Below are 57,362 nucleotides of genomic sequence, written 5' to 3' on the forward strand. Positions count from 1 at the left end.
CAGGAGAGACCGGGCGACTGGCTGACGAGTCCCACGGAGCCGGCTGTCGGCATCTGAGGGAAAAAGGATGCGTTGATTCCGGCTCTCGGACAGATAAAGCCGAGGGACTGGGGGCCAATAATTTTGATTCCCGAGGCCGCGGTTTCATCGATCAGTCGGGTGATTTCGTCGGTCAGCTCTGATTTTGAGAATCCTCCGCAGAGCATAATGAAGCGGCAGTTTTTCTCTACAGCCTGCGGGATGGCTTTCAGATAAGTTTCAGGTGGCGAGACGATAATGACCAGGTCGGCATCAGAGCGGATCTGAGTCACGGACGAGTAGCAGCGTGCGCTGCCGATCTTCTTATATTTCGGATTGACGGCGTACAGTTTGGCTTTCGGCGACGCTGCCTGAAGATTGTTCCAGATCAGGGTCCCGTAACTGCCTTCCCGCTCACTGGCTCCGATGACGACAATGTTTTTCGGGTTGAGCAGACTGTTTAAATAGTGACTGAAATCCATTTTAATGAGCTCTCTAGGCGCAGACTATTCGGACTAATTTACCGCAGGGCGCGTTAATTCTCAGAAATTAACGCATCAGTTTCCGATATTCGGATATCTTTACAATTTTACTGATTCATGACGAAAACATTCGGAGAAAGGCATGTTTGAGCTTAGCCAGCCGCTCGAGCGGGAGACAATCCGCATAAATTCAGTTAATCGGAGCGTTGAAATTCTGGATCAGCGAGCGCTTCCGCATTGCGTCGCGGTCCTCTCTCTGCAGAACGAGGAGCAGGCCTGTGAGGCGATTCGCAGTATGGCGGTTCGGGGCGCGCCGCTGATCGGCATCACCGGGGCCGCCGCGATGGCGCTCGCCTGCAGCAAAGACTCTTCGAATAAGGCGCTGAATGAAGCGGCCGAAAGGGTTAAATCTGCCCGGCCGACTGCAGTCAATCTTGCCTGGGCGGTAGATAAGGTTTTGCAAGCGCTTCTTTCTCTGCCTGCTTCTCAAAGGGAAGCGGCCGCGTGGGATTCAGCGGAAAGTATTCTTGAGCAGGAGCGCCGGATGAGTTTGAAAATCGGCAAATATGCCTTAGGCATTATCGAAGCGCTTTATCGAAAGCTCGGTCGTCCGGTTCGGCTTTTGACGCACTGCAACGCAGGCGCTCTGGCGACGGTCGGGCCGGGAACTGCGACTGCGGGTTTTTATGCGGCGCATCAGAAAGGCATACCGATTGAAGTTTACGCAGATGAGACCCGACCGAGACTTCAGGGCGCCATGACCGCTTGGGAATTATGCAGTTGCGGCGTACCGGTCAGTCTGATTGCGGACAATGCGGGCGGGCACTTAATGCGCGAAGGGCTTATTGACGCGGTTTTTGTCGGCGCAGATCGAATCGCAGCAAACGGAGATACGGCCAATAAGATCGGGACGTATCTCAAAGCGCTCAGTGCGGCGGACAACAATATTCCTTTTTACGTTGCGGCTCCGGTTTCGACATTTGACGCGTCGCTGAAAGACGGAAGCGGGATCCCAATCGAGGAAAGAAGCGGAGATGAAATCCGGCGCGTTTACGGCGCAGATGAGAATGGTCTTCCTGCTTCGGTGTTCATTACAAGCCGCTCGCAGAAAGTTATGAATCCCGGTTTTGATGTAACGCCCTCGCGGCTGATTACTGCATTTGTGACGGATCAGGGAGTTTTTGCAGCCAATGAGCTTGAAGAAATATGGAAGGACGGAAAAGATGCCGAGCAATAAAAAACTGCGCCGTATGGTGATTGAGTGTTCAAGACGCCTAGCTCACGAGGGGCTGAACATCAACAGCAGCGGGAATTTCTCTATCCGAACAGTTTCAGAAGAGGGAGAAGGATTTCTGATTACGCCGAGCGGCATGAGCTACGACTGTCTGAAGCCCAAAGATATATGCTTTGTCCGCCTGTCTGACGGCTGCTCATTCGGCTTTCGCGAACCTTCGTCGGAGTGGCGTCTTCACTCGGAAATTTACCTTGCTCGTCCTGAGCTGCGAGCCATTGCGCACACACATTCGCCGTTTGCGGCGGTGCTTTCCTGTCGTGATGAAAGCATTCCTCCGTTTACTTATATGACGGCGGTGAGCAGAACTGAAAGCATTCCGTGTGCGCCGTATGCGACATTTGGTTCAGAGGCGCTCGCCGAGGGCTGCGTGAAGACACTGGGCGAGAGCGGCAGAGCCTGTCTTCTGAGTCACCACGGAGCAGTCGCCTGCGGGGCCAATGCGAAAGAGGCAGAAGGGCTGGCTCGGGAAATCGAAAATTTGGCCCGAATGTGGGCTGAAATACAGAAGCTTGGCGGCTGTAAGTTATTAGACTCCGCTGAGATGAAAAAAGTTCTGAAAAAGTTTGAGAATTATGGCCAAAGAAGCAGAAATAATCAGTGAACAGCGTAAAGGTCTGTGGCGAAAGCCGGACGGCTCTCCCGTATCCTGTACGGAAAAAATAAAAGTCATGGATGAGAATTACGAGGAAATCTCGGAGATGCTTAGAGAAGCGCTGGACGATGCCGTTCTGATGGGCTGTTCGGAGAAGGCTTTTAAAGCGGTTTATTTAGGCTTTTTGAATCAGCTGCATTCGAACTATCCGGAGCAGACCGAAGAGTCAGACGAGGAGAAGTAACAGTGATGAATTATTTGAGAATCTTTTTGGGTGCGCTCGCGATCGTTTTTCTTTCGGCGTGCGCGCATCCTGACCTGATCAAGATGAACGACACCTATGATCACACGGTTTCCGAGCTTGGCAAACCGGATTCGGAGGTGACGCTCGCGGACGGGTCAAAACGCGTTGTGTATTCGATGCAGCCGATGGAACAGAGGTCTTACCTGATGATTTTTGATCCGCAGGGACATCTGGTATTCAAAGATCAGCTGCTGCAGCAGAAGTACTTCAATCAGATCAAGCCGAAAGTGATGGACAGCGAAGACATTTACGTCATGTTCGGCCGGCCCTGCGAAACATGGCACTACAAGCTGCTTGGCGAACACACCTACATGTATCGTTATCAGGATGAAGCCGGCTTTCCAATGGCACTGTGGGTTGATTTTGACGACAAGGATGATAAGGTGCTTCGCTATGTGCTGAGTATCGATCCTTGGTCTCAGCGGGATTCGGATTGGGATCTGAACTAATGGAATAAAGCAGAGCTAAGCATGTCTGCACCACAGAGACACAAGTTCGGACTGCAGGCCTGGCTTCCGACGATCGGACTGGCATTTGCGGCGTTTGTTTTCAATACTTCTGAGTTTCTTCCGGTCGGGCTGCTGCCCAATATTGCGGAGTCGATCGGAGAGTCGGTATCCAAGACGGGTCTGATCATTACGGTTTATGCCTGGGTGGTTTCACTTCTGTCGCTTCCGCTGACGATCGTCACGGCAAAGCTGGAGAGAAGAAAGCTTCTGCTATGGCTGATTTTTATCTTCGCGCTGAGCCATTTTCTAGTTTTATGGGCCGATACCTTTGAGAAGCTGATGGGTGCGCGAATTTGCGTGGCTGTAACGCACTCCGTCTTTTGGTCGATTATGACGCCGCTCGCGGCGCGCGTGGCGCCCTTTGGACGGCAGTCGCTCGGGCTGGCGATGGTCATGGGCGGCACGATTGTCGCGACAGTTATGGGCGTACCGCTGGGTACCAGACTCGGACAAATTGTCGGGTGGCAGGGCGCGTTCTTTATCATCGGTCTGGCTGCGGCTGTGATCTGGCTTGTGATTTACTTTGTGCTGCCCGTTTGCGAAAGCAACCGGGCCGGTTCTCTCAAGAGCCTTCCGGATCTTCTCCGCAGGCCTGCTCTGGTACAGCTGTATCTGCTGACACTGGTGGTCATTCTCGGTCAGTTTACGGTTTACTCCTATATCAGCCCGATTCTCACGACGGTCACCGGTATGGCTGAATCTGAGACGGTTACGGTCCTTTTCGTATTCGGTATTTCGGGGATTATCGGGACGATTTTGAGCACCCGGTCGCTGGATAAGCATTACTCTATGGCGCTTCTTGTGCCGCTGATCCTCTTGACGCTGTGTCTGGGGTTCTTTGTCCTTTCGATGCGGCAGACATGGACGATGTATGTATTGGTTGTCGTTTGGGGCGCCTGTATCAGTGCGGTGGGCATGGCCTTTCAGACGCTGCTTCTGAACACCGCGCGAGACGCGGCTGACGTTGCTACATCCATGTTTTCAGGGATCTTCAATATTGGCATTGGCGGCGGCGCGTTTATCGGAAGCAAGGTTTCCGTGGCTTTGGGTTTTGCAGCGGTTCCTTATGTGGGTGCGGGTCTCGTCGGAGTCTGCGCACTTGCATGCAGCCTGATTTTCTGTTTTACCGGTTCAGCGGTATTGGGCGCAAAACATCGTTCATAAAAATAGAAAACCGCCCCAAAAGCGGCGGTTTTCTCAAAGTTAAGCAGGCGGGAGCAGAGCTCCCGCTTTTGTTTACTACTCGTGCTTGTGTTCGTTGCGCAAGCGGATGTGCAGTTCGCGCAGCTGTTTTTCGTCCACAGGAGACGGGGCCTGTGTCAGCAGGCACTGTGCTCTCTGAGTCTTCGGGAACGCGATTACGTCACGGATCGAGTCTGCTCCGGTCATCATCGTTACGATACGATCGAGACCGAATGCGATACCGCCGTGCGGAGGCGCACCAAACTGGAGGACGTCAAGCAGGAAGCCGAACTTCTGACGAGCTTCTTCTGGACCGATCTTGAGCGCGGAGAAGACCTTGCTCTGAACGCCGGCCTTGTGAATACGGATAGAGCCGCCGCCGATTTCCCAGCCGTTCAGCACCATGTCGTAGGCTTTGGCGTAGCAGTTTTCGGGATCGCTTTCGAGTTTGTCCTCGTCGCCGTCCTTCGGACTGGTGAAGGGGTGGTGGCAGGCGACCCAGCGTTCTTCCTCTTCGTCATATTCGAACATCGGGAATTCAACAACCCAGAGAGGCTTCCAGCCTTCTTCGAACAGGCCGTGTGACTTGCCGAATTCGCTGTGGCCAACTTTCAGGCGAAGTGCGCCGAGAGAGTCGAAAACAATCTTCTTGCGGTCAGCGCCGAAGAAGATAACGTCGCCGTCCTGAGCGCTGGTTCTTTCGATGATGGCCTGGAGGATTTCGTCGGAAATATTCTTGACGATCGGGCTCTGAAGACCTTCACGTCCGGCTTTAACGTCATTGACTTTGATATAGGCGAGGCCTTTGGCACCGTAGATCTTGACAAACTCGGTGTAGCTGTCGATTTCGCTGCGGGGCATGGAAGCGCCGTGCGGAACGCGAAGGGCTATGACACGGCCGTCACGAAGTTCTGTAGCGGACTTAAAGACCTTGAAGTCAACATTGGTCATCAGGTCGGTCAGTTCGGTCAGCTTCATCTTGACGCGAAGGTCGGGCTTGTCCGAACCGTAGTTGTTCATTGCGTCGTTATAAAGCATGACGGGGAACGGATTGACCAGGTCAACATTAATCGTTTCCTTGAACACGTGACGGATCAGGTTTTCCATGATGTCACGGATTTCGAGTTCGTTAAGGAAGCTGGTTTCGATATCGACCTGTGTGAATTCAGGCTGACGGTCTGCTCTGAGGTCTTCGTCGCGGAAGCATTTAACGATCTGATAGTAGCGATCGAAGCCGGCGCACATCAGCATCTGTTTAAAGAGCTGAGGAGACTGCGGAAGAGCATAGAACTGGCCGTCATGAACACGGGAAGGGACGAGGTAGTCTCGAGCGCCTTCCGGAGTGCTCTTTGTCAGCATCGGAGTTTCGATATCGATGAAGCCGAGTTCGTCAAGGTGACGACGGAAGGCCATAGCGGCCTTGTAGCGAAGCTTCATGTTGCGCTGCATCGGCAGGCGGCGAAGGTCGAGAACTCGGTATGTGAGACGAGTGGTTTCCGAAAGATTTTCATCGTCAAGCAGGAAGGGCGGAGGAGCGGAAGGATTGAGAATCTTCAGATCCTGAGCCAGAACTTCAACGGCGCCGGAAATGAGGTTTTCATTTCTGGTTCCTTCGGGGCGTGCGCGGACCAAACCGGTCACTTCAAGAACAAATTCGTTGCGGACTTTGTCGGCTGTTTCAAAAACTTCGGGTCGATCAGGGTCGCAAACGATCTGAACGAGACCTTCGCGGTCACGGAGGTCGATAAAGATAACTCCGCCGTGATCGCGGCGTCGGTGCGCCCAGCCGTAGAGGGTAACAGTCTGACCGATATATTTGTCGTCAATCAGACCGGAATATTGTGTACGCATTCAAAAACTCCGATAACTCAGGCATCACAGAGATGCCTAAAATGGTGATTGGTTAATTTTAAACAATGTGATTAGGAATATACGAAACCGGTGCAGGAAGATTCTTAAAGTGCCGAAGGCGGGGCCTTAGGAAGATTTCTTTCCGCTGCTGTCGTCGCGTGCGTGCGAGGCTGGAAGTGCGGCAGAGGAGCCCCCTTTAAAGTCGGTTGCATACCAGCCTTTGCCTCTGAGCTCAAAGCCCGGAGCGGAGAGCTGTTTGACCAGGGTTTCTTTTCCGCAGTTAGGGCAGTGGGTCAGAGGAGCGTCAGAGTATTTCTGAAGAGCGTCCTTTGTGTAACCGCAATTAGAACATTTATATGAATAAATAGGCATTTTTTGCTCGAACTGTCTCGTTACTAATTCGAATCGATCATTATGGCACATTCCGAGTAAAAGACGGTTTTGTATGACATAAAAACGGCCGGAACTCCTGTTCCGGCCGTTGCTGTCAGATTAGAAGCAGAAGCCGAGGTTATTCATCGTCATCTTTACGCTGATAGTTCGCGGCGAGCTCCATTTGGCGCTGCATCGGAACAGGAGCGTAGCCCGCGAGTTCCATAGAGTAGCTTCCCGCGCCCTGAGTAATGGCGTTCAGACGCGCAGCGTAGCCGTCGAGCTCGGAGAGAGGAGCGGTACCGGAGATAAGCATCATGCCGCCCGCTAGGTTGGCTGTGCCGGTCACCTGACCGCGTCTGCTGGAGAGGTCGCCGGTGATATCGCCCATGCAGGTGTCGGGCGCGACGATTTCGATTTCAACGATCGGTTCAAGCACAGTCGGTTTTGCCTTGGAGAGCGCATCGAGCATGGCTTTTCTGCCTGCTGAAACGAACGCGACTTCCTTAGAGTCAACCGGATGGCTCTTACCGTCATAAACAACGACGCGAACGTCATGGATCGGGTAGCCTGCGACGAAGCCGGTTGAAAGCGCATCTCTGACGCCCTTTTCCACAGCCGGGATAAAGTTGTAGGGGATAGCGCCGCCTTTAACTTCGTCGACAAACTCGAATCCTGTGCCTCTTTCTTTCGGTTCGATGCGCAGATAAACTTCACCGAACTGGCCGGCACCGCCGGTCTGTTTCTTATGTCTGGCGTGACCTTCCGCATTGGCAGAAATCGTTTCGCGATACGGAATTCTCGGAGTGCGTGTGTTGACTTCGAGTTTGAACTGAGCAGCCATTCTTTCAAGAACGCTGCGCAGATGCTGAGCGCTTAAACCGCGAAGCACGGTTTCGTTCAGCGTCGTATCGTGTTCAAGTTCAAGTGTCGGATCTTCGGACAGGAGCTTATTCAGGATGTCGGACAAGCGGCCTTCGTCTCCGCGGCGTGCCGGAGAGATCGCCAGACCGAACATGGGTTTCGGGAAGCTCAGCGGCTTCATGCGAATGTTGTCGTGTTCATGAGAGGCGTGCAGAACGCTGTCAAACACCAGTTCTTCAATCTTTGAAACGACGCCGATATCACCCGGTACCAATTCACGGACTTCGGTTGTTTCTTTGCCCTGAAGAATCATAGGATGACTGATCTTGATCGCTTTTTTGTTGTCGTTGACAAACAGCTGGTCATCGCGGTGCAGGGTACCCTGATGAATGCGGAAGACGCCGACCTTGCCGATGTACGGGTCATTAACGACTTTGAAGATATGAGCGACAAGCGGCAGTTCCGGATCAGCGGTAATGTTGACGTCGTTGCCTTCTTCGTCGGTAAAGAGCGGAGCGTTGGATTCAGAGGGGTTCGGCAGATGGCGGACCATCACATTGATCAGATCGTCGACGCCGGCGCCGGTTTTGCCGGAAACGAAGCAGATCGGGATGATGTGGCCTTCACGCAGGGCCTGAGTGAGCGGACCGTGCAGCGTGGAAGGATCGGCAGAGCCCTCTTCGAGGTAGCGCTCCATCGCTTCGTCGTCCACTTCAACGACCTGTTCTACGAAAGCGCGGTGAACTTCTTCGACGCTCAGAAAATCGGCTTCACCGTGATCTTTAGCAAAGCAGTCGATGACTCGGGAGCCGTTGTTTGCGGGCAGGTTAATCGGCATTACTTCATTACCGAAAGCCTCTTTGAGCTCTTCGATCAGTTTTGGCAGGTCCAGATGTTCGGCGTCGATCTTGTTGACAATGATCATGCGGTTTAACTTGCGTTCTTTAGCCCAGTCCATCATTCGGCGTGTCATCAGCTGAATTCCGGCGGTCGCGTCGACAACGACAGCCGCGGTCTTAACCGCGTCAAGTGCGCCGAGAGCCTGTCCGACAAAGTCCGGGTATCCCGGGGTATCGATCATGTGCACGCGAACTTCGGTGCCGTCAACATTGTCCCATTCAAAATGCGTACAGGCAGCGCGCAGAGAGTGCTGCACAGCCTTTTCAAGCGGATCAGAGTCGCAGACGGTGGTGCCGCGTTCGACAGAACCGCAGGTGATGATCATGCCAGCTTTAGCAAGAATCCCTTCAGCGAGAGTGGTCTTGCCGCACCCTCCATGTCCAACTAACGCAACGGTTCGGAGATTTTCTGTTTTAAAAATAGGCATGATGCTCTAATCCTTTCCTCGTGATTGATAAAGTATTTCTGATTGTGAAACATTCATCCCGCTTTGTCGAGATGCTTTTATGGTAAAAAAACAAATTATTTAATTGTTTCTGCCTGACGGACGCCGGGCGTATACCCTGTGAGGAATGGACATGGAATTTCAGTCATATTGTTCCGAGTGCACCAAAGAAGAATTTGAACTCTTTGAACCGGCGATCGAGCACTTAATTTCGCTCGCAAACTCAGAGATCCTTCCGAGATTTCTCTCCGGAACGCGAGTCTTTGACAAAAAAGACCATACGCCGGTGACCGAAGCGGATAAAGGGGCAGAGCGCATCATGCGCGAGTGGATTGAAAAAGAGTTCCCCGAGCACGGCATTTTCGGAGAGGAATACGGCATTAGAGAGGCGAGAGCTCTGCAGTATCCCAAATACCGCTGGATTCTTGATCCGATTGACGGAACGCGCGCGTTTATCACCAACGCATTTCATTTCGGTACCTTGATCGCCGTCGAGAAGGACAGCGGCGAAGGGTTCCGCCCGATGATCGGAGTGATTTCGCACCCGCACGTCGGCGTTTGGCTGATGGGAGACGGAAAGAAGACAGAGCTTCATCTTCGCGACGGATCCGTGCGTGAGGAGCACGTTCGCGACACAGAGCGGTTCGAAGACGCGACGCTTCTTGTGACTTCTCACTGGACAACTCCGGAACAGAAAGGCGGCCATCAGCTTCAGGAACTGGTTGATAAAGCCAAGCTTTACCGCACCTGGGGCGACTGCTTCGGATATTTCTCTGTAGCGACGGGAGGAGCCGACATCATGATCGACCCGGATCTCAACTATTGGGATGTGGCAGCGCTTGTACCGGTTATTGAAGGTGCGGGCGGAGCGCTGGTCAGCACAAATGGCGGAAACCCGCTGAAAGAGTTATCCGCGGTCGCTTCTAATAAACATCTGCTGCCTAAGGTTCTGCAGGTCCTGGAAAAAGATCGCTAGCTACTTAATTTATTGAAAGTTGTTTCGAGATTAGAGCGCAGGAAACACTCGTTTTCAAATATAAATATTTTGTAATTTGCAAATAATTCTTTTCTGAGAAACTAACTTACAGGACATCTCTGAAAAGAAAAATATGAAATCCACCGCCTCTATTCTCGCAACAGCCGTGGTCCTGACGACGCTGACGGGCTGCGTCACGACACCGGACTTTCAGATGACGGAAGAGCAGAAAAATGTGATTCCGCAGCGCTGGCTGGGACCTAGTGTTCAATGTCAGGAATCAATCAACAACTTAGCCGAGTGGTGGGCCACCTGGTCCGATCCCGAGATCGCTCTTTTAGTGGAGAAATCCCAGAGCGCCAATACGGATATTCGAGTCGCCCGGGAGAATCTCAGACAGGCCGATGCCGCGATGACGATCGCTAACGCCGGGATGTTTCCTCAGGCCGACGGTGAATTTCGCGGCGGAAGAAGCCATTTTGGCGGAACCGGCTCGAACTCTTTTCAGATAGGGCTGAATCTCAGCTTAACGCTTGACGCCGGCGGCCGCTATGCCGCTGCGCAGGCCGCTTTCTCCGATTATCTCTACAGTAAGGCTTCCTTAGGTCAGGTGCAGACTGCGATTGCCGCCCGTGTGGCTCAGGCTTATATCAGCCTGCGTCTGGCTCAGAGAAGAGTATCCGTTGCCGAGCAGAACCTGAAAACCCAGCAGGAAGCATACGATTTGGCAAATTGGCGCTACAAAGCGGGACTGGTTTCCTCCACGGACGTCGATCAGGCGATCACTTCGCTTGAGCAGACAAAAGCGTCGATTCCCGTATACGCGGCTCAGGTTCATCAATACCGCAATCTTCTTGCGGTGCTCACCAGCAGCCGTCCCGATGAAGTCGGGCAGCATCAGGTAAAAGAGATTCCTCAGCCGCCGAAAAATCTTGCGCTGTCGATTCCCGGAGAAGTGCTTCGCAATCGTCCGGATGTGAGGGCGTCGGAAGCTCAGGTGATGTCGGCGATGGCGCGCGTGACACAGGCTCGCTCGGCACTTTTCCCGAGCCTTACGATCAGCGGTTCATTCGGCTTTTCCGCTTCGACCTTTGGCGCCTTGGGGGACGCCGGAACACAGTCCTCTTCAGGTTTCGGCACGCTGAACATTCCGATCTTCCATGCCGGCTCACTTCTCGCTCAGCTCGAGCAGCGCAATTCTCAGCTTGAATCGGCTCGTATTAACTACGAGGCGAGCCTTTTAAAGGGCGTTCAGGAAGTGGAAGACGCGCTCAATACCATTTGGGCGCAGCAGCTCAGAGAGAAATCACTTCGGGAAGCGGAACGCTCGGCAAGAAGCGCGGCGATTTCCGCTCAGCAGGATTACAACGCCGGGCTGCAGGACTTCACAGTGGTTCTAACGACTCAGCGCACCCTGCTGACGGTTCAGGAAGCGCTTGCGAGCGTGGAAGCAGAAATTTCAAACGGTTATGTTGCTCTATACAAAGCAGTTGGCGGCGGTTGGCCTGTTCCTCAGGAGTTCAAAGAAAATGACAAATAAAACTGACAGCAAAAAGACGTTGGACGCGGATACACAGGCTCTTCTCGGAGAGAAACAGCCTCGTCCTTTCTATAAACGGGCATCTTTTTGGACCGCGGCGGCTGTGATAGGCATCTGCTGCTATGGCGGCTACTATCTTTACGGCTCGCGTTCCGATTCGAAGGTCTCTTTTGTGACCGCGCCGATGGAAAAGGGCGGTCTGCGTGTGGACGTCACGGCAAATGGAACACTGAATCCGATCAGAACGGTTTCCCTTGGCAGCGAACTCTCCGGCATCGTCCGTAAAGTTAACGTGGATGTGAATGATCCGGTCAAAAAAGGGCAGATTCTTATTGAGCTTGACGACACTAAGCTGTCTGCTTCTGTCGAGCGCGCCAAGGCGACGCTGCAGCTCTCTAAAGCGAGCTTGGCTGAAGCCGAGGCGACTTTGAAGGAAGCAAAGGCGAAACTTGCCAGACTTCAGGAAGTGCGTCGTCTTTCGGGAGGCAAGAGCCCGAGTAAGACGGAACTTGACGCTCAGGAGGCTTTAGTGGCAAAGAGCGCGGCCTCAGTGGACAGCGCTAAAGCGAAAATCACGGACAGCGAAGAGGCACTCAAATCCGCTGAGTCCGACTTATCGAAAACGAAGATCGTTTCTCCGATCGACGGAGTCGTGCTCGCGCGTTCCGTGGAACCCGGTTATGCCGTTGCGGCGACTTTGCAGGCGGTTGAACTGCTGAAATTGGCCACAGACCTAAAGAGTTTGGAGCTGCGCATTAACGTGGACGAAGCGGATGTCGGTGCGGTCAAACCCGGACAGAAATCCAGTTTCACGGTGAGCGCGTATCCGGATCGAAAGTTTCCGGCTGAACTGAAGAAGGTTGCGTACGGTTCGACGCAAACGGACAACGTCATCACATATGTCACGTATTTGGAAGTGAACAATCCCGACATGCTTCTGCTGCCGGGAATGACAGCGACAGCGAGCATTCGGACTGTGTCTTTGAAAGACGCTACATTAGTGCCCAATACCGCGCTTCGCTTCCAGCCCTCCGAAGCGACTGAAAAGAAAGAAAGCGCAATGGGGATGTTCGGCCCTCCGATGCGCCGCTCGTCAGCACAGAAGAGTTCCGGAACCGTGCTGAGTCCGAGCGCAGGTCAGAAAAAAGCGACGGTATACGTACTGCGTGAGGGCAAAGCCGCGCCTGTGGAGATTACGGTTGGTTATTCAGACGGCAAGAGAACACAGGTGGTTGACGGCCCTCTGAAAGCCGGAGACGAGGTCATAGTAGATCAAAGACGCGGAGCCAAATAATGTCTGAAGAACGCCCCTTAGTTGAGCTGATCGGTATCGGTAAGCGCTACGGAAGCGGGGAAACAGCTTTTGACGCGCTGCATGATATTAATCTCAAGATTTCTCACGGCGAGTTTCTCGCCATTATGGGTCCGAGCGGGAGCGGGAAATCGACCTGCATGAATCTGATCGGCGCATTGGATACCCCGACGCGCGGCCAGTATCTCTTTGAAGGACATCACGTCGAACATTTCACAAGGGATCAGCGGGCGCTGCTTCGCAGAAAGTATCTCGGGTTTGTCTTCCAAGGATTCAATCTTTTGGCAAGAACGAGCGCGCTTGAAAATGTGGAACTTCCCCTGCTGTACCGCGGAGAGAATAAAAAAGTCCGACGCGATTTGGCGCTCGCAGCGCTCGATAAGGTCGGGCTCTGCAAATGGAAGGATCACACGCCCGCAGAACTTTCCGGCGGTCAGCAACAGCGTGTGGCCATCGCGCGAGCGATTGTGACGCATCCGAAGCTGCTTCTTGCGGACGAACCGACCGGAAGCTTGGATTCGCATCGCTCTGTGGAGATCATGGAACTGCTCCAGAAACTCAATGAAGACGAAGGCATTACGGTCGCATTAGTGACGCACGAACCGGATATGGCGGCATACGCGCGCAGAACGGTCCGTTTCGTGGATGGGAATGTAGAGTCTGACTCGCAGGAGGTGAAAGTATGATCGGCAACGCTTTGCTTTTGGCGCTCCGCCAGATTTTCAGAAATCCGATGCGTTCCATTCTTACGGTTCTCGGTATTGTTATCGGCGTGGCCGCGGTGATCACGATGGTGACGATCGGCAACGGCGCGACGCAGCAGGTTAGAGATCAGATTGCGTCCTTGGGTTCTGACAGTCTTATGATTCGTCCGGGTCAGAGGCTCGGGCCCGGTCAGTCAGTCGGCGCCCCTTCCTTTAAAGAGTCGGATGCGGAAGCGCTTGCGACGCAGATCGCCGGTATTAAAGCAGTGGCCCCTTCCCGCACATCAACTCAGGTGGTCGTTGCCAACGGTAAGAACTGGTCTACGTCGGTAATCGGCTCAACCAATGAATACTTTCCCATCAGCAGTCTAACGGTTCAGGAAGGACGAGAGTTTGAGCCTTCCGAACTTCGCGCGGGCAGCGCTGTCTGCGTGATCGGTCAAACGGTACGCAAAGAGCTGTTTGGCGACGTGGATCCTCTCGGTCAGCTTTTGCGTATTAAAGGTTTTTCCTGTCAGATCATCGGCCTGCTTGAACCGAAAGGACAGTCGGGCATGGGGATGGACAAGGACGACGTTGTGATTATTCCGCTCAACACGTTTCAGCGCAGGCTGAGCGGCAATGTCCGAGTTCCTCTGATTACGGTCGCGGTGGAAGCGGGCAGTGATATCGAACGTGTCAAGGAGAGCGCAAGGCTGCTTCTGCGCGAAAGACGGTCTCTTTCCAAAGGAGAAATGGACAATTTCAATATTTTGGATACGTCTGAGCTGATTGAGACGATTTCCAAGACCAGTCAGGTTATGACTATGCTCTTGGGTGCCGTGGCGGCGGTCAGTCTGCTTGTCGGCGGCATCGGCATTATGAACATCATGCTCGTGAGCGTCACGGAGCGTACCCGCGAGATCGGCGTTCGCCTGGCAATCGGGGCGCTTGAGCGTGAAGTGCTGCTGCAGTTTTTGATCGAATCGGTCATGCTGGCCTGTTTCGGCGGTCTGCTTGGGGTCGCGTTGGCGCTTGGCGCCTCGCTTCTTCTGACACACATCATGAACGTGCCCTTTATTTTCAGTCCGTCCATCAACATTCTTGCCTTCGGGTTTGCCGCGTGCATTGGTATTGTTTTCGGCTACTTCCCGGCCAGACGGGCGGCCAAGCTTGATCCGATTGAGGCGGTACGCCACGAATAACAAAACGTCGGGCATTGAGCCCGACGCCTGAGAAAAAATCTGAACCGCCTTGGAAAATAAGCGACGCTTATTCGAGGCGGTTTTATTCTTATTAGAACGGAACGTCGTCGTCCAGATCGTCCATTTCCGCCGGTCTGCCGATAGGTGCGGCGGGCGCGGAGGGGGCAGAAGGAGCAGAGGGTGCGCTCTGACGGGGCGTGCGCGGGCTTTCGAATTCATCAGCGGAAGAGGGACGGCCTCTCGAGTAAGAAGAATCGGAACTGGCAGGGGCGCCTTTGTAGGCGGAGACGCTTTCGAATTCTCCGGAAGGTTCACTCTGAGCATTTCTGGAGCCAAGAAGCTGAAGAGAATCAGCAATGATTTCCGTCGAATAATGCGTCTGACCTTCTTTCTCCCAGCGGCGGGTACGCAGTCTTCCTTCGATGTAGGCCTGAGAGCCTTTGCGCAGGTACTGCTGTGCGATTTCAGCCTGACGGCCGAATAAAACAACGCGGTGCCATTCAACTTCTTCGTTTCTTCCGCCGTCCTGAGAACGTCTGTAGGTCGTCGTTGCCAACGCAAGCGTTGTAATTTGGAGCGAGTTGTCTGTGGTGTAGCGGGTTTCCGGATCTCTTCCGAGGTTCCCGATCAATATGACTTTGTTGACTGATGCCATTTCGTTTCCTTAGCGCATTAATTTTTTCATTCTACCGAAGTACAAACCGATACGCTGAAATTGCTTTGTGCTCGCTTCCGTACTGTTTCTGAAGGATTTTCAAAAGATATGTAATATGTCGGTACAAATATTGGGGTCGCGTATGTCTGATATTCGAATTCGCGGTGCAAGGACTCATAATCTGAAAAATATCGATCTTGATCTGCCCCGCGGGAAACTGATTGTGCTGACCGGAGTGTCCGGCTCCGGAAAGAGTTCCCTTGCGTTTGACACTTTATACGCAGAGGGTCAGAGAAGCTATGTTCAGAGTTTGTCGTCCTACGCGCGTCAGTTCCTTGAACTGATGGAAAAACCCGATGTTGATCTGATTGAAGGTCTTTCTCCGGCGATCGCTATTGAGCAAAAAGGGACGAACAGCAACCCGCGCTCTACCGTCGGCACCAACACGGAAATCTATGACTATCTGCGGCTGCTCTTTGCTCGGATCGGCACTCCGTACTGTCCTCATCATCATATCGCGCTCAAGGCACTGACCGTCTCCGAAATCGCGGACAAAATTCTGCTTCGAGGTCAGGATAAGCGCATGATGATCATTGCACCGATCGATCGGAGCACCAAACGGCCCTCGGTCGAAATTCTGGAAGATCTGCAGGCTCGGGGTTTTACGCGTTTTCGTATCGGGGGAGAAATTTATACGATTGATGAGCTTCCGGAGCTCTCGGAAAATCATTCGGATATTGACGTTGTGATGGATCGTCTCAGAGTGCGTTCTGACTCGAGGCAGCGAATTGCCGAAGCGGCGGAAAGCGCGCTGAAGCTTTCCGGCGGGAAAGTTATTGCGCTTGATATGGAAGAGGCGAGCGAAGAGATCTACTCGGATCGGTTCGCCTGCCCCTACTGCGGCTACTCTGTTCCGGTGATGGAGCCCAAGCTCTTCTCGTTCAACAGCCCGAGCGGAAGCTGTCCGACCTGCTCCGGTCTCGGAGAGATCGAAGACTGGGACCCAGCGAAAGTTGTTTCCTCGGATGATCTTTCTCTTGCGGCCGGAGCGATTGAAGATTGGGACCCGGTTCATCGCTATAACTACGAAATGCTGGAAGATGTTTCCCGCGCGCTCGGTTTTTCTTTGTCGACGCCTTGGAAGGATCTTGATCAATCGATACAGCGTCAGATTCTTTGGGGTACGCATGCCCCGGTGAAACTCAGATTCATCAGCGGGAAAGGGGAAGTTTTTGAAAGCAGTGATCGTCCCTTTGAAGGCATTATTCCGCTGACCGCCCGCCGCTACGAGCAGACGGATGTCCCTGCGGTTAAGAGTGAGCTCGGAAAATGGCGTTCCATGTGTGTATGTCCCGTCTGTAAGGGTGCGCGCCTCTGCGAAGCCGCAAGAAACACCTATATCGGAGAAGACGGGCAGAAGAAGACGGTGCAGGACGTCTCGTCAATGCCCTTGAACAAAGCGAAAGAGTATTTTGAGCATTTGAGTCTGAGCGGAGCGAAACAGGAAATCGGTACAAAGCTCATTGAAGAAATCGTGCTGAGGCTTAAGTTTCTCGAAGATGTCGGTCTCTCATACCTTACGCTCGGTCGCAGAGCCGATACGCTCTCCGGCGGAGAGGCGCAGAGGATTCGACTGGCGGGCCAGATCGGATCGAGACTGACCGGCGTGATGTATGTTCTCGATGAGCCCTCGATCGGCCTTCATCAGTGTGATAACGAGAAGCTGATACGAACGCTGCATGCGCTCAGAGATCTCGGAAATACAGTTATTGTCGTCGAGCATGACGAAGATACGATTCGCCAAGCCGATTATGTTGTCGATATGGGACCGGGTGCGGGCGTTGGCGGAGGCCGAGTTATTTCTCAGGGGACTCCTGAGGAGATTACGGCCGATCCGGCTTCTCTGACGGGGCAGTATCTAAGCGGTCGGCTTAAGGTTGGGATTCCGGAAAAACGGCTGGAGCCGGACGGTCGTTTCCTAAAGTTCTGCGGCTGCAGCGGACACAATCTGAAGAATATTGATGTGTCGATTCCGGTCGGGCTGATGACGGTCGTGACAGGCGTCTCCGGTTCGGGCAAATCCACCTTGGTGAATGAAACGATATATGCGGCGGCCGCAAAAAAACTGAATCGGGCTAACACGACGCCTGAGCCGTATCAGTCAGTGCAGGGGCTGGAATTTTTTGACAAGGTCATCGCGGTGGACCAAAGCCCGATAGGGAAAACTCCGCGTTCGAACTCTGCGACCTATACCGGACTTTTCACTGCGATTCGTGAATTATTCGCGGAAACGCCTCTGGCTAAGGAACGGGGATACGGTCCCGGGCGCTTCTCTTTCAATGTGAAGGGCGGCCGCTGTGAGGCCTGCGAGGGGGACGGACTGGTTCGCGTGGAGATGAATTTCCTCCCGGATATGTATGTTCCATGTGACGTTTGCGGCGGCAGCCGCTACAATCGAGAAACATTAGAAATTGAATACAAAGGTCTGAGCATCTCCGACGTGCTGGAACTGACGGTGGATGAGGCTTTGAATGTGTTTGAAAATATTCCTGCGGTCGCTAAGAAGCTTCAGGTGCTTTCCGATGTGGGGCTGGGATACATCAAACTCGGTCAGAGTGCCGTTACTCTTTCGGGAGGCGAAGCGCAGCGGGTCAAGCTTGCGCATGAGCTTTCGAAGAAGGGGACGGGGCGAACTTTGTACGTTTTAGATGAACCGACGACGGGGCTTCATTTTCACGATGTCTCGATGCTTTTATCGGTTCTTGAGCGAATTAAAGACGCAGGGAACACGCTTCTGATTATTGAACATAATCTTGACGTGATTCGTGCGGCTGATTGGATTATAGATATCGGCCCGGAAGGCGGAGATGCCGGAGGGATGATTGTTGCGGAGGGCACGCCGGAGCATATAAGAGGAATCCCCTCTAGTAAAACCGGTACATATTTAGGAAACTTAAAGAAAAATTAGAGGTTCCCTTGAAACGAGAAAAAGACAAGTTTGAGCAGCTCCTCATGGAGTCCTTCTACGCGGCGATAGACGCGGCAGATCCTCATAAGGTGGTTGCGCCTCATATTCCAACAACGTTCGCCGGCGATGTCATTGTGGTCGGGGCGGGAAAAGCGGCTGCCAGCATGGCTGCGGCTGTAGAGGAGGCGTGGCCGGAAAAAGAACTGTCCGGCGTTGTCATTACCCGTCACGGACATTCGGAAAAAACCAAGAAGATCACAGTGCTTGAGGCATCTCATCCGATTCCGGATCAATCCAATCTGGATGCGACAAAGCGCATGATGGATCAGCTTGATCGGCTGAAAGAAGGCAGCATGTTGCTGGCGCTTCTTTCCGGAGGAGGCTCCAGCCTTCTTTCGCTTCCGGTGGAGGGTGTCACGATTGAAGACATTCGCAAAGTGACGGAAGATTTGCTGAAGTCCGGAACAAGCATCGATCATATTAATGCGGTACGCAAGCATGTGTCCCAAGTTAAAGGCGGACAGCTTGCGCTGGCGGCTCGAGCCAAGGGTGCCGAGGTTCTCTCACTGATCATTTCCGATACCGTCGGAGATAATCCGTCAGATATTGCTTCCGGCCCGTGTGCGGAAGATTTTTCCACTTATGCGGATGCGCTTTGGTATCTCAGTCAGGCTAAAGTTGAGGCGCCGGAATCCATTCTCAAGCACTTGCGCAACGGTGCCCGCGGCGCCATCCCCGAGACGCCGAAGATTGGCGACGTCCGTATGCGCGGCGTGAAAAACAAGATTATCGCCAATTCCTTTAAGGGACTGCAGGCAGCTGCGGCGTTCTTTAAGGAAAAAGGAATGCGTCCGGTTATTGTCGGAGACGGAATCTCGGGAGAAGCGAAAAAAGTCGCTCAGCAGGTTTCCCGCAAAATCCGTCTTGAACTCTCCAAGCCGAGACGCAAGCCGGTGGTTCTGCTTTCCGGCGGTGAGTGCACTGTGACGCTGACGGGACGACGCATTGGCAAGGGAGGTCCCTGCTCGGAATTTCTGCTTGCGCTCGCGCTCGAGCTTGAAGGCAATCCGATATACGCCATTGCGGCTGATACGGACGGCGTTGACGGCAACGGAGAGGCCGCAGGCGCAATTCTCAGACCGGACACGATGGAAAAAGCCAAGGAACTCGGACTTGATCCGCAGAAGTATCTTGAAGAGCATAACGCTCAGGAGTTTTTTGAAAAACTGGGCGATCTCTTTGATACCGGTCCTACGAGAACCAACATTAATGATTATCGTGTGGTTCTTATCCCGTAGAGGAAAAATTTTCAGGCACCCGAGAGCGCAGTCTCCCGGGTGTTTTGCTTATTGCGGAAGGTTCGATGCCTGAGCACGCAAGAGTTCGGGAAATTCGCGCACTTCAATTTAGAATAGACGAAATTACTTTAACCTCAACTAACCTAACTTCGGAGGAAGCTGCATTGCAGCCCTGATGACTGCGGCAGCATAAAAAAATGAGTCAGACGTCCATGTTTCGCTTAGACGCATCCAGAGCCCTGTCGGATTTTCGTACTGAAAGACTTCTTGAGAAAATTCGCCGTATCGCGCCTGACGCGGTCACACTGAACACTCGGTTCATCCATTTTGTAAAAACGGACGGCACCCTGTCGGCTTCTCAGTTCGAAACCATGCAGTCCATTCTCACTTACGGGGAAGAGGCGATTCTTACTTCCGCAAAAGAGAAATTCATGGTGATTCCCCGTCTCGGAACAATCTCTCCCTGGGCATCCAAAGCGACCGATATTGTCCGCAACTGCGGCCTGACAAATGTGCTTCGCGTGGAAAGAGGCACCTGCTTTGAGCTGATCATGAAGGACGATAAGCGCCTGAGCGAAGAGCAGAGAGAAAAAATCGCAGCCGTGATTCACGACCGCATGACTGAAAGCGTGGTGGCTCCGGACGTGGCTCCGGAAGTGGTTTTTGCTGAGGCTGAAGGACAGCCAATGCGCAGCGTTGACATTCTTACGGAAGGCAGAACTGCGCTGCAGAAGGCCAATGTTGAGCTGGGTCTTGCGCTCAATGATGACGAAATTGATTACCTCATCGACGCATTTACGAAATTGAAACGCAACCCGACGGACGTTGAGCTGATGATGTTCGCTCAGGCGAACTCCGAACACTGCCGACACAAGATTTTCAATGCGAAGTGGACGATTGACGGCAAAGACGAAGACAAGAGTCTTTTCGGCATGATTCGCGAGACGCACAAGAATCATCCGCAGGGCACGATTGTCGCTTACTCTGACAATGCCGCGGTTTTCGAAGGCGAAGAAGTTCCCCGCATGTATCCCCGCGGAAACGAAAACTCCGAGGGCGGCCGCGAGTACATTACGCAAAACGAGCGCACTCATTCCGTTTTCAAGGTTGAAACGCACAATCACCCGACGGCGATCTCTCCCTTCCCGGGCGCCTCTACAGGTTCGGGCGGAGAGATTAGAGATGAAGGCGCGACCGGCCGAGGCGCTCGTCCGAAAGCGGGTCTGACAGGATTTACCGTCTCTTCTCTGAGAATTCCCGGCGCGGTGCAGGGTTGGGAAAATGACAAAGACGTCAGCGGCCCCTCGAAGGACGCACCCTATTACGGCGCTCCCAAACGCATGGCTTCGGCTCTGGATATCATGGTCGAAGCGCCTCTCGGCGGAGCTTCCTTTAACAACGAATTCGGCCGTCCGAATATTCTCGGTTATTTCCGCGCATTTGAAGCCAATGTCGGCGGACGCCGTTACGGCTATCACAAACCGATCATGCTTGCGGGCGGTATCGGCAACATTCGAGACGATCAGACACACAAGCTGGCGCTTCCTCCGGGAACGCTTCTTGTGGTTCTGGGCGGCCCGGGAATGCGTATCGGCATCGGCGGCGGAGCAGCCTCTTCGATGGGCGCCGGGGCCAACAGTGAATCTCTGGATTTTGCCAGTGTGCAGCGCGGCAACCCCGAAATGGAGCGAAGAGCTCAGGAAGTGATCGATCGCTGCTGGGAAGCGGGTCTTGAGAATCCGATTCTTGCGATTCATGATATTGGCGCAGGCGGCTTATCCAATGCGATGCCTGAGCTTGCCGATCTTTCCGGTAAGGGCGCGAAGCTGGATCTGAATAAGGTGCCGATCGAAGAAAGCGGCATGAGCCCGCTGGAGATTTGGTGCAACGAGTCGCAGGAGCGTTATGCGCTTGCGATTGATCCGAGCCGTCTGAAAGCTTTTGAAGAGTACTGCAGGCGTGAGCGCTGCCCCTATGCGATTCTCGGCGAGATCTCCGAAGATGATGAACTTGTTGTGACGCGCTCGGAAGGAGAGGAGCCCGCGGTCGATATGCCGATGAGCGTGCTTTTAGGCAAGACACCCAAGATGCACCGAGTCGCAGAGCATGAAAAAGTTCAGCCGATGAAGGCGTTGAAAGACGCGGATACGAAAAAAGCCCTTTACGAAGTGCTGGAGCACCCGACCGTAGCCAGTAAGAAATTCCTGATTACTATCGGCGACAGAACCGTCGGCGGTCTTGTTGTCAGAGACCAGATGGTCGGGCCTTGGCAGGTTCCTGTATCCGACGCCGCAGTGACCGCAGTTTCCTATGAAAGCTTCCGCGGTGAAGCGATGGCCATGGGCGAGAAAACGCCTCTGGCGGTATCCAACGCGGCAGCGGCGAGCCGTATGGCAATCGGCGAAGCGATGACCAATATCGTCAGCGCGGATGTGGATCTTGACCGTATTATTCTTTCTGCCAACTGGATGGGCGCCTGCGGCGTTCCCGGTCAGGACGCGGCATTGTTTGACGCGGTTAAGGCGGCAAGCGAATTCAGCCAGAAACTTGGAGTCAGTATTCCCGTCGGTAAGGATTCTCTCTCGATGAAGACTGCCTGGAAGGACGAAAGCGGAGAAAATAAGAATGTGATCTCTCCGGTTTCCCTGGTGGTTTCGGCAGCGGCTCCGGTGTATGACGTGCGTGACAATCTGCTTCCGATGTTTGCCGAGAATGTTCTTGACAGCTCGCTTCTGCTGATTGACCTCGGACGCGGTCAGGATCGACTTGGCGGTTCGGTTTACTCGCAGGTGACACAGAGATTTGATTCCGTTACGCCGGATCTGGACGATGCGGAAGACTTAAAGAAATTTATGCGTGTCATTCGCTCTCTTGCGGAAAAAGGCGCGATTCTTGCCTATCACGACCGCAGCGACGGCGGCTTAGCGGCGACGCTGTGCGAAATGATGTTCGCAAGCCATGTCGGTGTCGAAGTGGTTGCCGACGGTCTTGTGAAAGACGGCAAGACGCTCAATGAAGCGCTCTTTAATGAAGAGCTCGGCGCGGTGATTCAGGTGACCCGCGGGCGTTCTTCCGAAGTCGTGAAAGCGCTTGAAGCTGAAGGCCTTCAGGATACTCTGATGTATCTTGGCAACCTGATTCCGGAAGAAAATCTCAATATTTACCTGGAAGGCAAGTGTGTTCTCTCCGAAGAGAGAGCCAATCTGCAGAAGGCCTGGTCCAAGGTTAGCTGGCAGATTGCCCGTATGCGGGACAATCCGGAATGCGCTGACAGTGAAAATGATCTGATTTCCGACCCGCATCACGGCGGTCTTACACTTGCGATGGGTTTTGATCCTGAAGAGAACATTGCGGCCCCGTATATCAATACGGGCGTCCGTCCGAAGGTTGCCATTCTGAGAGAGCAGGGCGTAAACAGCCAGAATGAAATGGCGAGCGCGTTTATGCAGGCCGGATTTAATCCGGTTGACGTCCATATGACTGATCTGCTTTCCGGCAGAGCGAACCTTGCCGAATTTGTCGGCCTTGCCGCATGCGGCGGATTCTCCTACGGCGACGTTCTCGGAGCAGGCGGCGGATGGTCTAAGACCATTCTGCACAATGCCGGACTTCAGAACATGTTCCGCAGATTCTTTGAAAACCCGAACACATTTACGCTCGGTGTCTGCAACGGCTGCCAGATGGTTTCTCAGCTCAAGAACTTAATCCCGGGCGCCGCTCATTGGCCGACTTTTGAACGCAACTATTCAGAGCAGTTTGAAGCGCGTCTGGTCAATGTGAAGGTTATGGATTCTCCGTCGATTTTCTTTGCCGGAATGGCCGGAGCGATGCTCCCGATTGTCAACTCTCACGGTGAGGGGCGCGCGTATTGGAAAAATCAGGAAGACGAGGCTGAGGCGATTGCAGCGGCTTGTTATGCGGATTCCAAACAGATGCCGACAGAAGTTTATCCTCTGAATCCCAATGGTTCGCCCATGGGTAAGACGGCATTTACGACACCGGACGGCCGCGCGACGATCATGATGCCGCATCCGGAGCGCAGCTGGCGTGCGGTGCAGCTCTCATGGCGCTCTCCTCTGCTGAAGGATGTATCGCCGTGGGCGCGCATCTTCCAGAACGCACGAGTTTGGGTCGGTTAAGTCAAAACTATTCGTAAGTCCCGTTTTTACGGGTCATTACGCACAAGGTGTTTCAGAGCGGGCGGTCAAATAGGCCGCCCTCTTTCTTTGCGTGTAAACTTTCGGAAAGCATTATCAATAACGCAGGCCTGCACAGAGCTTTGGAGCTTTTAAGGAGCAGGCTTGTTTAGGAATTTAAATGGACGAAACAAAAACTGAGCAGGACAACATTCTGAATGATCCTAATCTTGGCGAGATTCTCCAGCTCGCAGTGATCAACAGCAAACCGCCGAAACGCGAAAAATTCGATTGGGCAAATTTCAAACCGCAGGCAGTGAAGTCTGCAGAGGATCTTCCTTCCTATCTGGTTTTCGGACCTCTCAATCACGGCACTCTGATTATCAATGCGGACGGTTTCAATGCGGAATGGTCCGATCCTGAGCAGAAGGCGAAGATTGTGCTGAATTGGAACTCGAAGACGCACAAGTACACCGCCTCTCAGGTTTGGGACGGTGAAGAGGGAAGCGCCACACAGCAGGATGACACAACGCCTCTGATTCAGGTTTTTGCTATGCTTTACGAAGACGGTTTTCCGAAGAACTGGGACGCGAAAGCAAAAGAGCAGTTCGAAGGGAAGTACTATCTGACCTGGCTTGAAGGGAACGAGTGTCTTCCGACTTATTTCGCGGCTCCCGACGGAGTGTTCCGTGTCATCAGTTTCCCGGTGATGATCAAGAACCTGAGACACGCCCGTACCATCCTTGAACACATTTCTGCGGAAACGCCGAATTACGGATTCTTTGCGACTGCGACCCTCATGCAGCAGGATGTGTACTACAAACTCGGAACAGCTCCTGACTGGACAAGAGACATTGCCATGTGCATGACGCAGTCGATCGGTGAAACCGGTCTGATTCCTCAGGATATTCCGAGAACGGAAGAGATCGAAGGCGCTCAGTGGAATCATCTGGTACGCGACGCGATGATGCTTCACGTCTTTGTGCCGTTTGCCGGAATGAGAGACATGCTTCAGAAGCTCTCTGAGAGTCCGATGCCGATCATTGAGCGTACGGACGCGCCGATCCGCCGCGACCTGCTCCCCGTTGTGTCGCCGCAGGGCCTTCCTGAAAAGCTCAATTCCTTCACGCTTGACGATACGATTCAGGGAATTCGTGTGACGTATACCTTCCTTGCTCCGGAGATCGCGCTTGACGATCTGCTGACACTGGATTCGAACAGTCAGATTGATCGCCTGGAAAAGTTCTCAGACGCCATTCTTGATCAGCTGTCAGCCGACGTGGAAGAAGCTAAGCGCAAGGCCGAAGAAAAGCCAAGAATCGTCACGGAGCAGTAGCGGATGATTTAGCGGCCGACCGCAGAGCGGCCGGTAGAGAATGCAGCAGACGCTCACTGCAAAGAAAGCAGTGGGCGTTTGTTTTTACGGTGATTAATACAAAAAACCGGCGCTGAGACAACGCCGGTTAATTCAGTCAGAAGCGCAAAGTGCGGTTCAGCTTTTTACGATTCAGACTGGTTGCCGATGGATTTAACTTCCAGACCGAACATAACGCCTGTCCAGCCGTCGAAGATCAGTTCGATTGCGACGAAGATACCGAAGATCCAAACGGAGCTCTGAGGCCATCCCCACCACAGGCAGACGCCAAGCAGCAAAGAGACAATTGCCGAGAAGAGCATCAGTCCCCAGCCTTTCGCATCGGTATTTCTGAACGCGACCCAGCACTTAATCAAGCCCACGGCAATGAAGTAAGAAGCGAGGAACAGCGTGAGTGTTTCAGTACCGGCGACCGGATAGAACATCAAGAGCAAACCGGTTAACGCGGTCAGCAGTGCAAGAATGATCGCTGCCGTTCTTGCGCCCCATCCTTCAGCCTTCCAGAAAAGGGCGAGTCCTGTGCCGCCGCTCACCAGAAGCATGGCGCCGATGAAGATCGTGACACCGATGGAAAAGGCGATCGGAGCAAACAGACCGATAGTTCCCAGGACGATGCTGAAGATACCCCAGCCTATGATCCCGTTCGCATGCTGCTTAAGAGGAAGAACCAAATCTTTTTTGACGCGATCGTTGATATTGTTGTTGTCAGACATTTATAGCCTCCTAATGTTTGATGAGGTAATGATGGTTCAAACAAGAGGGAGGCTGTTGGATTATCGGACCACTATGGGCGCCTAATCTGATCGATGGAAGTCTTGAGTGTCCGCAGAGAAATTTGAACTTCTAGGACGAAAAACACCGTGGAAACCACGATAAATACGACGGCTGTCAGAAGGATCGTTGACTTCCAAACTTCAAAATTCAGATTCCAGAGATGTTCCAAAATGGTGACAAGAACCAGAATTCCGGCAAATGCGGCTGAGGTGGTCACTGCGAGAATGGCGTTCTTCAGCAAATGGCTTCTTTCATAAGTAAGTCGAATCGCCTGCTCAAGAATCGGATCGGTTTTAGGCGCTAGTTTGCGGCGTTCTTTTAAAAGCGCTCTGACTCTGTCCGTGGTGGAGTTGTAGCGGGCAGTCATGGCGAGCAGCAGTAAACCGACGCCTGAGATCAGCGTGATCGGTGTTAAAGCATCGGAGAGCGTAACGGCATACGAAATCATTGTGCACTCCTACTGCGGATGGTCATGGTGGTGAACGGACAGCCCGATCGCTCTGACGGAAATTTGAACCTCGCCAACGTAAATGCAGCTCGAAAGTACAATGAAAATAACGGAGGCTAAAAGCATCAAAGATTTGGTCAGAGACAGATCAAAATCAAAGAGACGTTCTATGACGATTGCCAGAATCTGCAGACTGCTGAACGCAGCGGAAATCATCAGCGTCAGAATTCCGTTTTTCAGAAGACTTGCGCGCTTGAAAATCAGGTCTATGGATTGATCGATTTCTTCATGAAGATCTTCGGGTTCGGCCGCTCTTTCCGCAAGGAGCTGTCGGATCCGTGAGGCGGCATGGCAGTAGCGCGCCGACATTGAGACCAGGAGGAGTCCTACTCCGGAAATCAAAGTAACGGGCGCCAGAGCATCCGAAAGTGTTGCACTGAATTCGAGCATTATCCTCTCCAAAGAATCTGCTGAAATTGTAAGCCCGCCTCCTATGACCGTCACTATTTTGATGACGAACTTTGAGCGGTGAGGCGCCCGAACTCTAAAATATCGAATTATTTAATTTGTATCCGACTCAATTTACATGACCCAATCAGTTTTGGAGAGGCTCTCTCAGGACGCCATTATTATTTGTTTTGACTACGGTCTGGCACGGATCGGTGTTGCTATCGGCAATATGCTGACAAAAACAGCTCGGCCCCTGAGGATCATTTCCTGGAAAACAAATGAGCAGAAGTGGAAAGAAATCACAAGTCTGCTTTCAGAATGGACACCTGCGGCGATCGTGGTTGGCGTGCCTCGGCATGCGGATGGAGAACCGAACTCGATGACAGCAACCTGTCAAAAGTTTGCCAATCAGCTGGAAGGCAGATTCCATCTTCCTGTCGTGCGCGAAGATGAAAGATTCAGCTCAGTTGAGGCAGAAAGAGAAAACTCCGGGGCGGACTATATTGATGATGAGGCCGCGGCTGTTATTCTGGAACAGTGGCTGAGAAGAAAGGAACAGTAATGAAAAAAATTAAAGGCAGCGCTCGCTTCCTGAATGTGGTGATGTATACGCTCGTTTGTTTATTTCAGGCCTATACCGCGTTTCAAAAAGCGGATCAAAAGAGCAAAGGAAGGATGCTCGCTTTCTACACAAGGCGTGTTTTAGAGAAGGCCGGCGTCAAGTGCCGCTACGAAGGCAGCGTGCCCGAGTCACTGCACGAGTGCGGTGTATCCGATGAAGCGCCCGCATGCATTGTGGTGTCCAATCATGTCTCATGGCTGGATATCTTCACGCTGGACTCTCAGATTCCGTCTCGGTTTATTGCGAAAGCCGAAATCGCAAAATGGCCGATATTCGGGCTGATTGCGCGCGCGATCGGAACACTTTTTATCAATCGTTCGAGCAAGCGGGCGATTCTCAAGATTAACGACGACATCAGAGGAGCGCTCTGCAATCGCGAAACGGTGGCAATTTTTGCTGAGGGTACGACGACTTTCGGCAATGAGCTGCTGCCGATTAAATCCAACTTTTTAGCTCCTGCGGCCGAAATAGGCGCGGTGGTTCGTCCGGTCGTGCTGGTTTATATGGATAAAGGCAAGCCTGCAAAACAAGCGGCTTTTGCCGGCGACGTCACCTTGTTCGGTTCACTGTGGAATGTGGTCACTATGGAGGATGCGCATGCGGTTGTGCATTTTCTGGAACCGATCGTTCCGACACCGGAAATGACGCGCCATGACATCGGCAGGCTCTGCCAGGAACGAATGCGGGCCAAACTCAAGGAAATTTGGGGCAACGAATACAAGGACGGCGACGCAGACGGTGCGTCCGTGCTTGCCAAGGCGATTGCGAACGGCTGAACCAGAGAAAATCTTTGGAACAGAAGCCGAATGATATTAGAATTCGATTAGCTCAACTGAGTAAACCTAATACCGATATGAAACCTGTAAGAAAAGCCGTATTCCCTGTCGCGGGCCTTGGCACCCGTTTCCTTCCTGCTACTAAGGCGATGCCTAAAGAAATGCTCCCCATAGTAGATAAGCCTCTTATTCAGTATGCGGTTGAGGAAGCCGCTGCTGCGGGCATCACAGATATGATTTTCATCACGGGTCGTCATAAGAGAGCGATCGAAGATCATTTTGACAGCGCTCCCGAGCTTGAACGCGATCTGAAGAGCAAAGGAAAGAACGCGCTGCTTGCGACCCTGAAAGCGGTGGTTCCGCCGGGAATCAATTTCATCTTTATTCGTCAGCCCGAGCCGCTCGGGCTTGGTCACGCGGTTCTGTGCGCAAAACCCGTGGTCGGTGACGAACCTTTTGCCGTTATTTTGGCCGACGACCTGATTGACGCGAAGAAACCGGCGATTTCTCAGCTCATCGCTGCAAGAGCGGAAAACAACGGCGGCAATGTTCTGGCTGTTCAGACAGTTCCCCGCGAGATGACGAAGCAGTACGGTATTGTTGAAGTCGACGATGAACACGAAGTTTGTCCGAAGATCTCTTCAATTGTTGAGAAACCTGATCCGCAGACGGCACCGTCCACTCTTGCGGTGATCGGACGCTATGTTCTTGAACCTGAAATTTTCGACAGCCTTCAGCACATTGACCGTGGCGCCGGCGGTGAAATTCAGCTGACGGACGCGATCGGAAGAGAAATCCCGAAGGGAAACACTCTGGCCTGCCGTTATGAGGGCGAGCGCTTTGACTGCGGCTCCAAGCAGGGGTTCCTGAACGCCACAGTCCATTACGCCAGAAAAGAAGGCTATCGAATTATCTAGCTTTCTCTTACTTTACGGAGCAGTTTCGTAGTGCTCCGATCAAATTCGAACGCTGCGGTGACAACCTTGCCGCTGTAGCTGTGAACGATCTTTGCTTCCGGCAGATCTTCAATTCTGTAATCTCCGCCTTTGACGTAAATGTCCGGGCGGAGTTTTCTTACGATTTCAAGCGGCACCTTATCCTTGAAAATGACGACGTTGGACACGCTTTCCAGGGCGGCGAGGACCGCAGCGCGGTCCGCTTCAGGGTTGATCGGACGATCCGGGCCCTTGCCGAGCTGACGAACCGATGCGTCGCTGTTGACTGCGACGACCAGGCTTGCGCCGAGCGCTCTGGCCTGCGCAAGGTAGGTGACATGTCCGCGGTGCAGGATGTCAAACACACCGTTTGTCATAACGATGGGGTGCGGAAGCTGTTCGTGAAGACTTTCGAGCTGATCCGTGGTTACGATCTTCTGTTCGAATGCGGGTGGCGGAAGATGTTGACTCATAATAATTTAGCGGCGGAAAGCAGATTATCTGCGGTCTCGTGTTCAGTACTGCAGTCGGGGAAGGGGTGCGTGCCGTCTTTTTTGACAAGAATGCGTCGGGGGACACCGGCTCTGGCTCCAGCCTCGATGTCCGAACATTTGTCTCCGATGATGACGCTCGCGGCAGGATCAATATTCAGGTCCTGCGCGGCGGCAAGAATCATTCCTGGTTCCGGTTTGCGGCAGGTACATGCTTTGAGGTAGGGAGCAAATGCGCCTGTCGGATGGTGCGGACAGAAATAGAGCGCACCGATTGCGGCGCCGGAAGCTTCCAGCACGCCAGCCATCCAAAACGTCAGTTCAGAAAATTCATGCAGGCTGTATTTTGCGCGCCCGATGCCGCTCTGATTGGTGACGATAACCGGGACAAAGCCTTTATCCCTAAGAAGCCGAATGCCTTCGATCGCGCCGGGAATGAATTCAAAGTTTGATCGGTTTCCGACATAGGCGTGATCAATGTTGATCACGCCGTCTCGGTCTAAAAAAGCGGCTTTTATTGGGTTTTCGGAACGCTTGGTGAAGATAAAACGATATTTCATTTCACTTTATCGAGCAGATGCAGCATGTAAGCGCGTGTGCCTTCCTGAACGGACTTAAACTGAACTTCGCACCCGGCTTCACGAAGGTTTGTCAGATCTGCCTGTGTGTAGGCCTGATACTTGCCGACCAGAGCCTGCGGGAAGGGAATGTATTCGATTTCTCCCTTCATCACGGCTTCTTCAAGTGTGAGTGCGGGTTTGCCGTCGGCTTCGCGCAGTGTGTTCACCACAGTGAGCGCGACATCGTTGAAGGGCTGAGCGAGACCCGTACCGCAGTTGTAGATTCCGGTGATTTCTTTATCGAGGCAGAAGAAGTTTACTTCCACCACATCGTCCACGTACACGAAATCGCGCATCTGAGCACCGTTCGCGTAGCCGAGGCAGCCCTCAAAGAGTTTTACCTTGCCTTCGGCGCGGTACTGGAAGAACTGATGGTATGCGACGGAAGCCATACGGCCTTTGTGCTGTTCGTGCGGACCGTAGACATTGAAGTATCTGAGTCCTGCGACTGGGGCTCTCAGACCGTACTGCATTTCACGACGAAGTACCTGATCAAAGAGATATTTAGAGTAGCCGTAAACATTCAGAGGTTTTTCGTAGCGGACGTCTTCTTTGAAGATGCTGGAGGCGCCGTACGTTGCCGCCGAGGACGCGTAAATAAACGGGATTCGTTCGCGCTGGCACCAGCGGAATAAGTCCACGGTGTAGCGGTAATTGTTCTCCATCATGTAGCGGCCGTCGAGTTCCATTGTGTCCGAGCATGCGCCTTCATGTAAAACGGCTTCCGGTTTGGCGATCTTTCCGGCTCTGACGAGTTCAATGAATTCGGCCTTATCGAAGTAGTCGGAAATCCGATTGTCAGCAAGATTAGTGAACTTGTCTGATTTTTTCAGATGATCGACTGCGACAACATCGGTGAAGCCTCTTTTGTTCAGTCCGGCAACGATATTTGCTCCGATAAAGCCGGCGGCGCCGGTGACAATAAAACTCATGTTTAGCCTCTTCGTTTAGAGATTTGGAAATAGTTCTTCGGGTGTAACCGTGGCCGTACCGACTTTGCCGACCACGATGCCGCCCGCCTTGTTGGCGATCTTGACGGCGGTGTGCCAATCGTATCCGGCGGCAAGCATGACGCCGAGTACGGAAATGACGGTATCGCCGGCTCCGGAAACATCGAATACTTCCCGAGCACGTGCGGGAACAGACCAAGCGCCGTTGTCATCAAAAAGCGTCATGCCCTCTTCACTGCGTGTCAGAAGGATTTTCTCAATATTGAGCTCTTGGCGCAGATTCTGCGCGCGGTTCATCAGATCTTCTTCGGAATTCCATTGACCGACGACCTGCGCCAGCTCGTTGCGATTTGGTGTGATCGCGGTGGTATTGGCGTAGCGGGAGTAGTCCGAGCCTTTCGGGTCGACCAGTATGGTTCTGCCGAACGCGCGGCCTTCAGCGATCATGTGTTTAATGCGGTCAAGTCCGCCCTTGCCATAGTCGGAAAGGATGACAACATCATGGTCGGGGAGAAGGCTTGAAAATCGGTTGGAGTGCTGTTCAAGTGCGGAAGGAGCGATTTCTGACTCAAAGTCGGTACGCAGCATCTGCTGATGGCGCGCGAGAATGCGCAGCTTCAGCGTAGTGGTAAAGCCCGCAACCCGATACAGGCAGGGACGAACGCTGCATTCTTCAAGCAGGTCCATGATCTTATTGCCCGCTTCGTCTTCCCCGATGATTGCCAGAAGGGACGTCCGCGCCTTCAGACTTGCGGCGTTTCGCGCCACATTGGCGGCTCCTCCGAGACGATCTTCGGAACGAGTGACTTTGACAACGGGGACCGGTGCTTCAGGAGAGATTCTAGACGCGTCTCCGAACCAGTATCGATCCAGCATCGCGTCGCCTACGACAAGCACGGAAGAATTTTTAATGGCGTCTAGGTTAATGTCCCGAAGTTCCATGATTTATCTGTCTTGATACACTTTAATTTGCTGATTTTAGCGCCTTCACTGCGGCCTGAGCTCTCATCAGACCGATTCCGAGATTAGAATCCTTGTATCACCGTTAGGGAACATACAAATGACTGAAAAAATTTCACGCTCTATATTCAAGGCATATGACATCCGAGGCATTGTTGACAAGACACTTACCGAGGAGGCCTGCGAGCAGATCGGTCAGGCGCTTGGAACGCTTGCCCATGAGAAAAAAGTTGAAAAAATTTGTGTCGGCAGAGACGGCAGACTCAGCGGCCCAAGGCTTCAGAAGGCTTTGATTAAAGGAATTCGCAAGGCCGGAGTCGGTGTTTATGACATCGGAGCGGTTCCAACACCGGTACTCTACTTCAGCACGGTTTACCTGAATACAGGAAGCGGCGTGGCGATTACCGGCAGTCACAATCCTCCCGAGTACAACGGTCTGAAAATGATGCTTGCAGGCGAGACGCTCTTTGGAGACGGTATCGCTGCTTTATATGACCGCATCGTCAGCGGCGACCTCTACACGGCTTCGAACGAGGGCTCTTACGAAGAAGTGGATGTTGTTCCCGCCTATATTGAAAAGATTCTTTCCGATGTAAAACTTTCCCGTCCGATCAAAGTCGCGGTGGATGCGGGCAACGGTATTGCCGGTCCTCTTGCGGTGAAACTCTTAACCAAGCTTGGCGCGGAAGTCACCGAAATGTTTACTAATGTGGACGGGAACTTCCCGAACCACCATCCGGATCCGTCCAAGCCCGAAAATCTGGTGGATCTTCAGGCTCAGCTTAAATCCGGAGACGAAGAGATCGGTGTTGCGTTTGACGGAGACGGTGATCGTCTTGGTGTTGTAGCCAAAGACGGAGAAATCATTTTCCCGGATCGCCAGGCGATGCTCTTTGCGGGTGATATTCTTGCGCATAAGAAAGGCTCGGTTATTGTTCACGACGTTAAGTGCACACGAAACATCCGTCCGTTCGTGGAGTCAAGAGGCGGCGTCTGCGTGATGTCCAAGACCGGTCACTCGCTGATTAAAGCGAAGATGAAAGAAGTGAATGCGGATTTCGCCGGTGAAATGAGCGGCCATATCTTCTTCCATGACCGCTGGCCCGGATTTGACGACGGTGTTTACGCCGCGACAAGACTGCTTGAAATCGTGACGCGTTTTGATGACGCGAATAAGCCGCTCAAAGATCTCCCGAACGCGGTTTCTACCCCGGAACTTCAGATTCCGACCGAAGAAGGCGAGAATTTCACGCTGGTTGAGAAACTCAGCAAGAACGCGAAGTTTGATGATGCGAAGGACATTATTCGTATCGACGGTATTCGCGTTGAGTGGGATGACGGCTTCGCTTTAGCAAGACCGTCCAACACGACTCCGGTTGTTGTACTTCGTTTTGAGGCCGACACTAAGGAAGCGCTTGAACGCATCATGAAGCGCTTTAAAGAAGAGATTCTGAAAGTCGCTCCCACAGCGAAAATTCCTTTCTGATTTTCACGGCCGGTCATGAAAATTCTGATTGTTAAGACAACCTCCATGGGAGATGTTGTTCATGCGGTACCCGTCATAGCGGATATCAGGAAGCATTTCCCGGAGGCGAAAATCGATTGGCTGGCCGAAGATGTTTTTGCGGACATTCCCCGTTTGACGAAAGGAGTAGATGAGGTGCTCGTCTGCTCTGTTCGCAAATGGAAAAAAAGTTTGCTGAACTCAGAAACTCGAAAACAGATTTCCGCCTTAAAGTCCGCTTTAAGGCAAAAAAAATATGACTTAGTCATTGATCTGCAGGGCCTGATCAAAAGTGCTGTTCTGGCCTCCTGGACTCATGCTCCGGTTGCCGGTTATGACCGATCATCGATTAAGGAGCCGCTGGCGAGCTTCTTTTATCACTCTAAATTCTCTGTCAGCCGACAGCTCTCCGCGGTAGAGCGGTGCCGCAGTCTGGCTGCCCTTGCGCTCGGTTACGAAATCCCGTCTGACGCTCCTCAGTTCCTGTTTCAGTTCACTGAACAGAAGAGTGAAGCGCCCTTTGTCGTTTTTTACTGCAACACAAGCCGAGAGACTAAGCTTTGGCCGGAAGATTACTGGATAGAGCTTGGCCGAATCATTTCCGAGCGCGGTTATCGAATTCTTCTGCCTTGGGGTTCCGAAGCGGAAAAGTCGCGCGTTGAAAGAATCAGTCAGGGAATCGGCAGTACATCCTGCGTGCTTCCTAGGATGTCCATCGGTGAGCTCATGAATAAAACTTCAGGTGCAAAAGCGGTTGTCGGATTGGATACCGGGATGACGCATCTGTCGTCCGCGATGGGTATTCCGACGGTAGGCATCTTCCGTGATTATCCGATAGAGCTCGTGCCGCTTATGGGAGAAGCGAAGAAGAAAGCGCTTGGCGGCGTTGGAAGCTGCCCGAGCATTGAGAAGGTGGCTGAAGCTTTTGAAGAGGTGCTGTCATGATGATTCCGCGTCCTGTTTACAGTGCGCTTTTGTATATAGCGGCGCCTTTTGCGATGTTTTATCTTTCCAAGCGCGCAAAGAAGCAGCCGGAGTATTCCGAGCATTGGGATGAGCGCTTTGGAACGGCCCATTATCCCCCGGTCACGCCGGGCCGCACGCGCATCTGGATTCACGCGGTATCCGTGGGCGAGACAAGAGCGACATTTTCCCTTGTGGAAAGTATTCTCCGAAAGTGGCCTCAGGTTGACGTTTTATATACTCATATGACGCCGACCGGCAGAGAGGTTAGTAAACAATTCGGCAAGAAATTCGGCTCCCGCATTAGTCAGGTCTATCTGCCTTATGACACGCCGGCCGCGATGAGAAAATTTATTCGTCAGACTCAGCCCTCGCTTTGTCTGCTGATGGAAACAGAGGTTTGGCCGAACCTGACATATGCGGCAAAGCAGGCAGGGCTGCCTGTTGTGCTGGCAAACGCGCGCCTGTCTCAGAAGTCTTTAGATAAAGGTAAAAAGGTCGGCAGTCTGATTCGTGACGCGATGTCGCGTCTGACACTGACGCTTGCTCAATCGGAAGAAGACGCGGCCAGACTGAAGGAAGCCGGATGCCGAGAGGTTAGAGTACTCGGCAATCTGAAATTTGATTACGAGCCCAATCCTGTACATGTGCGCACCGGACGAGAGATTAGAAAGCTCTCCGAGCGCAAAATTCTGACCTTTGCGAGTTCTCGCGATGGCGAGGAAGCAAGCATGCTTTCCGCGCTTAAGGAAGCGAAAGCGAACGGTCGGCTCAAAGACACGGTTTTCCTTTTGATTCCCCGTCATCCCCAGCGCTTTGGAGAGGTGCTGGAACTCATTCGAAAATCGGGCTTCACAGTAGAAAAACGGTCGGATATCCGTGACTGGAAAAAAGTTCTTTCACTGAGCGAAGGCCCGGACGTGGTGCTCGGTGACAGTATGGGAGAAATGGCCTTTTACTATGCGCTCTCAGACGTTGTCCTTATGGGCGGAAGCTTTGGAGACTACGGATCGCAAAGTGTGATTGAGCCCTGCGCCATTGGAGAGGCGGTGATTGTCGGTCCGAGCATTTATAACTTTAAGTACATTATCGAAAAGGCCCGTGAAGAGGGCGCGGTTCTGAGCGTTCAGGATCCGGGTCAGGCTTTGCAGCGCGCTGACGAGCTTCTCTCGGACAGCGGTAAAGCGGCTTCGGTTGGCGCTGCGGCGGCTAAATTCGCGCAGGCCCAAAGAGGTGCGGCTGAGCGGACGATCGCGGTGATCGATGAGCTTATGGCGCAGAAGAAAGATACGAATCTTAATAAATTCAATGCAGAAACAATGGAGAAGAAATGATGCAGACTCAGCATCCTACCGTTCTGACTATCGCAGGTGTTGACCCTTCAGGCGGCGCCGGTATTCTTGCTGATATTAAAACGATGAGCTCTCTTGGTGCCTATGCGACGGGTGTTGTCACAGCGGTGACTGCGCAGAACACCGTCGGAGTTCAAGGGGCGCTTCCGATCCCTACCGATTTTGTAGTGCGTCAAATTGATACGCTTTTTGAAGATGTCCACATTGACTCTGTAAAAATCGGGATGCTTTTTGATTCGAATCTGATTCGAGCGATTGCGGAACGTCTTCGTTACTGGAAGCCGCGCTTTATCGTCCTTGATCCGGTGATGGTGGCTAAGAGCGGCGATGCGCTGCTGACAAGAGAAGCGATTTCCACACTGAGAGAGGAACTTCTTCCGATTTCCACAATCATTACGCCGAATCTTCCGGAGGCGGCAGAGCTTCTTCAGGCGGTTGATATTACGGATGATGATCAGATGGAAGAGGCTGCCAATGATCTTTGGAAGATGAAGGGCTGCACCGGCTGGGTCTATCTCAAAGGCGGTCATCAGGAGAATGTGGATCATTCGATGGATTTGCTTTATGACGGTCGCCACATGATTCGCTACAGCGCTGAGAGAACAAATACGAAGAACACACACGGGACCGGCTGTGCGCTGTCTTCGGCATTAGCGGCGCTCCTTCCGGTTTCTTCCGATATTCCAATGGCGGCAAGAGAAGCCAAGCGTTACATTACTCAGGCGATCATTCATGCGGACGAACTGCACATCGGTCATGGTCACGGACCGGTGCATCATTTCTACGCTCAGTGGAGATAGTTTTACAAATAATTACATAGAAAGAGACTCTCGACTTGCCGAAGTTGAATTTCGTATGTAATATTCAACCTCCTAACGAAACAGCGTTAGCACGGCGAATTAGCTCAGTTGGTTAGAGCAGAGGAATCATAATCCTTGTGTCCGGGGTTCAAGTCCCTGATTCGCCACCAGATACCCATCCGAGAGCCAAAAAGCTCTCGGATATTTTTTTGTCCGAACCAATAAATACGGGGCTTTTGCGGTTTTTCCCTGCTGTATCTCTACGACGCTTAACGGCCCCCAATGGGGTTTTTATTGACGTATAGATATACGTACAGCAAAACCAAGGGAAGTTTTATAGACGTACAGAAGACCGATATTTTGTTTTTAGGGCGCCAGGCAAAACCGGATCAGACCGGGTATGAGCGCGCCGACACTTATCGGAGAATGGATTGAAAACTTTTGCAATCGGAGATGTTCACGGCTGTTTTGATACGCTGAACCTGCTGCTCGAGAAGCTGCCTGTTCAGCGTCGTCTTATTTTCATCGGCGATATCATCAATCGCGGTCCGAAGTCTTTGGAGACGATCCGGGCCGTGATGCGCATGAAGAACGCCGAATGCCTGCTCGGTAATCACGAACTGCATTTCCTTGCGGTCTGCGCAGGTCAAAGAAAACTTTCTCCAAGCGATACGCTTGACCCGATTCTTCAGGCCCCGGATTTGGATGAAATCATCGATTGGCTTCGTCACCGCCCGATGGCGCTCTACGACAAGGGTTTCCTCTGCGTTCATGCCGCAGTGCATCATTCATGGAGCGTGAAGGACTGTCTGAAGCAGGCTTCCAGAGTTGAGGAGTTCCTTCGCTCCGATAAGTGGGAAGCTGAAATCGGTCAAATTTTCGGTAAACAGCAGTGGGAGAAGGGTCTGAAGGGACTTGATCGGCTCAGAGCGATCGTGAATGTGCTGACGCGTACGCGTTATCTGAATGAAGACGGTACGATGGATTTCAGTCAGAAACTTTCACCGGGAGACACGCCGTCGCAGTTCATTCCCTGGTTTAACTACCCCGGCCGCAAAACCGAAAAAGATCCAATCGTCTTCGGACACTGGTCGACTTTGGGGGAGACCGACTGCCCCAATATTTATCCGCTGGATACCGGATGCCTCTGGGGCGGAAGCCTTAGCGCGATGAAACTTTCAAAGCATCCCATATACATCCGGGAGAAGGCGCCGCTCTACCGCTCTCCTAAGTCGGAAGTGTAATAATTTCTTTAAGAATCTTTGCGTTAGAATAGCCGTCCTCATAGAATTTCATTTCTATGAGAGCGTCTTTTTGTACGCATAACTTATTTTTATCTCTACCGCCACCGGACATAAACCGTGAACGCGAAAAAAATTTATTTAAAGACTTTTGGCTGCCAGATGAATGAATATGATTCCGGCAAAATCGCTGACATCGCCAAAGCAGCACAGGGCTATCAGGTTACAGACAACATCGAAGAAGCGGACCTGATTGTTTTCAACACATGCTCCATTCGAGAAAAAGCTCAGGAGAAAGTTTTCTCAGATCTTGGACGCGCCCGTGAAATCAAAAAATTAAAACCCGGTCTGAAAATTGCCGTCGGAGGGTGTGTTGCAAGCCAGGAAGGCGGGAACATCATTCGTCGCGCGCCTTATGTGGACGTCGTTTTCGGGCCTCAGACCCTGCACCGCCTGCCGGAACTTCTGAAAAAGAATGAACAGGAGCATCGTCCTCAGGTAGACATCAGTTTCCCGGAAATCGAAAAATTTGACCATCTGCCCGCACCGACTTCGGAAGCGGCCACTGCGTTTGTCTCCATCATGGAAGGCTGCAGCAAATACTGTTCCTACTGCGTCGTGCCTTATACCCGCGGTGAAGAGTTCTCACGTCCTCTCGAAGACGTTCTGCTTGAAGTCGCGCAGCTGGCAGAGCAAGGTGTCAAAGAAGTGACGCTTCTCGGACAGAATGTGAACGCCTACCGCGGAGAAGGTCCCGACGGAGAGATCGTCGACTTTGCCCTGCTTCTTGAGTACGTCTCGGAAATTGAGGGTATTGAACGAATCCGCTATACCACTTCTCATCCGAAAGAATTCACGAATCGCCTTGTCGAGGCTTACGCAAAGCTTCCTAAATTGGCCAATCACGTGCATCTGCCGGTGCAGGCAGGCAGCGACCGTGTGCTTGCCGGTATGAAACGCGGCTATACCATCCTTGAATACAAGTCGATTGTGCGCAAGCTCCGCGCGGTGCGCCCCGACATTAGTATCGCGACAGACTTCATTGTCGGCTTCCCCAATGAGACAGAGGAAGATTTTGAGAAAACAATGAAGCTCATTCAGGACGTCAAATTCGACACAAGCTTCTCGTTTGTTTACTCCAAGCGTCCGGGAACACCTGCGGCCGACATGCCGGATGACACGCCGCAGTCCGTTAAATTGGAACGCCTGCAGCGCCTTCAGGCTCTGAATACTGAACATGCTCAGGAAATTTCTCAGAAAATGGTTGGTACGGTCCAAAGATGTCTGGTGGTGGGCGCGGCAAAAAGAGGTGAAGGAAAACTGTCTGCACGCACCGACAATAATCGTATCGTTACTTTTAATGGGCAGCCAAACCTCATCGGGCAAATGATTAATCTGAAAATTACAGATGTATATCCCCACACGCTTGGAGGCGAGATTATTTGATGCCGGATAAAGCACAAAAGGATGTTGGAACGTCCTTAAACCTGTCCCTTCAGATTACGAACAGCGATTTGGCGAGCTTAGTCGGTCCGCTGGATTCAAACCTAACGCAGCTGGAAACTTTCCTAAATGTGGAAATTTCGCGCAGAGGCGCGCATTTTCAGATTCGGGGAGAAACCGCAGCTGCGCGCAAAGCGCTTAAAGCGCTTTCGGACCTGGCCGCTTTTGCCGAAAAAAAGAATTCAGATCTGACAACCGAAGATATTCAGCTGTACTTAGTCGGTCAGAAGGATGCGCCTGAAGAAGTTCAGGCCGAAGAGCCGGTGCCCGAGCTTAGGACAAACCGTAAGGGCCTGCAGGGTAGAACACCGATGCAGCGCAACTATATCCGCAGTATTATCGGACACGACATCTCTTTTGGCGTCGGGCCGGCCGGCACAGGCAAGACCTACTTAGCGGTTGCCGCCGCGGTCAGCGCTTTTGAGAAGGGAGAGGTCGAGCGTATTGTTCTGACTCGTCCCGCGGTCGAAGCCGGCGAAAAACTCGGATTTCTCCCGGGCGATTTAAGTCAGAAGGTTGACCCGTACCTGCGTCCGCTCTATGACGCGCTTTTCGATTTGCTCGGAACCGAAAAAACTCAGCGGCTTCTCGAAAAGCAAAAGATCGAGATTGCGCCTCTCGCATATATGCGAGGCAGAACGTTAAACTCTTCTTTTGTGATCCTTGATGAGGCTCAGAACACAACGCCAGAACAAATGAAGATGTTCCTCACGCGTATCGGTTTCGGCTCTAAGGCCGTTATCACAGGAGATGCGTCGCAGATTGACCTTCCGCGCGGACAGCGCAGCGGATTGGTTGAGGCAGCCAATATCCTTAACGGAGTTCGGGGCATATCGATCACATACTTTACGGCTGCTGACGTCGTGCGCCATCCGTTGGTTGCCCGTATTGTCGAAGCATATGAAAAAGCAGAGAAACGGGAGTATCAGAATGGAAAAAACAACTGATCAGGTTCTGAACAGAGAAGCTGAAGAAGATCCAGAATTGGCGGAGGCGCTTGCGGAAATCGAATCCGAAGGCCCTCAGGACGGAGAACTTTTAATCCATTTGCAGGAAGAGGAAGACGAAGCGCTCGAAATTCCCGCCAAAGAGAATATTGAGCACTGGATTCGCACAGCCGCGCAGGGCCTGCCCGGGGAGCTGACGATCCGCTTTGTCGATGCGGAAGAGGGACTTGAGCTGAACAAGAGTTTCCGCGGCAAAGAAAAACCCACAAACGTTCTGACTTTCGTCTACTGCACAAATCCGATCATGGCAGATATCGCGATCTGTCTTCCGGTTCTGGTGCGTGAGGCGGCCGAACAGAACAAGTCGCTTGAAGAGCATTTGGCGCATTTAGTGGTGCACGGAGTCCTCCACGCCCGAGGTTACGATCATATCGAACAGGACGAGGCCGAGGAGATGGAACAGCTCGAGACTGATATTCTGAACAATCTCGGTTATGATCTTCCTTACCCTGATCGGAATTATGTGCCGCGAGAGCTGCGTTAGATCGCTGAAACTTTTTAAGAAACCGTTTTATGTCAGACAATCCGGAAGAAAGTAAAAAGAATTTTTTTGAGAAACTTTCTGAGAAATTTTTCCATGAAGATGCGCCTGAAAATACTCAGGAGCTCCTTGACGACCTTCATCAGGCCCATGACAAGAAAATCCTGACCGATGACGCCATGCTTATGATCGAGGGCGTTATCCGAGTCCATGAGCTTCGCGCCGAGGATTTGATGATCCCGAGAGCGCAGATGACGGTGATCGATATTTCGGAAGACTCGCAGAGTTGGATTAAAGACGTAGTCAAAGCCGGACATTCGCGCTTTCCTGTGGTCGACGGAGATAAAGACAACGTGCTCGGTATTCTTTTGGCTAAGGATCTGCTTCGCTTGTTTGTGAATCCGCAGTATCAGATTCGAGAGCATCTCAGACAGCCGGTTTATGTGCCGGAATCAAAGCCCGCAGACGTGCTTTTGAAAGAATTCCGCCTGAAAAGAAACCATATGGCGCTCGTGGTCGATGAGTTCGGTTCCATCTCCGGCTTGATTACGATTGAAGATGTGCTTGAGGAGATTGTCGGCGAGATTGATGACGAGTACGACACGGACAAGTCCGCAAGCGACATTGTCTCTGTCGGAGGAAATCACTGGAGAGTTAAAGCCGCAACGCGGATTGATGACTTTAACCGCGTCTTTGGTACGCATTTCTCTGATGATAAGTACGACAGTGTCGGCGGTCTGATCAGCGATGAACTTGAGCATGTTCCGCACGCAGGTGAATTTGTGGATCTCGACGGCTATCGGTTCAAAGTCACGAAAGCAGTCGCGCGGCAGGTTCAGATGCTGAATGTTGAAAAACTTGCGGAACCGGCACCGGTGGAACCAAACTAATTTTGATAACAGCGGGATGAGGAATCGTCCCGTTTTTTATTTGTCAACGTGAAAACAAAAGCACTCTTATATTTTCTTCCCTTGGCAGCCGGGGTACTTCAGGGTTTTTCATTTGCGCCGGCCAGAGCCATTCTGCAGCTGATTGCCTTATCCGTTCTATTTATCTGTCTATCAAAGTCTCATGGCGTAAAGCAGGCGTTTGCGCAAGGCTTTCTTTTTGGCTTGGGCTGGTTCTGTTATGCCATTTCGTGGGTGTATGTTTCGATTTATACCTACGGATATCAGCCCGCTTTTTTTGCGGCAGCGGCAGCGTTTTTATTCGCGGCTTTTCTCTCGATTTTTCCGGCCGCGGCCGCGGCGTTTTCCGCTCTTTCCGCTCCGGCATTAAAGAAAGGATTCCCTCTTGCCTTCGTATTAGGGACATCCGCCTCGTGGGGTATATTCGAGTGGCTGAGAAGCTGGATACTGAGCGGTTTTCCGTGGGCGGCTTCCGCTTACGCGCATGTTGAAGGATCGCTCTCGGGTTATGCGCCGATTGTCGGAGCGACAGGCATTAATTTTCTGTCCGCATTGATTGCAGTGCTTATTGCCGTCTTCGTTCTTTCATTCAGAGATTCGACAAGAAGACTGGTTTGTTTGGCGGTGATGTTTGCGGTAATCACAGGCGGGATCTTTTTTGGACGAATTCAATGGTATGAGCCGGCTGCGCAGGTTCGTTTTCAGCTGATTCAGGGCGGAGTCCTACAGGATGAGAAATTTTCTCCGATGGGGACGTTAACGAGTTTTGAACGCTATCTCACTTTGATGAAAGAGGGCGGAGCCGCTGCGGAAACGGTGACGGTGCTGCCTGAGACCATTTTCCCTATTCCTTTGGATCGTCTTCCGAAGGACATTTGGAAGCGTTTTACAGAGGGCACGGATAACGGAAGCCGCATGATTTTCGGCGGATTCACACGAATGAAAGACGGATATGCGAATTCGGTGGTTGAGGTGTCCAAGGGCAGGATCATCGAGAGCTACAGCAAGAGGCATCTTGTTCCGTTCGGAGAATACGTCCCGTTCGGTTTCCGCTGGTTTATCGACATGCTCGGCATTCCGATGGGAGACCTGGTTCGAGGTTCGTCCTCTCAGGCCGCGTTTAATCTCGGAAATGCCCAGGCTGCGCTTTTGCTTTGTTATGAGGATCTCTTTGCTGAAGAAGTGCGGGATTGGTGGACAGACGCTTCGAGTCCGAATGTTCTGATTAACCTGTCCAATCTCGGCTGGTTCGGAGACTCGCTTGCGCTGCCGCAGCATCTGAACATATCCAGGATGCGGGCGATTGAATTTGCTCGTCCGGTGGTGCGTGCTTCCAACACGGGAGCGACAGCGTATGTGGAGCCGGACGGCACTGTGGCGGCGGAATTGCCGTTCATGGCGCCGGGCAAACTCGATGTGACGGTCACAACCGCAAAAGGAGCACCGACCCCGTACGCGCGGAACGGAGATCTTCCTTCCGTGATCTTCATGTTCCTGCTTTTCTTTGCCGCAATTGCGCTTGCGATTACGCGAAAGACTAAACTTAACCGTTTACAATAGAAAAATTGTTTTCAGTTCTCTCATACTGATAAAAATTACCATGCTTACATTTCAAGAAGTGATCCTGCGCCTGCAGGAATATTGGAACGGCCAGGGCTGCGCGCTGCTTCAGCCGATCGACATTGAAGTCGGCGCCGGTACCTCTCATACGGCCACGTTTTTAAGAGCTCTCGGTCCTGAACCGTGGAGAGCCGCCTATGTTCAGCCGTCCCGCAGACCGAAAGACGCGCGTTACGGCGAGAATCCGAACCGTCTGCATCAGCACCACCAGTTTCAGGTTGTCTTAAAGCCGGCTCCCACCGATATCGTGGACCGCTACCTGGGTTCTCTGAGAGCGCTTGGTATTGACACTGAAGTCAATGACATTCGCTTTGTGGAAGATAACTGGGAAAATCCGACGCTGGGTGCCTGGGGTCTGGGCTGGGAAGTCTGGATGAACGGCATGGAAGTCACTCAGTTTACTTATTTTCAGCAGGTCGGCGGCCTCACATGCAAACCGATTACCGGTGAGATTACCTACGGTCTGGAACGTCTGACGATGTACCTGCAGAACTGCGACAACGTTTTCGATTTGGTCTACACCAAATGGCAGGACGCCTCCGGAGATCATGTTCTGACCTACGGCGATGTTTTCCATCAGAATGAGGTCGAACAGAGTCACTACAACTTCGAAGCAAGTGATCCCGAGAAACTGCTTAAGCAGTTTGACTACTTCGAAAGCGAAGCCAAGAGACTAATGGATCTGAATCTTGCGCTTCCCGCCTATGAAATGGTTCTGAAAGCGGGACATACATTTAACCTTCTGGACGCCAGAGGCGCGATCAGTGTGACTGAACGTGCCGCCTACATCGGCCGTATCCGTCAGATTTCCAGGGCAGTCGCGCAGAGCTACTACGACTCGAGAGAGCGTCTGGGCTTCCCGATGTGTCAGCCCAAAGCATAACGAGAAGAGGTTGGAAAATGGCTACATTATTGATTGAAATTCAGACAGAAGAACTGCCGCCGAAAGCTTTGGAAAATCTTTCTTCCGCTTTTGCCGCTTCTCTTTTCGACAGCTTGAAAGAGCAGGGTTTTACCGCCGAGGATTCGAAAGTGACCGCCTTTGGTGCGCCTCGCAGAATCGCGGCGGAAGTGACCGCGATTTCCGAGCGCTCTCCTGATAAACCTTTCCGTCAGAAACTGGTTCCCGCCAAGATCGGTCTGGACGCCGACGGAAACGCAACAGCTGCGCTCAAAAAGAAAATGGCTGCGCTCGGTATCGAATGCGAACCGTCTCAGCTTGCGGTTGTCAATGACGGCAAGCAGGATCAGCTTTACTACGATGGTATCAAGCCGGGCGTTCTTCTTGCCGAAGGTCTGCAGGCAGCTTTGGATAAGGCGGTGAAACAGCTTCCGATTCCTAAGGTCATGTCTTATCAGCTTGAAGACGGAAGAACCGTTGAATTCGTTCGTCCGGTTAAGCATTTAGTCGCGCTTCTTGACGATAAGGTTGTCGATGTTGAACTCTTCGGTCTCAAGGCCGGCAGAGACACGCGCGGACATCGCTTCCACTGCAAGGCGCCGGTCGAAATCACGAGCGCCGAGAGCTACGCCAAAGAAATGGAAGCCGCCAAGGTTATTCCTTCTTTTGACGAAAGAAGAAACAAGATGGTTCAGGAACTCAAAGACGCCGCTAAGCGTCTTGATGCTGAAATCATCATGCCGCAGGATTTGGTGAACGAAGTGGCTGCGCTCACTGAGTGGCCCGTGGTATACGACTCCAGCTTTGACGAAGAATTCCTTTCCGTGCCGGAAGAATGTCTGATTCTTACCATGCAGCAGAATCAGAAGTATTTTGCGCTGCGTGATCAGAACGGCAAACTCAAGAACCGCTTCCTTTTGGTCTCACAGATTGAGGCAACGGACGGCGGAGACGCTATCCGCTCCGGCAACGCCCGCGTGGTGCGCGCAAGACTGGCGGACGCCAAATTCTTCTACGACCAGGACAAGCTTCAGCCGCTTGAGTCGAGAGTTTCCGGACTTTCCAATGTGGTTTACCACAACAAGCTTGGCACACAGCTCGAAAGAAGCGAACGTGTTCGCAAAATCGCCCAACAGGTCGCCAAGAAGATTGATGCGGATCCGAAACTTGCCGACCGCGCTGCGATGCTTGCCAAGGCTGACCTGCGTACGCTCATGGTCGGAGAATTTCCCGAGCTTCAGGGCATTATGGGCGAGTACTACGCCGAGCATGATAAAGAAGACGCAAAAGTCGCTTTGGCGATTCGCGAGCATTATCAGCCGAGATACGCCGGCGACGAGCTGCCTTCCACCAGAGAAAGTCTTGCGGTTGCGCTTGCAGACAAGATGGAAACTCTGGCCGGACTCTTTGGTATCGGTCAGCTTCCGACCGGAGAGAAGGATCCCTTCGCTCTGCGCCGTCACGCTCTGGGCGTTCTGAGAATGCTGATGGAAAAAGAGCTTCCGCTTTCTTTGGATGATCTGATTCAGATTGCGATGCAGATCGAGATGACCGCTCCCGGAGTGAAAGATACCTCTGACGAGCTTCGTCAGTTCTTCAGCGACCGTCTGCGCGTCATGCTCAAGGATAAAGGCTACTCCGCACACGAAGTGGAATCCGTTATCGAAGTCCGCCCCGAACTTCTCAGCGATATTCCCAAACGACTTAAAGCGGTACACGACTTCATGGGCATGCCTGAAGCCGAATCTTTGGCCGCCGCGAATAAGCGAATTGAGAACATTCTCAAGAAGTCTTCCGGAGAAACCGGCAGCGAAGTGGATGCGACTCTCTTAGTCGAACCCGAAGAAAAAGCGCTTTATGAGGCGATTTCCAAGGTCGAACCGAAACTCGGCGCAGATTACAGCGCCGGTCACTACGACGCCGTTCTGAAGGAACTTGCGCCGCTTAAAGCGCCGGTTGACGCCTTCTTCGATAAAGTTATGGTCAATGCTGAGGATCCGAAACTCAAGAGGAATCGTCTGACGCTTCTGAATGAGCTTCATAAAGCGATGAATAAGGTAGCGAAGCTTTCGTGCCTGGCTTCCTAATTCGCTGAATCAGGGCCGCGTATGCGGCCCTTCGTGTCTCTGAGACATTCAAATTTATATTGAATCAGAATGAAAGTAATTTACGGTTTGCGTTCTGCAGTCTTCTGGCTGTTTTTTGTAGTGCTCCTTTTCATTTACGGTTTTGCGCTCTTAGTGTGTATTCCGTTCTGCCGGCAAAGCGGACGCTATGCCATTATCCGATCCTGGTGCCGCGTCATCGTAGTGCTGATGAAGGCTATATGTGGCGTGGACTATCGCTTTATCGGGATGGAAAATATTCCGAAGAAAGGTCCTTTTATTCTTCTTTCAAAGCATCAGTCCGGATGGGAGACATTGGCGCTCACCGCCTTTGTGCCGCGCCGCCTGAGCTATATCTATAAAAAAGAGCTTCACAAGATTCCGATTTTCGGCTGGGGTTTGGCTTCATTGGGCATGTTCAGCATCGACCGAGCTCAGGGGCGCAATGCTTTTGCTCTGATGAAGCAGGAAGTTCCTAAATTCTTTGAAAAGGGCTGGGGCATTATCCTGTTCCCTGAGGGCACACGCACGGCTCCGGGACAAGTGGTGAAATATAAAAGCGGCGGGGCGCGCTTGGCAGAATGCACCGGCGCTCCGGTGATCCCTGTTGCGCTTAACTCCGGTGAATGCTGGCCGAAACACTCTTTTGTGATTCGTCCGGGACTGGTTAATGTTGTCTTTAACTCTCCGATTAACCCGAAAGGTATGAGTGCGCACGAACTCAACGAGAAGGTGTTTGAGATTATCGAAAACGAAATGGCCAAAATCTCGCCGAAGTTTTACCGAAAAAAATCCGGCGAACAGCAGTGAGACTTGCCTGTGTAAGCTGCTCGCATAATAAAAAGTTAATACAAAAAGGCTGACGACGTGAATGATCCGTTTGATTTCGACAGACTCATAGACAGGGTTTCCAAAAAGATCAATGACTCACTTTCTTCGCTGTTCTCGTCCTATAAGCTGGGTGAAGTCCTGGAAGTTATCCATGGCAGCAGGAAGATTCACGTGAGAGTGATTTACGGGAAAAAATGCAGAAAGTCGGTTCTTTCTCCGTGTGACGATCAGGATATGGATTATGCGCTTTTGGTGCCTTTTAATATGCGCTCCGATCAAGTGCTTGCGGCGCTCTACAGAGAGATTGAGCGGGAGCTGAGTCCCAAGCTGCAGCATATCCGCAGCAGGAGAGGGGGCGCTGAAGTTGATCTGAATGGAGAAACGGTGCAGATTCAGGTCATTCGATCTAAACGCGCCAAGTCATACCGCGCCTCTTTCAAAGACGGTGAAGTGCGTCTTACGGTTCCTACAGGCGGAACAAAGGAGCGCGGACTGCTTTGGCTGGACGAAAATCTGCGAGCCCTGGAGAAATGGCATACGGAGTATCTGCGGCAGCTTCAGAAGCAGAAGGAAGCTTCAAGTCAGCTTTCAGTGAACAGAAAAGTCACTATCTACGGCGAAGAGCACCGACTCGTTTTTGTCAATAATCGAAGAGATGAGGGCGTCGGTGCGGGAGAGATTCGCGTCTGTCCTCCTAAAGACACGAATGACGACAAACTATGGGAGACGGCGATTACCAGAGTGCTGAAAGAAGAGATTAGACAGTACGCTCTGGAGCAGATTCTTTTGAAGACATCATCGATTGATGATTTAGGCATTCCGTTTTCCAAGCTCATCATTTCTTCGGCACAGACACGCTGGGGAAGCTGCTCAGTGAGAGGCATTGTTCGACTGAACTGGAGGGCGGTATTTCTGCCTAAGGACGTGATCGATTATCTTATCTGTCACGAGCTCGCGCATCTCAAGCACATGAACCACTCAAAGAACTTTTGGGCCAGGGTGGAAATGTACTGTCCGAACTATCGCGAGTTCGAGAGAAAGCTTAAAGGCTACTCAATCAGTCACAGCGTCCTTTAATCGACCACGGTTCCCGGGATTGTGATCGAAACATTGTTTTCGCTTACCAAGCGCGCCAAGCGTATGAAATTCTCAACCGGAATGGTTTCCGCGCGCTGCTCGGGCTGAATCCCGGCTTCTCGGATCATATCGTCGGAAATCCATTTAGAGAGGTTGTTGCGCAGGGTCTTTCTTCGCATAGCGAATGAGGCCGCGACAACGTCATGGAAAGCTTTTTCATCCACTTCCGCAGGATTTTCCAGCGGAATCATTCGCACAACGGAAGAGACGACTTTCGGTGCAGGCGTAAAGGCTTCAGGCGGCACGTCAAAGAGCTTGGCCATGCGGTACTTGTGCTGAAGCATCACGGAGAGTCTGCCGTAGGTTTTGCTCCCCGGCGCGGCTGTCATTCGATCGACGACTTCTTTTTGAAGCATGAAATGCTGATCGACTACACGGTCGGAGATTTCCGCAAGCTTAAACAGCAGCGGAGAAGAAATGTTGTAGGGCAGATTTCCGACAACACGAAGTTTTTCTCCTTCGGAAAACGTTCTCCAGTCAAACTTCAGCGCGTCGGCTTCTATGATCGTCAGCGCGCCTGAAGAAAACTGCGTACGCAGCCATGCGGCCAGGTCACGGTCAATTTCAACGCAGAAAATGTGAGAGGCGCCGGCAATAAGCTGTCGGGTGAGGGCGGCCTGGCCCGGTCCGATTTCAATAATTTTCTGACCTTGCTGCGGATCAACCGCATCGGCGATTTTCTGAATCCAGTAGTCGTCGTTGAGAAAGTTCTGCCCGAATCTTTTACGGGCTTTGTGATGTTTTAAGACTTCTGCCATAGGAAAAAAGACGCTTAGGTTCTCTAAGCGTCTTAGTATGAAACATTATTCAGCGGGTTTATTGACGCGCTTCTCAATATAAGCTTCGCTCATCAGTTTGCGTTCCCAGTCAAGCATCGCATCATCGAGCTTCTGCTCTCTGAGGATGTCTCTCGCCTGCTGTTTCAGGCGTTCGTTGACACCGCTTTGGTTTCTGCGTTCCAGTACCTGGAAGATGTGCCAGCCGTAGGGAGTTTTTACCGGAGCGCTAACTTCGCCCGGGCTGAGTTTCGACAGCATCTGCTCAATTTCCGGAGGAAGATCTCCCGGGTAAAGCCAGCCGAGATCGCCGCCTCTGGTACCTGAGGGATCAGCAGAATGCAGACGGGCAAGAGAGGCAAAATCGCCGTCACCTTTATCAAGGCGGTCCTTAAGCTGATTCAGACGCGTGACGACGACATTCTCAGGCGTGACATTGGTCGGACGCATCAGGATCTGACGCAGGTGCGTCTGAGTGACGGTCTGAGAGGCGGTGTCGCCGGGATCGCGTACGCCGAGGATTTTATAAATCTGGAATGAGTTGGGCGTACGAACCGGAATAATGTCGCCGGTCTTGTGTTTTTTTACCGCGTCAAGAACAAAACTCGGCAGTCTGCCTGCGGGAATCCAGCCCATTACACCGCCTTCCATCGCTTCGGGCGCTCTGGAGTAGCGAGCTGCGAGCTGACCGAAGTCCGCACCTTTGGACGCCTGCGTCAGTGCGATGTTTGCCTGTCGAGTGGCTTCATCCACGTCTTTCTGTGTCGGATTGGCGGGCAATCCGATGACGATGCGGGCGAGACGGTACTGAATACGTTTTTCAGGTCCGAGCTGATCCTTAATAAACTGATCAACTTCGCTTTCCGGGATCTGAATTTTGTCGTCAACTTCTCGCTCTCGAAGTCTCTGGGTAATCAGTTCGCTACGAATTCCGGACTTAAAGGTTCTGAAAGAAACACCGTCCTGAGCGAGTTTCTTTTCAAGCTGAGGAACTGTAAGACCGTTGTTCTGAGCAATTTGCTCAATGGCGCCGTTCATCATATTGTCGTCGATGCGGATGCCGGAGGCCTGAGCTTTCTGCTCAATGATTCGTTCAAGAATCATACGGTCAAGAACCTGATTTCTCAGATTGTTCATCGGCGGAAGCGTAATTTTCTGCTGACGAAGAGACATAGCGGCCTGGTGCACCCGCTGCTGAAGCTCGATTTCCGTAATGACGTCGTGATTGACAACCGCGGCGATGCGGTCGACAGGAATAATCTGCTGAGCGGCCGCTTTGGTTTCCGTGCTTTTAGCTTTAGGCGCGGCCTGTGCGGCTGAAACACAAGCAGCGACGGAAAAAGCCAAGCTGACAGAAAGAGTGAGAACAGAAAGTTTTTTCATATATCTTTATTCGTAATAATCGTAACGACCTACCTCAACGGGCCTTGGTCCCAGAGGCTGATAGCCTGAAATTCCTTCACTTAGGGCCTCAATCGGGCTGGAACCGACGGTGCCGAGTCCTACAAGCTGAAGCTCAAAGAAGAAGTTTGTTGTTGTTCTGCCTTCGCTTCGGATATATCGCTGAATTGCTCCGCGCAGAATCCAGCAGCCGGCTCGGTATTCCAATCCGGCCAAAGAGTCAACAACTCGATGGTCACGCAAGGAGTAATTGTACCTGCCTAAAGCGTAAAGGTCCTTAACAATGGGCCACTGGAAAGAGAAGTCCACTTGTCTGATGTTGGTGTTGTAGTAAGCGTCTCGCTTATCGTTGGGGTTGTAGTTGTAAAGGTAATAAAGAGAAACAGTGGAGAATTTTCTCGGGTTATAGCGAACGCCTGCCGTTGTCTTGGAAACTTTAGACCATTCCGAGGAATACTGCACCATACCTTCGATACGCCAATCCTGATAGAAAGAGAACTGCGCAGAGGCGAGCAGGTCGCTTCGGTTCTTCGTTTTCGCAGGATCCGACCAATACAGCCCGACTTGATTGTTTTCAAAGTAATAGCGCTGACCGACGCTGGCGGTAAACCATTCTTTGCCTGTTCCGGCATCGAGCATGCGCGTGGTCAGGATTGCAGAAAGCTGGTTGGTGTTGGCAATTCGGTCGCTTCCGGTGTACTTATTCGGCGAGAAAAGTTCGGCGAAGTTCATGTCGGCTTCCGAGCTGTCGAAGTTAGGCAGATGGCTCTGATCGCGATAAGGGATATACGCGTAAAAGAGTCTCGGCTCCAGTGTCTGCTCAGTCTCTCGTCCGAAGAATGTAGTGTTTCGCTCGAACACCAGTCCGGAATCCAAGGAGTAAATCGGAACAAGACGCGAACCGGATCTGTCGACGTAAGAAGCAGCGTCGTGAATGTCACGGTACCAAGCCATGTTGTACTGGAACTTGGGTGTGATGAACCAGAACGGCCCCATCAGCGGATAAGAAATTGAGGAATCCAGAAGGGTTCGATATCCGTCGCCGCTCAAATGATGGCGCCCCACGGTGGAGCCCGCGCCTCGGTCAAATCGGGTCGCTGTCAGACGGGAGGTCAGTGTAAAGCCGTGGAAATCTGCGACGTTGCCGCTGAGATTAAACTCAGGAACTTTTTCATAGGGCTTTTCGGTCTGTCTGCGCCCGCCCGGAGCAAGCGTCTGATTTTTGTAGACGCCTAAAGATGTACTCCAGTATGTCTTTCCGTAACTTAACCAAACTTTCTGATTCAGAATGTTTTCACTGGACTCACGAATGGTCGTGGAAAAGTCCGAAATGTAGTCGTTGTCGGATACGCGCTGGTAATCTACGCCGAGCGTCGGACCGCCTCTGCCCAGACGCTGAAAGTGCTTCCACGACAGCGCGTAGCGTCTGTCCTTGGTTTCCTTGTCCTTGAAAATCACGTCATAGGTAAGTTCACCGCTGAAGGACGGCTGCAGATACCGGAATTCATTGCCCAGGAGCACGCCGCGCTTGGACATGGGTTTCGGCGTGAAGGTGTAATCGTAGTTAGGCGCGATATTCCAATAGAACGGAAGCTCAAGATTCACGCCGAGCGTCGAGTTGATTCCGAATCTGGGTGTTAAGAAACCGGTCTTGCGCTCGCTTCCGACAGGGAAGCTGAAATAGGGACTCGCAAAAATCGGAACTCCGCCCAGATAAAGCGTCGCGTTTCTGCCGACTGCGGACTCGTCAAGCTGGTCGTAGTCCACGGAATCCGCTGTAATCCACCAGGCTTCCTCTCCTTCACGGCAGGTTGTGATGACCGCGTTGCACATCTTGGCTCTGCCGCCTCCGAGCAGCTCGACTTTATCGGAGGTGCCTCTCATTTCATTCGGAAGGTAACGGAATGTCGCATCAGGCATTTCACCGGTTTCGGCGTCAAGCCGATAAGTCAGTTCCGGCCCTTTGAAAACAGTACCGTTTCTTGCAACGAGCGCGTTTCCCTTCGAATAAACTTCGTCGGTGGAAAAAGTGTATGTGATTGTATCTCCGCGAAGAACGGCGCCGCCGCGACGGACTTCCGCATCGTCGTAAAGTTCAATCTTCTCGTTGGTCCGCCCGACCATGCGGTAGGCGCTCAGATAGGTTGGAGCTTCATCTCTTTCGGTCGGCGCCTGCTCGTTCAAACCTCTGGATAGGCGCAGACGCAGGCCTTCATTGGAAAGAGCAGTCGCGTCGGAAGCATCCTTTGAGTCAGCGGCGGAAACACAAAGGGGGAGTGCCAGCGCTACAGCGGAGCACAAAGGGAGAACACGAATTCGAGACATACGTCTTTTTCTGCGAAATAAACAGCTAAACATTAAAATTGCTTGGATCTGAGAAGATTGATTATAAGGGCAAAGAAGAGACTCTCTTGAATCTCTCCCAATAAACAAGAGGTGCTTAAAGATGACTGAAAGACAAATGCGGCTGAAGGATTGGCTTAGCGGGTTTTCGGATCGGTACGGATTAAAGCTTGACACTATGAGAACGGCATCTGCGGACGCCGGCTTCAGAAGCTACTTCCGAATCGACGGAAAAGAGACGACCTATATCGTTATGGACTCTCCCGGAGAAGCGGACAACATCGCGCCGTTTATCCACGCCGATGAAGTCTTCGCTCAGGCAGGCTTAAATGTCCCCAAGATCTATGAAGAAAACCGAGAACTCGGCCTCATGCTGATTTCGGATTTAGGCACCAAAACTTATCTTGATGTTCTGGACCATGACAACGCCGATCGGCTGATGGGGCAGGCGACAGATGCCTTGGTTAAACTTCAGGCCGCAAGCAAACCGGATGTTTTTCCTGCGTATTCGGCTGAACTGCTTCGCTCTGAGCTCGAACTCTTTCCGCAGTGGTTCGTAAAGCGTCATTTGGGGATGGAAATTACTCCTGAGCTTAGAAGCATGTTTGATCGTACCTTCGCGCTGATTATTGCGAAGAATCTGGATCAGGCCAATGTTTATGTTCATCGGGATTTCATGCCGCGCAATCTGATGCTCACAGAGAAAGGCAATCCGGGCGTGATTGATTTTCAGGACGCGGTTTACGGACCTGTGAGCTACGACATCGCATGTCTTTGCCGTGACGCGTTTATTTCCTGGGAAGAAACACAGACTCTGGATTGGACGATCCGCTATTGGGAAAAGGCCCGCAAAGCAGGTGTTCCGGTTCCCTCTGACTTCGGCCGTTTCTGGGAAGACGTTGAATGGATGGCGATTCAGAGACATTTAAAAGTTCTCGGAATATTTACGCGTCTTAACTATCGCGACGGCAAGCCTAAATATTTAGGCGATACTCCTCGGTTCCTCAATTACGTTAAAGCGACCAGCCGTCGCTTCGACGCGCTGAGACCGCTCTCCCGCTTTATCGATACCATTATCGGAGAGCAGGAACAGGTCGGATATACCTTCTGATCATCGGAGTCTCGGAATTGAAGATCATGATCCTAGCCGCGGGCCGAGGCACACGCATGAGAGAGCTGACGGAGAAGACGGCAAAACCGCTGCTTTCTCTGTGGGGCCGACCGATGCTCGAGTGGCAGCTGCTCAAAGCTAAGGAAGCGGGTTTTAGCGGCGCAGTCATCAACACAGCGCACCATTCGGAATTATTTGACCGTTACGCCGGCTCAAAAGTTATGCCGGGACTCAATATTGAAATATCCAAGGAAGGCGAGGATTTTTCCGGCGCGCTTGAAACCAAAGGCGGAATCGTTAAGGCTCTTCCGCTGCTGAGTGACGGTAAAGAGCCCTTTGCGGTGGTGAGCGGAGATATTGTGACGGCCTACGATTACCGTCAGCTGCGAGCGGCTGCTGAAGCAGTTCGCTGCGGCCGATTTGACGCGCATCTGGTGCTGGTTCCGAATCCGTACTTTAAAGATACCGGTGACATGGATGTGCGCGAAGGACTCGTCTATCGGGAGCCTAAGCGATTGACCTATGGCAATATCGCGGTTTTTTCTCCTCGTATTTTTGAGAAGGAGTCAGCTGAAAAGGCGCCTCTTTTCCCTTGGCTCTATCAGTTTGTTGATGCGGGCAGAGTGAGCGGCGAGCTTTACTGCGGGCCGTGGGCAAATGTCGGAACGCCGGAGGATTTAGCGCACTTCGGACGGGAACGCAATTTTGCGGTGACAGAGGCCTGAGATGGAGAATTTTGATTCGCGCACGGTGCTGAATGTTGCAAATGTAGAAATACCCGGGCGTGTTTTTCTTGCGCCTATGGCCGGAATCACGGATCTTCCGTACCGCCGAATCTGCAGAGCGCACGGAGCGGCCTATGCGGTTGCGGAAATGGTCGCAAGTCAGGCGCAGCTGAGGACATCCCGAAAGTCGCAGGAGCGGTTTAATCTCAAGGGCGAGCAGGCGCCTCGGGGAATCCAGCTTCTCGGCTGTTTTTCGCAGGACTTGGCCGACAGCGCGCGTTACGCGGCTGAGTGCGGCGCTCAGATTATCGATCTCAACTGCGGCTGTCCCGCAAAAAAAGTCTGCAGTGTGGCGAGCGGCGCGGCGCTCCTCGCGAACGAAGATTTAGTGAAGGAGCTGCTTGAAGCCATGGTGTCCTCCGTTAGCGGCCCGGTCACGCTTAAATATCGGACCGGAACGGACGAAGCGCACATTAATGCGGTTAGGATTGCCAAAATGGCTGAAAGCGTCGGCGTGCAGATGCTGACACTTCACGGAAGAACCCGGGCGCAGGCGTTTCGGGGTGAAGCTGAATATGAAACGATTAGACAGGTAAAACAGGCGGTCGGCATTCCGGTCATTGCCAACGGCGATATAGGCAGCGGCGCCAAGGCGCTTCAGGTCTTGCAAGAGACGGGGGCGGACGGCGTACTGATCGGCAGAGCGGCAATGGGCAACCCATGGATTTTTGAAGAAATCAGCGCCGCGCTTGATGGGCGCCGCTATGTTCCGCCGTCCAAGAAAGCCGTTATAGACGTGATTGCCGAACACACGGAGGCGCACTTATCTTTTTACGGAAGCGAACGAGGTCTTAAGACAATTCGCAAACATATAAGTTGGTACTTTAAACGGTTAGACTTATGCACAGACTATTTAAAGCGGCTTTATGAAGAAAACACGCCCTCAGGGCTGCAGCAGGCACTTGTCCGAATACTTGAGGATGAGCTGCCGGACAGTGAATCAGCCATGGCAGGCGTTCTCTTTCCATTAGAGCCAAAACCACATCTCCCACACCATGAGGAAAGCAAAGATGAAAAAACAGGCGTTGATTAGCTGTTCTGACAAATCCGGCGTTGTTGAATTCGCCAGAGAACTTTCGGAACTCGGCTATCACATTTTGTCCACCGGCGGTACGGCCAAACTGATTAGCGAAGCCGGCATTCCTGTCCAGGAAGTCGCTGACTACACCGGTTTCCCGGAAATGCTTGACGGTAGAGTTAAGACACTCAACCCGAAGATTCATGCCGGAATTCTCGCCCGCAGACCCGTGGAGGAGCATATGGAGGCGCTCAAGGCTCACGATATCGATCCGATTGATATCGTTGCCGTGAACCTTTATCCGTTTGAACAGGCCATTGCGAACCCGAACTGCACGTTTGAAAACGCGATTGAAAATATCGATATCGGCGGTCCGACAATGATCCGCGCTGCGGCGAAAAACCATGAAAGCGTCACGGTGATCGTCTCTCCGGCCGACTATCGCAAAGTGATCGAAGAAATTAAGGGAAAAGGTGAAGTCTCCGCCGAGACTCGCCTTGCGCTTGCCAAAAAGGTATTCGTCCATACCGCGCACTACGACGCCATGATCTCGAACTACCTGACAAGCATCGAAGGCAATGACGTGACCACACGTTCGAAGTTCCCGGACAGTCTGACTCGCCAGTGGGTTAAGGTTCAGGATATGCGTTACGGCGAAAATCCGCATCAGGAAGCCGCTTTCTATCGTGAACGTCAGGTTGCGCCGGGACTTCTGGCCGGCTATGTTCAGCATCAGGGCAAAGAGCTTTCCTACAACAATATCGCTGACAGCGATGCGGCTTGGGAAGCAGTGAGAAGTTTTGATACACCTGCCTGCGTCATTATCAAACACGCGAATCCTTGCGGCGCCGCTATCGGACTTGACGCGGCCGAGGCTTACAGTAAAGCGTTTAAGTGCGATCCGACATCTGCATTCGGCGGCATTATCGCTTTTAACTGCCAGGTTGGCGCAGAAGCGGCTGAAAAGATTTCCAAGCAGTTCGCCGAAGTGATCATTGCTCCGGAATTTACAGAGGAAGCGCTTGCGGTATTCGGTCAGAAGAAGAATCTTCGTCTGCTGACGATTGCCATGGGACATGCGCACAACGATTTGGATATGAAGCGCGTCGGCGGCGGTTTGCTTGTTCAGACACCGGACACTCAGACGGTTAAAGAAGATGCTCTGAAGTGCGTAACGAAACTGCAGCCCACGAGTGCTCAGATTTCCGACATGATGTTTGCATGGAAGATTGCGAAATTTGTGAAGTCCAACACCATCGTGTTTGTGCGCGATGGCATGACTCTTGGTGTCGGCGCCGGTCAGATGAGCCGCGTGGATTCTGCAAGGATCGCCTCGATCAAAGCGGAAGAAGCCGGTATTAGCCTGAAGGGCAGCGTTGCCGCTTCCGACGCCTTCTTCCCGTTCCGTGACGGTCTTGATGTGATTGTTGACGCGGGTGCCACTGCCGTTATTCAGCCGGGCGGATCGATTCGCGACGACGAAGTGATCGCCGCTGCTGATGAACGCGGAATTACAATGGTCTTCACGGGCGAGCGTCATTTCCGCCACTAAAAAGTGTGACCAAATTTGGGCCGAATTGCTGAGAAT

At 52.3% G+C, this 57,362-nt stretch carries 50 protein-coding genes and 1 tRNA gene (1 of these 51 only partly in view); 36 read left to right on the forward strand and 15 right to left on the reverse strand.

The genetic code is table 11. The features are described from left to right. On the reverse strand, positions 1-500 hold the 5' end (the start) of the coding sequence (locus NFR90_RS00570; RefSeq protein ID WP_160334159.1) for a bifunctional acetate--CoA ligase family protein/GNAT family N-acetyltransferase. 2,170 nt of this gene lie to the left of the window's left edge; only the first 500 of its 2,670 coding nucleotides appear in the window; it begins with the start codon at positions 498-500; its stop codon lies off the left edge, out of view. Positions 501-642: 142 nt separating this feature from the next. Here NFR90_RS00570 and mtnA point away from each other — a divergent pair, with 142 nt between their 5' ends. The 5 genes from mtnA to NFR90_RS00595 are packed head-to-tail and all read left to right on the forward strand — an operon-like array spanning position 643 to position 4,363. Further along, positions 643-1,737: an S-methyl-5-thioribose-1-phosphate isomerase gene (mtnA, locus tag NFR90_RS00575; RefSeq protein WP_160334158.1), complete on the forward strand. Its 1,095-nt coding sequence runs from the start codon at positions 643-645 to the stop codon at positions 1,735-1,737. Beyond that, positions 1,724-2,395: a class II aldolase/adducin family protein gene (locus NFR90_RS00580; RefSeq protein WP_160334264.1), complete on the forward strand. Its 672-nt coding sequence runs from the start codon at positions 1,724-1,726 to the stop codon at positions 2,393-2,395. Before mtnA ends, NFR90_RS00580 begins: the two co-directional genes overlap by 14 nt. After that, on the forward strand, positions 2,367-2,630 hold the full coding sequence (locus NFR90_RS00585; RefSeq protein WP_160334157.1) for a hypothetical protein: 264 nt from the start codon (positions 2,367-2,369) through the stop codon (positions 2,628-2,630). Before NFR90_RS00580 ends, NFR90_RS00585 begins: the two co-directional genes overlap by 29 nt. A gap of 5 nt (positions 2,631-2,635) precedes the next feature. Next, positions 2,636-3,139, forward strand: a complete 504-nt coding sequence (locus NFR90_RS00590; RefSeq protein WP_160334156.1) for a hypothetical protein — start codon at positions 2,636-2,638, stop codon at positions 3,137-3,139. A gap of 21 nt (positions 3,140-3,160) precedes the next feature. After that, on the forward strand, positions 3,161-4,363 hold the full coding sequence (locus NFR90_RS00595; protein WP_251449822.1) for a sugar transporter: 1,203 nt from the start codon (positions 3,161-3,163) through the stop codon (positions 4,361-4,363). Positions 4,364-4,438: 75 nt separating this feature from the next. Here the strand turns inward: NFR90_RS00595 and aspS are convergent, their stop codons facing one another. The 3 genes from aspS to fusA all read right to left on the reverse strand — a co-directional run bounded on the left by aspS (position 4,439) and on the right by fusA (position 8,795). Further along, a complete protein-coding gene (gene aspS / locus NFR90_RS00600) occupies positions 4,439-6,232 on the reverse strand; it encodes an aspartate--tRNA ligase (RefSeq protein ID WP_251449824.1) in 1,794 nt (597 codons plus the stop codon). 126 nt (positions 6,233-6,358) lie between these two features. Further along, positions 6,359-6,604, reverse strand: coding sequence for an FmdB family zinc ribbon protein (locus NFR90_RS00605; RefSeq protein ID WP_160334706.1), 246 nt, complete (start codon positions 6,602-6,604; stop codon positions 6,359-6,361). Positions 6,605-6,743: 139 nt separating this feature from the next. Then, complete coding sequence (fusA, locus tag NFR90_RS00610) at positions 6,744-8,795, reverse strand: elongation factor G (RefSeq protein WP_251449826.1); 2,052 nt, start codon at positions 8,793-8,795, stop codon at positions 6,744-6,746. A 151-nt stretch (positions 8,796-8,946) separates the two neighbouring features. On the opposite strand from fusA, the gene NFR90_RS00615 reads away from it, so the two are divergent. From NFR90_RS00615 to NFR90_RS00635, 5 genes are all read left to right on the forward strand, one after another. Further along, the gene (locus tag NFR90_RS00615) at positions 8,947-9,789 is read left to right on the forward strand and encodes an inositol monophosphatase family protein (RefSeq protein ID WP_237178715.1); all 843 of its coding nucleotides are present in this window, start codon (positions 8,947-8,949) and stop codon (positions 9,787-9,789) included. A 133-nt stretch (positions 9,790-9,922) separates the two neighbouring features. Beyond that, positions 9,923-11,329: an efflux transporter outer membrane subunit gene (locus tag NFR90_RS00620; RefSeq protein WP_251449827.1), complete on the forward strand. Its 1,407-nt coding sequence runs from the start codon at positions 9,923-9,925 to the stop codon at positions 11,327-11,329. After that, positions 11,319-12,623: an efflux RND transporter periplasmic adaptor subunit gene (locus tag NFR90_RS00625; RefSeq protein WP_251449829.1), complete on the forward strand. Its 1,305-nt coding sequence runs from the start codon at positions 11,319-11,321 to the stop codon at positions 12,621-12,623. Before NFR90_RS00620 ends, NFR90_RS00625 begins: the two co-directional genes overlap by 11 nt. Further along, the gene (locus NFR90_RS00630; RefSeq protein WP_160334711.1) at positions 12,623-13,327 is read left to right on the forward strand and encodes an ABC transporter ATP-binding protein; all 705 of its coding nucleotides are present in this window, start codon (positions 12,623-12,625) and stop codon (positions 13,325-13,327) included. The genes NFR90_RS00625 and NFR90_RS00630 overlap by 1 nt, the downstream gene beginning before the upstream one ends. Beyond that, a complete protein-coding gene (locus NFR90_RS00635) occupies positions 13,324-14,529 on the forward strand; it encodes an ABC transporter permease (RefSeq protein ID WP_160334712.1) in 1,206 nt (401 codons plus the stop codon). Before NFR90_RS00630 ends, NFR90_RS00635 begins: the two co-directional genes overlap by 4 nt. A gap of 91 nt (positions 14,530-14,620) precedes the next feature. Here NFR90_RS00635 and NFR90_RS00640 read toward each other — a convergent pair whose 3' ends face one another. Next, entirely contained in the window at positions 14,621-15,184 is a 564-nt protein-coding gene (locus NFR90_RS00640) for a single-stranded DNA-binding protein (RefSeq protein WP_160334713.1), read from the reverse strand. Positions 15,185-15,326: 142 nt separating this feature from the next. Between NFR90_RS00640 and uvrA the strand changes: the two genes are divergently transcribed. The 4 genes from uvrA (at position 15,327) to NFR90_RS00660 (ending at position 24,922) form a co-directional block, all read left to right on the forward strand. Continuing rightward, a complete protein-coding gene (uvrA, locus tag NFR90_RS00645) occupies positions 15,327-18,152 on the forward strand; it encodes an excinuclease ABC subunit UvrA (protein WP_251449831.1) in 2,826 nt (941 codons plus the stop codon). An 8-nt stretch (positions 18,153-18,160) separates the two neighbouring features. Next, the gene (locus tag NFR90_RS00650) at positions 18,161-19,450 is read left to right on the forward strand and encodes a glycerate kinase type-2 family protein (RefSeq protein ID WP_160334715.1); all 1,290 of its coding nucleotides are present in this window, start codon (positions 18,161-18,163) and stop codon (positions 19,448-19,450) included. 197 nt (positions 19,451-19,647) lie between these two features. Further along, a complete protein-coding gene (gene purL / locus NFR90_RS00655) occupies positions 19,648-23,589 on the forward strand; it encodes a phosphoribosylformylglycinamidine synthase (RefSeq protein ID WP_251449833.1) in 3,942 nt (1,313 codons plus the stop codon). A gap of 178 nt (positions 23,590-23,767) precedes the next feature. After that, positions 23,768-24,922 carry a hypothetical protein gene (locus tag NFR90_RS00660; RefSeq protein WP_251449836.1) on the forward strand — a complete coding sequence of 385 codons (1,155 nt, stop codon included), beginning with the start codon at positions 23,768-23,770 and terminating at the stop codon, positions 24,920-24,922. A gap of 164 nt (positions 24,923-25,086) precedes the next feature. Here the strand turns inward: NFR90_RS00660 and NFR90_RS00665 are convergent, their stop codons facing one another. From NFR90_RS00665 to NFR90_RS00675, 3 genes are all read right to left on the reverse strand, one after another. Then, positions 25,087-25,674, reverse strand: coding sequence for an HdeD family acid-resistance protein (locus NFR90_RS00665; RefSeq protein WP_251449838.1), 588 nt, complete (start codon positions 25,672-25,674; stop codon positions 25,087-25,089). A gap of 71 nt (positions 25,675-25,745) precedes the next feature. Next, the gene (locus tag NFR90_RS00670; protein WP_251449840.1) at positions 25,746-26,183 is read right to left on the reverse strand and encodes a DUF2721 domain-containing protein; all 438 of its coding nucleotides are present in this window, start codon (positions 26,181-26,183) and stop codon (positions 25,746-25,748) included. 9 nt (positions 26,184-26,192) lie between these two features. After that, positions 26,193-26,633 (reverse strand): DUF2721 domain-containing protein, encoded by a 441-nt coding sequence (locus tag NFR90_RS00675; RefSeq protein ID WP_160334720.1) that lies wholly within the window; start codon positions 26,631-26,633, stop codon positions 26,193-26,195. A gap of 136 nt (positions 26,634-26,769) precedes the next feature. Here NFR90_RS00675 and ruvX point away from each other — a divergent pair, with 136 nt between their 5' ends. The 3 genes from ruvX (at position 26,770) to galU (ending at position 28,948) form a co-directional block, all read left to right on the forward strand. Beyond that, positions 26,770-27,195, forward strand: a complete 426-nt coding sequence (gene ruvX, locus NFR90_RS00680; protein ID WP_251449842.1) for a Holliday junction resolvase RuvX — start codon at positions 26,770-26,772, stop codon at positions 27,193-27,195. Continuing rightward, on the forward strand, positions 27,195-28,031 hold the full coding sequence (locus tag NFR90_RS00685; protein ID WP_251449844.1) for a lysophospholipid acyltransferase family protein: 837 nt from the start codon (positions 27,195-27,197) through the stop codon (positions 28,029-28,031). The genes ruvX and NFR90_RS00685 overlap by 1 nt, the downstream gene beginning before the upstream one ends. A gap of 77 nt (positions 28,032-28,108) precedes the next feature. Further along, positions 28,109-28,948: a UTP--glucose-1-phosphate uridylyltransferase GalU gene (gene galU / locus NFR90_RS00690; RefSeq protein WP_160334723.1), complete on the forward strand. Its 840-nt coding sequence runs from the start codon at positions 28,109-28,111 to the stop codon at positions 28,946-28,948. On the opposite strand, the gene rfaE2 is transcribed toward galU, so the two are convergent. Genes rfaE2 through rfaE1 form a run of 4 tightly spaced genes read right to left on the reverse strand, consistent with a single transcriptional unit; the run spans position 28,945 to position 31,969 of the window. Continuing rightward, entirely contained in the window at positions 28,945-29,439 is a 495-nt protein-coding gene (gene rfaE2, locus NFR90_RS00695; protein ID WP_160334724.1) for a D-glycero-beta-D-manno-heptose 1-phosphate adenylyltransferase, read from the reverse strand. The genes galU and rfaE2 overlap by 4 nt on opposite strands. Beyond that, complete coding sequence (gene gmhB / locus NFR90_RS00700; protein WP_160334725.1) at positions 29,436-30,017, reverse strand: D-glycero-beta-D-manno-heptose 1,7-bisphosphate 7-phosphatase; 582 nt, start codon at positions 30,015-30,017, stop codon at positions 29,436-29,438. The genes rfaE2 and gmhB overlap by 4 nt, the downstream gene beginning before the upstream one ends. Then, on the reverse strand, positions 30,014-31,009 hold the full coding sequence (rfaD, locus tag NFR90_RS00705) for an ADP-glyceromanno-heptose 6-epimerase (protein ID WP_251449846.1): 996 nt from the start codon (positions 31,007-31,009) through the stop codon (positions 30,014-30,016). Before rfaD ends, gmhB begins: the two co-directional genes overlap by 4 nt. Before the next feature lie 15 nt (positions 31,010-31,024). Next, on the reverse strand, positions 31,025-31,969 hold the full coding sequence (rfaE1, locus tag NFR90_RS00710) for a D-glycero-beta-D-manno-heptose-7-phosphate kinase (RefSeq protein WP_160334727.1): 945 nt from the start codon (positions 31,967-31,969) through the stop codon (positions 31,025-31,027). Between the two features lie 118 nt (positions 31,970-32,087). Here rfaE1 and NFR90_RS00715 point away from each other — a divergent pair, with 118 nt between their 5' ends. From NFR90_RS00715 to NFR90_RS00785, 15 genes are all read left to right on the forward strand, one after another. Continuing rightward, positions 32,088-33,473, forward strand: coding sequence for a phosphomannomutase/phosphoglucomutase (locus tag NFR90_RS00715; protein WP_251449848.1), 1,386 nt, complete (start codon positions 32,088-32,090; stop codon positions 33,471-33,473). A 15-nt stretch (positions 33,474-33,488) separates the two neighbouring features. Next, entirely contained in the window at positions 33,489-34,436 is a 948-nt protein-coding gene (waaC, locus tag NFR90_RS00720; RefSeq protein ID WP_160334729.1) for a lipopolysaccharide heptosyltransferase I, read from the forward strand. Further along, positions 34,433-35,788, forward strand: a complete 1,356-nt coding sequence (locus NFR90_RS00725; RefSeq protein ID WP_251449850.1) for a 3-deoxy-D-manno-octulosonic acid transferase — start codon at positions 34,433-34,435, stop codon at positions 35,786-35,788. The genes waaC and NFR90_RS00725 overlap by 4 nt, the downstream gene beginning before the upstream one ends. Then, positions 35,788-36,606 (forward strand): bifunctional hydroxymethylpyrimidine kinase/phosphomethylpyrimidine kinase, encoded by an 819-nt coding sequence (gene thiD, locus NFR90_RS00730; RefSeq protein ID WP_160334767.1) that lies wholly within the window; start codon positions 35,788-35,790, stop codon positions 36,604-36,606. The genes NFR90_RS00725 and thiD overlap by 1 nt, the downstream gene beginning before the upstream one ends. A 93-nt stretch (positions 36,607-36,699) precedes the next feature. After that, positions 36,700-36,776 (forward strand) — tRNA-Met (locus tag NFR90_RS00735). Positions 36,777-37,037: 261 nt separating this feature from the next. Next, the gene (locus NFR90_RS00740; RefSeq protein ID WP_251449852.1) at positions 37,038-37,850 is read left to right on the forward strand and encodes a symmetrical bis(5'-nucleosyl)-tetraphosphatase; all 813 of its coding nucleotides are present in this window, start codon (positions 37,038-37,040) and stop codon (positions 37,848-37,850) included. Positions 37,851-37,967: 117 nt separating this feature from the next. Further along, a complete protein-coding gene (gene miaB / locus NFR90_RS00745) occupies positions 37,968-39,293 on the forward strand; it encodes a tRNA (N6-isopentenyl adenosine(37)-C2)-methylthiotransferase MiaB (RefSeq protein ID WP_251449854.1) in 1,326 nt (441 codons plus the stop codon). Further along, the gene (locus NFR90_RS00750; protein ID WP_160334733.1) at positions 39,293-40,297 is read left to right on the forward strand and encodes a PhoH family protein; all 1,005 of its coding nucleotides are present in this window, start codon (positions 39,293-39,295) and stop codon (positions 40,295-40,297) included. Before miaB ends, NFR90_RS00750 begins: the two co-directional genes overlap by 1 nt. Beyond that, complete coding sequence (ybeY, locus tag NFR90_RS00755; RefSeq protein WP_160334734.1) at positions 40,281-40,841, forward strand: rRNA maturation RNase YbeY; 561 nt, start codon at positions 40,281-40,283, stop codon at positions 40,839-40,841. The genes NFR90_RS00750 and ybeY overlap by 17 nt, the downstream gene beginning before the upstream one ends. A gap of 29 nt (positions 40,842-40,870) precedes the next feature. After that, the gene (locus tag NFR90_RS00760; protein ID WP_251449856.1) at positions 40,871-41,728 is read left to right on the forward strand and encodes a CorC family transporter; all 858 of its coding nucleotides are present in this window, start codon (positions 40,871-40,873) and stop codon (positions 41,726-41,728) included. Between the two features lie 48 nt (positions 41,729-41,776). Further along, positions 41,777-43,306, forward strand: coding sequence for an apolipoprotein N-acyltransferase (gene lnt / locus NFR90_RS00765; RefSeq protein WP_251449858.1), 1,530 nt, complete (start codon positions 41,777-41,779; stop codon positions 43,304-43,306). A 40-nt stretch (positions 43,307-43,346) separates the two neighbouring features. Further along, positions 43,347-44,249 carry a glycine--tRNA ligase subunit alpha gene (gene glyQ / locus NFR90_RS00770; RefSeq protein WP_160334737.1) on the forward strand — a complete coding sequence of 301 codons (903 nt, stop codon included), beginning with the start codon at positions 43,347-43,349 and terminating at the stop codon, positions 44,247-44,249. A gap of 17 nt (positions 44,250-44,266) precedes the next feature. Beyond that, positions 44,267-46,354 carry a glycine--tRNA ligase subunit beta gene (glyS, locus tag NFR90_RS00775; protein ID WP_251449860.1) on the forward strand — a complete coding sequence of 696 codons (2,088 nt, stop codon included), beginning with the start codon at positions 44,267-44,269 and terminating at the stop codon, positions 46,352-46,354. 69 nt (positions 46,355-46,423) lie between these two features. After that, complete coding sequence (locus tag NFR90_RS00780; protein ID WP_251449862.1) at positions 46,424-47,182, forward strand: lysophospholipid acyltransferase family protein; 759 nt, start codon at positions 46,424-46,426, stop codon at positions 47,180-47,182. Between the two features lie 57 nt (positions 47,183-47,239). Continuing rightward, a complete protein-coding gene (locus NFR90_RS00785; RefSeq protein ID WP_160334740.1) occupies positions 47,240-48,280 on the forward strand; it encodes a M48 family metallopeptidase in 1,041 nt (346 codons plus the stop codon). Here NFR90_RS00785 and rsmA read toward each other — a convergent pair. From rsmA to NFR90_RS00800, 3 genes are read right to left on the reverse strand one after another with little or no spacing between them, the layout of a single operon-like run. Continuing rightward, positions 48,277-49,098, reverse strand: a complete 822-nt coding sequence (gene rsmA, locus NFR90_RS00790; RefSeq protein ID WP_160334741.1) for a 16S rRNA (adenine(1518)-N(6)/adenine(1519)-N(6))-dimethyltransferase RsmA — start codon at positions 49,096-49,098, stop codon at positions 48,277-48,279. The genes NFR90_RS00785 and rsmA overlap by 4 nt on opposite strands. 45 nt (positions 49,099-49,143) lie before the next feature. Next, the gene (locus tag NFR90_RS00795; RefSeq protein ID WP_251449864.1) at positions 49,144-50,499 is read right to left on the reverse strand and encodes a peptidylprolyl isomerase; all 1,356 of its coding nucleotides are present in this window, start codon (positions 50,497-50,499) and stop codon (positions 49,144-49,146) included. Positions 50,500-50,505: 6 nt separating this feature from the next. Next, positions 50,506-52,842 carry an LPS-assembly protein LptD gene (locus tag NFR90_RS00800; RefSeq protein WP_160334743.1) on the reverse strand — a complete coding sequence of 779 codons (2,337 nt, stop codon included), beginning with the start codon at positions 52,840-52,842 and terminating at the stop codon, positions 50,506-50,508. Between the two features lie 121 nt (positions 52,843-52,963). Between NFR90_RS00800 and NFR90_RS00805 the strand changes: the two genes are divergently transcribed. The 4 genes from NFR90_RS00805 to purH are packed head-to-tail and all read left to right on the forward strand — an operon-like array spanning position 52,964 to position 57,326. Continuing rightward, on the forward strand, positions 52,964-53,971 hold the full coding sequence (locus tag NFR90_RS00805; RefSeq protein ID WP_251449866.1) for an aminoglycoside phosphotransferase family protein: 1,008 nt from the start codon (positions 52,964-52,966) through the stop codon (positions 53,969-53,971). A gap of 26 nt (positions 53,972-53,997) precedes the next feature. After that, positions 53,998-54,696 carry a nucleotidyltransferase family protein gene (locus NFR90_RS00810; RefSeq protein ID WP_251449890.1) on the forward strand — a complete coding sequence of 233 codons (699 nt, stop codon included), beginning with the start codon at positions 53,998-54,000 and terminating at the stop codon, positions 54,694-54,696. A 1-nt stretch (position 54,697) separates the two neighbouring features. Further along, entirely contained in the window at positions 54,698-55,789 is a 1,092-nt protein-coding gene (gene dusB / locus NFR90_RS00815) for a tRNA dihydrouridine synthase DusB (protein WP_160334746.1), read from the forward strand. Beyond that, entirely contained in the window at positions 55,767-57,326 is a 1,560-nt protein-coding gene (purH, locus tag NFR90_RS00820) for a bifunctional phosphoribosylaminoimidazolecarboxamide formyltransferase/IMP cyclohydrolase (RefSeq protein ID WP_251449868.1), read from the forward strand. The genes dusB and purH overlap by 23 nt, the downstream gene beginning before the upstream one ends. Positions 57,327-57,362: the final 36 nt, after the last annotated feature.

Source organism: Parasutterella muris, assembly GCF_943193095.1.
Lineage (GTDB): Bacteria > Pseudomonadota > Gammaproteobacteria > Burkholderiales > Burkholderiaceae_F > Parasutterella > Parasutterella muris.

What these genes read in the sequence shown, in the direction of transcription:
- mtnA (WP_160334158.1), top strand. Translation starts at nt 643, where the DNA reads ATGTTTGAGCTTAGCCAGCCGCTCGAGCGGGAGACAATCCGCATAAAT.
- NFR90_RS00580 (WP_160334264.1), top strand. Translation starts at nt 1,724, where the DNA reads ATGCCGAGCAATAAAAAACTGCGCCGTATGGTGATTGAGTGTTCAAGA.
- NFR90_RS00585 (WP_160334157.1), top strand. Translation starts at nt 2,367, where the DNA reads ATGGCCAAAGAAGCAGAAATAATCAGTGAACAGCGTAAAGGTCTGTGG.
- NFR90_RS00590 (WP_160334156.1), top strand. Translation starts at nt 2,636, where the DNA reads ATGAATTATTTGAGAATCTTTTTGGGTGCGCTCGCGATCGTTTTTCTT.
- NFR90_RS00595 (WP_251449822.1), top strand. Translation starts at nt 3,161, where the DNA reads ATGTCTGCACCACAGAGACACAAGTTCGGACTGCAGGCCTGGCTTCCG.
- aspS (WP_251449824.1), bottom strand. Translation starts at nt 6,232, where the DNA reads ATGCGTACACAATATTCCGGTCTGATTGACGACAAATATATCGGTCAG.
- NFR90_RS00605 (WP_160334706.1), bottom strand. Translation starts at nt 6,604, where the DNA reads ATGCCTATTTATTCATATAAATGTTCTAATTGCGGTTACACAAAGGAC.
- fusA (WP_251449826.1), bottom strand. Translation starts at nt 8,795, where the DNA reads ATGCCTATTTTTAAAACAGAAAATCTCCGAACCGTTGCGTTAGTTGGA.
- NFR90_RS00615 (WP_237178715.1), top strand. Translation starts at nt 8,947, where the DNA reads ATGGAATTTCAGTCATATTGTTCCGAGTGCACCAAAGAAGAATTTGAA.
- NFR90_RS00620 (WP_251449827.1), top strand. Translation starts at nt 9,923, where the DNA reads ATGAAATCCACCGCCTCTATTCTCGCAACAGCCGTGGTCCTGACGACG.
- NFR90_RS00625 (WP_251449829.1), top strand. Translation starts at nt 11,319, where the DNA reads ATGACAAATAAAACTGACAGCAAAAAGACGTTGGACGCGGATACACAG.
- NFR90_RS00630 (WP_160334711.1), top strand. Translation starts at nt 12,623, where the DNA reads ATGTCTGAAGAACGCCCCTTAGTTGAGCTGATCGGTATCGGTAAGCGC.
- NFR90_RS00635 (WP_160334712.1), top strand. Translation starts at nt 13,324, where the DNA reads ATGATCGGCAACGCTTTGCTTTTGGCGCTCCGCCAGATTTTCAGAAAT.
- NFR90_RS00640 (WP_160334713.1), bottom strand. Translation starts at nt 15,184, where the DNA reads ATGGCATCAGTCAACAAAGTCATATTGATCGGGAACCTCGGAAGAGAT.
- uvrA (WP_251449831.1), top strand. Translation starts at nt 15,327, where the DNA reads ATGTCTGATATTCGAATTCGCGGTGCAAGGACTCATAATCTGAAAAAT.
- purL (WP_251449833.1), top strand. Translation starts at nt 19,648, where the DNA reads ATGAGTCAGACGTCCATGTTTCGCTTAGACGCATCCAGAGCCCTGTCG.
- NFR90_RS00660 (WP_251449836.1), top strand. Translation starts at nt 23,768, where the DNA reads ATGGACGAAACAAAAACTGAGCAGGACAACATTCTGAATGATCCTAAT.
- NFR90_RS00665 (WP_251449838.1), bottom strand. Translation starts at nt 25,674, where the DNA reads ATGTCTGACAACAACAATATCAACGATCGCGTCAAAAAAGATTTGGTT.
- NFR90_RS00670 (WP_251449840.1), bottom strand. Translation starts at nt 26,183, where the DNA reads ATGATTTCGTATGCCGTTACGCTCTCCGATGCTTTAACACCGATCACG.
- NFR90_RS00675 (WP_160334720.1), bottom strand. Translation starts at nt 26,633, where the DNA reads ATGCTCGAATTCAGTGCAACACTTTCGGATGCTCTGGCGCCCGTTACT.
- ruvX (WP_251449842.1), top strand. Translation starts at nt 26,770, where the DNA reads ATGACCCAATCAGTTTTGGAGAGGCTCTCTCAGGACGCCATTATTATT.
- NFR90_RS00685 (WP_251449844.1), top strand. Translation starts at nt 27,195, where the DNA reads ATGAAAAAAATTAAAGGCAGCGCTCGCTTCCTGAATGTGGTGATGTAT.
- galU (WP_160334723.1), top strand. Translation starts at nt 28,109, where the DNA reads ATGAAACCTGTAAGAAAAGCCGTATTCCCTGTCGCGGGCCTTGGCACC.
- rfaE2 (WP_160334724.1), bottom strand. Translation starts at nt 29,439, where the DNA reads ATGAGTCAACATCTTCCGCCACCCGCATTCGAACAGAAGATCGTAACC.
- gmhB (WP_160334725.1), bottom strand. Translation starts at nt 30,017, where the DNA reads ATGAAATATCGTTTTATCTTCACCAAGCGTTCCGAAAACCCAATAAAA.
- rfaD (WP_251449846.1), bottom strand. Translation starts at nt 31,009, where the DNA reads ATGAGTTTTATTGTCACCGGCGCCGCCGGCTTTATCGGAGCAAATATC.
- rfaE1 (WP_160334727.1), bottom strand. Translation starts at nt 31,969, where the DNA reads ATGGAACTTCGGGACATTAACCTAGACGCCATTAAAAATTCTTCCGTG.
- NFR90_RS00715 (WP_251449848.1), top strand. Translation starts at nt 32,088, where the DNA reads ATGACTGAAAAAATTTCACGCTCTATATTCAAGGCATATGACATCCGA.
- waaC (WP_160334729.1), top strand. Translation starts at nt 33,489, where the DNA reads ATGAAAATTCTGATTGTTAAGACAACCTCCATGGGAGATGTTGTTCAT.
- NFR90_RS00725 (WP_251449850.1), top strand. Translation starts at nt 34,433, where the DNA reads ATGATGATTCCGCGTCCTGTTTACAGTGCGCTTTTGTATATAGCGGCG.
- thiD (WP_160334767.1), top strand. Translation starts at nt 35,788, where the DNA reads ATGCAGACTCAGCATCCTACCGTTCTGACTATCGCAGGTGTTGACCCT.
- NFR90_RS00750 (WP_160334733.1), top strand. Translation starts at nt 39,293, where the DNA reads ATGCCGGATAAAGCACAAAAGGATGTTGGAACGTCCTTAAACCTGTCC.
- ybeY (WP_160334734.1), top strand. Translation starts at nt 40,281, where the DNA reads ATGGAAAAAACAACTGATCAGGTTCTGAACAGAGAAGCTGAAGAAGAT.
- NFR90_RS00760 (WP_251449856.1), top strand. Translation starts at nt 40,871, where the DNA reads ATGTCAGACAATCCGGAAGAAAGTAAAAAGAATTTTTTTGAGAAACTT.
- glyQ (WP_160334737.1), top strand. Translation starts at nt 43,347, where the DNA reads ATGCTTACATTTCAAGAAGTGATCCTGCGCCTGCAGGAATATTGGAAC.
- glyS (WP_251449860.1), top strand. Translation starts at nt 44,267, where the DNA reads ATGGCTACATTATTGATTGAAATTCAGACAGAAGAACTGCCGCCGAAA.
- NFR90_RS00780 (WP_251449862.1), top strand. Translation starts at nt 46,424, where the DNA reads ATGAAAGTAATTTACGGTTTGCGTTCTGCAGTCTTCTGGCTGTTTTTT.
- rsmA (WP_160334741.1), bottom strand. Translation starts at nt 49,098, where the DNA reads ATGGCAGAAGTCTTAAAACATCACAAAGCCCGTAAAAGATTCGGGCAG.
- NFR90_RS00795 (WP_251449864.1), bottom strand. Translation starts at nt 50,499, where the DNA reads ATGAAAAAACTTTCTGTTCTCACTCTTTCTGTCAGCTTGGCTTTTTCC.
- NFR90_RS00800 (WP_160334743.1), bottom strand. Translation starts at nt 52,842, where the DNA reads ATGTCTCGAATTCGTGTTCTCCCTTTGTGCTCCGCTGTAGCGCTGGCA.
- NFR90_RS00805 (WP_251449866.1), top strand. Translation starts at nt 52,964, where the DNA reads ATGACTGAAAGACAAATGCGGCTGAAGGATTGGCTTAGCGGGTTTTCG.
- NFR90_RS00810 (WP_251449890.1), top strand. Translation starts at nt 53,998, where the DNA reads ATGATCCTAGCCGCGGGCCGAGGCACACGCATGAGAGAGCTGACGGAG.
- dusB (WP_160334746.1), top strand. Translation starts at nt 54,698, where the DNA reads ATGGAGAATTTTGATTCGCGCACGGTGCTGAATGTTGCAAATGTAGAA.
- purH (WP_251449868.1), top strand. Translation starts at nt 55,767, where the DNA reads ATGAAAAAACAGGCGTTGATTAGCTGTTCTGACAAATCCGGCGTTGTT.